This is a genomic window from Solirubrobacter ginsenosidimutans, from assembly GCF_027587205.1.
Genome location: NZ_JAPDOD010000037.1, coordinates 1 through 57,671, shown reverse-complemented (window position 1 = coordinate 57,671; position 57,671 = coordinate 1). Strand labels below are relative to the sequence as shown.

General features: G+C 72.3%; 52 protein-coding genes (1 of these 52 running past the window's edge). 23 read left to right on the top strand and 29 right to left on the bottom strand.

Features of this window, described 5'->3' with window-relative positions:
- The 4 genes in view from OM076_RS30980 to OM076_RS46400 are tightly spaced (at most 56 nt apart) and all read right to left on the bottom strand, a layout consistent with a single transcriptional unit that may run on beyond the window.
- Positions 1-589 carry the 5' portion of a class I SAM-dependent methyltransferase gene (locus OM076_RS30980; protein ID WP_270044004.1) on the bottom strand. The gene continues 497 nt to the left of window position 1, outside the view, so 589 of the gene's 1,086 nt are visible here — the first part of the coding sequence; its start codon is at positions 587-589; the stop codon falls past the left edge of the window.
- Positions 586-1,260: a hypothetical protein gene (locus tag OM076_RS30975; RefSeq protein WP_270044003.1), complete on the bottom strand. Its 675-nt coding sequence runs from the start codon at positions 1,258-1,260 to the stop codon at positions 586-588. Before OM076_RS30975 ends, OM076_RS30980 begins: the two co-directional genes overlap by 4 nt.
- Positions 1,261-1,316: 56 nt before the next feature.
- On the bottom strand, positions 1,317-2,273 hold the full coding sequence (locus OM076_RS46405; RefSeq protein WP_270044002.1) for a (2Fe-2S)-binding protein: 957 nt from the start codon (positions 2,271-2,273) through the stop codon (positions 1,317-1,319).
- Positions 2,274-2,284: 11 nt separating this feature from the next.
- Complete coding sequence (locus OM076_RS46400; protein WP_270044001.1) at positions 2,285-4,144, bottom strand: hypothetical protein; 1,860 nt, start codon at positions 4,142-4,144, stop codon at positions 2,285-2,287.
- Between the two features lie 21 nt (positions 4,145-4,165).
- Between OM076_RS46400 and OM076_RS30960 the strand changes: the two genes are divergently transcribed.
- Positions 4,166-5,629 carry a glycosyltransferase family protein gene (locus OM076_RS30960; RefSeq protein WP_270044000.1) on the top strand — a complete coding sequence of 488 codons (1,464 nt, stop codon included), beginning with the start codon at positions 4,166-4,168 and terminating at the stop codon, positions 5,627-5,629.
- A 642-nt stretch (positions 5,630-6,271) separates the two neighbouring features.
- Here the strand turns inward: OM076_RS30960 and OM076_RS30955 are convergent.
- Both OM076_RS30955 and neuC read right to left on the bottom strand, forming a co-directional pair.
- Positions 6,272-7,069, bottom strand: a complete 798-nt coding sequence (locus OM076_RS30955) for a class I SAM-dependent methyltransferase (protein WP_270043999.1) — start codon at positions 7,067-7,069, stop codon at positions 6,272-6,274.
- Entirely contained in the window at positions 7,066-8,283 is a 1,218-nt protein-coding gene (neuC, locus tag OM076_RS30950) for a UDP-N-acetylglucosamine 2-epimerase (protein ID WP_270043998.1), read from the bottom strand. The genes OM076_RS30955 and neuC overlap by 4 nt, the downstream gene beginning before the upstream one ends.
- Positions 8,284-8,372: 89 nt before the next feature.
- Here neuC and OM076_RS30945 point away from each other — a divergent pair, with 89 nt between their 5' ends.
- From OM076_RS30945 to OM076_RS30935, 3 genes are read left to right on the top strand one after another with little or no spacing between them, the layout of a single operon-like run.
- The gene (locus OM076_RS30945) at positions 8,373-9,476 is read left to right on the top strand and encodes a methyltransferase domain-containing protein (protein ID WP_270043997.1); all 1,104 of its coding nucleotides are present in this window, start codon (positions 8,373-8,375) and stop codon (positions 9,474-9,476) included.
- Entirely contained in the window at positions 9,473-10,375 is a 903-nt protein-coding gene (locus tag OM076_RS30940; protein ID WP_270043996.1) for a class I SAM-dependent methyltransferase, read from the top strand. Before OM076_RS30945 ends, OM076_RS30940 begins: the two co-directional genes overlap by 4 nt.
- Before the next feature lie 3 nt (positions 10,376-10,378).
- Positions 10,379-11,077: an acylneuraminate cytidylyltransferase family protein gene (locus tag OM076_RS30935; RefSeq protein WP_270043995.1), complete on the top strand. Its 699-nt coding sequence runs from the start codon at positions 10,379-10,381 to the stop codon at positions 11,075-11,077.
- Here OM076_RS30935 and OM076_RS30930 read toward each other — a convergent pair.
- Positions 11,074-12,228, bottom strand: a complete 1,155-nt coding sequence (locus OM076_RS30930) for a glycosyltransferase family 4 protein (protein WP_270043994.1) — start codon at positions 12,226-12,228, stop codon at positions 11,074-11,076. The two genes, OM076_RS30935 and OM076_RS30930, sit on opposite strands and share 4 nt — an antisense overlap.
- Positions 12,229-12,287: 59 nt before the next feature.
- On the opposite strand from OM076_RS30930, the gene OM076_RS30925 reads away from it, so the two are divergent.
- On the top strand, positions 12,288-13,280 hold the full coding sequence (locus OM076_RS30925; RefSeq protein WP_270043993.1) for a glycosyltransferase family 2 protein: 993 nt from the start codon (positions 12,288-12,290) through the stop codon (positions 13,278-13,280).
- Here OM076_RS30925 and OM076_RS30920 read toward each other — a convergent pair whose 3' ends face one another.
- The gene (locus OM076_RS30920; protein ID WP_270043992.1) at positions 13,281-14,093 is read right to left on the bottom strand and encodes a class I SAM-dependent methyltransferase; all 813 of its coding nucleotides are present in this window, start codon (positions 14,091-14,093) and stop codon (positions 13,281-13,283) included. It abuts the gene before it with no gap.
- A 113-nt stretch (positions 14,094-14,206) separates the two neighbouring features.
- Here OM076_RS30920 and OM076_RS30915 point away from each other — a divergent pair, with 113 nt between their 5' ends.
- A complete protein-coding gene (locus OM076_RS30915; RefSeq protein ID WP_270043991.1) occupies positions 14,207-16,609 on the top strand; it encodes a YfhO family protein in 2,403 nt (800 codons plus the stop codon).
- The gene (locus OM076_RS30910; protein ID WP_270043990.1) at positions 16,609-17,652 is read left to right on the top strand and encodes an N-acetylneuraminate synthase family protein; all 1,044 of its coding nucleotides are present in this window, start codon (positions 16,609-16,611) and stop codon (positions 17,650-17,652) included. Before OM076_RS30915 ends, OM076_RS30910 begins: the two co-directional genes overlap by 1 nt.
- Here the strand turns inward: OM076_RS30910 and OM076_RS30905 are convergent, their stop codons facing one another.
- From OM076_RS30905 to OM076_RS30895, 3 genes are read right to left on the bottom strand one after another with little or no spacing between them, the layout of a single operon-like run.
- Positions 17,653-18,804, bottom strand: coding sequence for a rhamnosyltransferase WsaF family glycosyltransferase (locus tag OM076_RS30905; protein WP_270043989.1), 1,152 nt, complete (start codon positions 18,802-18,804; stop codon positions 17,653-17,655).
- 37 nt (positions 18,805-18,841) lie between these two features.
- On the bottom strand, positions 18,842-20,068 hold the full coding sequence (locus OM076_RS30900; protein WP_270043988.1) for a glycosyltransferase family 4 protein: 1,227 nt from the start codon (positions 20,066-20,068) through the stop codon (positions 18,842-18,844).
- Positions 20,065-20,874: a methyltransferase domain-containing protein gene (locus tag OM076_RS30895; protein WP_270043987.1), complete on the bottom strand. Its 810-nt coding sequence runs from the start codon at positions 20,872-20,874 to the stop codon at positions 20,065-20,067. Before OM076_RS30895 ends, OM076_RS30900 begins: the two co-directional genes overlap by 4 nt.
- A gap of 26 nt (positions 20,875-20,900) precedes the next feature.
- On the opposite strand from OM076_RS30895, the gene OM076_RS30890 reads away from it, so the two are divergent.
- A complete protein-coding gene (locus OM076_RS30890) occupies positions 20,901-21,926 on the top strand; it encodes a glycosyltransferase family protein (protein ID WP_270043986.1) in 1,026 nt (341 codons plus the stop codon).
- 8 nt (positions 21,927-21,934) lie between these two features.
- Here OM076_RS30890 and OM076_RS30885 read toward each other — a convergent pair whose 3' ends face one another.
- Positions 21,935-23,161: a glycosyltransferase family 4 protein gene (locus tag OM076_RS30885; protein WP_270043985.1), complete on the bottom strand. Its 1,227-nt coding sequence runs from the start codon at positions 23,159-23,161 to the stop codon at positions 21,935-21,937.
- A gap of 22 nt (positions 23,162-23,183) precedes the next feature.
- Between OM076_RS30885 and OM076_RS46395 the strand changes: the two genes are divergently transcribed.
- The 3 genes from OM076_RS46395 to OM076_RS30870 are packed head-to-tail and all read left to right on the top strand — an operon-like array spanning position 23,184 to position 26,150.
- Positions 23,184-24,047, top strand: a complete 864-nt coding sequence (locus OM076_RS46395) for a hypothetical protein (RefSeq protein ID WP_270043984.1) — start codon at positions 23,184-23,186, stop codon at positions 24,045-24,047.
- 13 nt (positions 24,048-24,060) lie between these two features.
- On the top strand, positions 24,061-25,305 hold the full coding sequence (locus OM076_RS30875) for an ABC transporter ATP-binding protein (protein WP_270043983.1): 1,245 nt from the start codon (positions 24,061-24,063) through the stop codon (positions 25,303-25,305).
- On the top strand, positions 25,302-26,150 hold the full coding sequence (locus OM076_RS30870; RefSeq protein WP_270043982.1) for an ABC transporter permease: 849 nt from the start codon (positions 25,302-25,304) through the stop codon (positions 26,148-26,150). The genes OM076_RS30875 and OM076_RS30870 overlap by 4 nt, the downstream gene beginning before the upstream one ends.
- Here the strand turns inward: OM076_RS30870 and OM076_RS30865 are convergent.
- The 5 genes from OM076_RS30865 to OM076_RS30845 form a co-directional block, all read right to left on the bottom strand.
- The gene (locus OM076_RS30865) at positions 26,131-27,984 is read right to left on the bottom strand and encodes a polysaccharide deacetylase family protein (protein WP_270043981.1); all 1,854 of its coding nucleotides are present in this window, start codon (positions 27,982-27,984) and stop codon (positions 26,131-26,133) included. The genes OM076_RS30870 and OM076_RS30865 overlap by 20 nt on opposite strands.
- Positions 27,981-28,592, bottom strand: coding sequence for a methyltransferase domain-containing protein (locus OM076_RS30860; RefSeq protein ID WP_270043980.1), 612 nt, complete (start codon positions 28,590-28,592; stop codon positions 27,981-27,983). The genes OM076_RS30865 and OM076_RS30860 overlap by 4 nt, the downstream gene beginning before the upstream one ends.
- A 145-nt stretch (positions 28,593-28,737) precedes the next feature.
- Positions 28,738-29,613 carry a glycosyltransferase family 2 protein gene (locus OM076_RS30855; protein ID WP_270044045.1) on the bottom strand — a complete coding sequence of 292 codons (876 nt, stop codon included), beginning with the start codon at positions 29,611-29,613 and terminating at the stop codon, positions 28,738-28,740.
- A 20-nt stretch (positions 29,614-29,633) separates the two neighbouring features.
- On the bottom strand, positions 29,634-30,830 hold the full coding sequence (locus OM076_RS30850) for a glycosyltransferase family 2 protein (RefSeq protein ID WP_270043979.1): 1,197 nt from the start codon (positions 30,828-30,830) through the stop codon (positions 29,634-29,636).
- A 109-nt stretch (positions 30,831-30,939) separates the two neighbouring features.
- Complete coding sequence (locus tag OM076_RS30845; protein WP_270043978.1) at positions 30,940-32,916, bottom strand: DUF2142 domain-containing protein; 1,977 nt, start codon at positions 32,914-32,916, stop codon at positions 30,940-30,942.
- Positions 32,917-32,996: 80 nt separating this feature from the next.
- Here OM076_RS30845 and OM076_RS30840 point away from each other — a divergent pair, with 80 nt between their 5' ends.
- Positions 32,997-34,139 carry a glycosyltransferase family 4 protein gene (locus OM076_RS30840; protein ID WP_270043977.1) on the top strand — a complete coding sequence of 381 codons (1,143 nt, stop codon included), beginning with the start codon at positions 32,997-32,999 and terminating at the stop codon, positions 34,137-34,139.
- On the opposite strand, the gene OM076_RS30835 is transcribed toward OM076_RS30840, so the two are convergent.
- Positions 34,115-35,218 (bottom strand): glycosyltransferase family 4 protein, encoded by a 1,104-nt coding sequence (locus tag OM076_RS30835; protein WP_270043976.1) that lies wholly within the window; start codon positions 35,216-35,218, stop codon positions 34,115-34,117. The two genes, OM076_RS30840 and OM076_RS30835, sit on opposite strands and share 25 nt — an antisense overlap.
- Positions 35,219-35,243: 25 nt before the next feature.
- On the opposite strand from OM076_RS30835, the gene OM076_RS30830 reads away from it, so the two are divergent.
- On the top strand, positions 35,244-36,188 hold the full coding sequence (locus OM076_RS30830) for a glycosyltransferase family 2 protein (protein ID WP_270043975.1): 945 nt from the start codon (positions 35,244-35,246) through the stop codon (positions 36,186-36,188).
- Positions 36,185-37,456: a glycosyltransferase gene (locus OM076_RS46390; protein ID WP_270043974.1), complete on the top strand. Its 1,272-nt coding sequence runs from the start codon at positions 36,185-36,187 to the stop codon at positions 37,454-37,456. Before OM076_RS30830 ends, OM076_RS46390 begins: the two co-directional genes overlap by 4 nt.
- On the opposite strand, the gene OM076_RS30820 is transcribed toward OM076_RS46390, so the two are convergent.
- Genes OM076_RS30820 through rfbF form a run of 9 tightly spaced genes read right to left on the bottom strand, consistent with a single transcriptional unit; the run spans position 37,453 to position 46,360 of the window.
- Complete coding sequence (locus OM076_RS30820) at positions 37,453-38,406, bottom strand: glycosyltransferase family 2 protein (RefSeq protein WP_270043973.1); 954 nt, start codon at positions 38,404-38,406, stop codon at positions 37,453-37,455. The genes OM076_RS46390 and OM076_RS30820 overlap by 4 nt on opposite strands.
- Positions 38,403-39,575, bottom strand: a complete 1,173-nt coding sequence (locus tag OM076_RS30815; RefSeq protein WP_270043972.1) for a glycosyltransferase family 2 protein — start codon at positions 39,573-39,575, stop codon at positions 38,403-38,405. Before OM076_RS30815 ends, OM076_RS30820 begins: the two co-directional genes overlap by 4 nt.
- Entirely contained in the window at positions 39,572-40,468 is an 897-nt protein-coding gene (locus OM076_RS30810; protein WP_270043971.1) for a class I SAM-dependent methyltransferase, read from the bottom strand. The genes OM076_RS30815 and OM076_RS30810 overlap by 4 nt, the downstream gene beginning before the upstream one ends.
- A 14-nt stretch (positions 40,469-40,482) precedes the next feature.
- Positions 40,483-41,949: an oligosaccharide flippase family protein gene (locus OM076_RS30805; protein ID WP_270043970.1), complete on the bottom strand. Its 1,467-nt coding sequence runs from the start codon at positions 41,947-41,949 to the stop codon at positions 40,483-40,485.
- Positions 41,946-42,797, bottom strand: coding sequence for an NAD-dependent epimerase/dehydratase family protein (locus OM076_RS30800; protein WP_270043969.1), 852 nt, complete (start codon positions 42,795-42,797; stop codon positions 41,946-41,948). The genes OM076_RS30805 and OM076_RS30800 overlap by 4 nt, the downstream gene beginning before the upstream one ends.
- Complete coding sequence (gene rfbC / locus OM076_RS30795; RefSeq protein ID WP_270043968.1) at positions 42,794-43,324, bottom strand: dTDP-4-dehydrorhamnose 3,5-epimerase; 531 nt, start codon at positions 43,322-43,324, stop codon at positions 42,794-42,796. The genes OM076_RS30800 and rfbC overlap by 4 nt, the downstream gene beginning before the upstream one ends.
- On the bottom strand, positions 43,321-44,553 hold the full coding sequence (locus OM076_RS30790) for a class I SAM-dependent methyltransferase (RefSeq protein WP_270043967.1): 1,233 nt from the start codon (positions 44,551-44,553) through the stop codon (positions 43,321-43,323). Before OM076_RS30790 ends, rfbC begins: the two co-directional genes overlap by 4 nt.
- Positions 44,550-45,605: a CDP-glucose 4,6-dehydratase gene (gene rfbG, locus OM076_RS30785; RefSeq protein ID WP_372518097.1), complete on the bottom strand. Its 1,056-nt coding sequence runs from the start codon at positions 45,603-45,605 to the stop codon at positions 44,550-44,552. The genes OM076_RS30790 and rfbG overlap by 4 nt, the downstream gene beginning before the upstream one ends.
- Positions 45,587-46,360 carry a glucose-1-phosphate cytidylyltransferase gene (rfbF, locus tag OM076_RS30780; RefSeq protein ID WP_270043965.1) on the bottom strand — a complete coding sequence of 258 codons (774 nt, stop codon included), beginning with the start codon at positions 46,358-46,360 and terminating at the stop codon, positions 45,587-45,589. Before rfbF ends, rfbG begins: the two co-directional genes overlap by 19 nt.
- 65 nt (positions 46,361-46,425) lie before the next feature.
- On the opposite strand from rfbF, the gene OM076_RS30775 reads away from it, so the two are divergent.
- From OM076_RS30775 to OM076_RS30745, 7 genes are read left to right on the top strand one after another with little or no spacing between them, the layout of a single operon-like run.
- Positions 46,426-47,235 (top strand): WecB/TagA/CpsF family glycosyltransferase, encoded by an 810-nt coding sequence (locus OM076_RS30775; protein ID WP_270043964.1) that lies wholly within the window; start codon positions 46,426-46,428, stop codon positions 47,233-47,235.
- Between the two features lie 29 nt (positions 47,236-47,264).
- Positions 47,265-48,527 (top strand): DUF8189 domain-containing protein, encoded by a 1,263-nt coding sequence (locus OM076_RS30770; protein ID WP_270043963.1) that lies wholly within the window; start codon positions 47,265-47,267, stop codon positions 48,525-48,527.
- A 14-nt stretch (positions 48,528-48,541) separates the two neighbouring features.
- Positions 48,542-49,786 carry a nucleotide sugar dehydrogenase gene (locus tag OM076_RS30765; RefSeq protein WP_270043962.1) on the top strand — a complete coding sequence of 415 codons (1,245 nt, stop codon included), beginning with the start codon at positions 48,542-48,544 and terminating at the stop codon, positions 49,784-49,786.
- Entirely contained in the window at positions 49,783-50,688 is a 906-nt protein-coding gene (locus OM076_RS30760) for a DMT family transporter (protein WP_270043961.1), read from the top strand. The genes OM076_RS30765 and OM076_RS30760 overlap by 4 nt, the downstream gene beginning before the upstream one ends.
- Entirely contained in the window at positions 50,685-51,656 is a 972-nt protein-coding gene (locus OM076_RS30755) for an NAD-dependent epimerase/dehydratase family protein (RefSeq protein ID WP_270043960.1), read from the top strand. The genes OM076_RS30760 and OM076_RS30755 overlap by 4 nt, the downstream gene beginning before the upstream one ends.
- Positions 51,649-52,608 (top strand): GDP-mannose 4,6-dehydratase, encoded by a 960-nt coding sequence (gmd, locus tag OM076_RS30750; protein ID WP_270043959.1) that lies wholly within the window; start codon positions 51,649-51,651, stop codon positions 52,606-52,608. Before OM076_RS30755 ends, gmd begins: the two co-directional genes overlap by 8 nt.
- A gap of 2 nt (positions 52,609-52,610) precedes the next feature.
- Positions 52,611-53,852 (top strand): nucleotide sugar dehydrogenase, encoded by a 1,242-nt coding sequence (locus OM076_RS30745; protein WP_270043958.1) that lies wholly within the window; start codon positions 52,611-52,613, stop codon positions 53,850-53,852.
- Here OM076_RS30745 and OM076_RS30740 read toward each other — a convergent pair.
- Complete coding sequence (locus tag OM076_RS30740) at positions 53,849-54,775, bottom strand: hypothetical protein (protein ID WP_270043957.1); 927 nt, start codon at positions 54,773-54,775, stop codon at positions 53,849-53,851. The genes OM076_RS30745 and OM076_RS30740 overlap by 4 nt on opposite strands.
- Positions 54,776-54,787: 12 nt before the next feature.
- Positions 54,788-55,909, bottom strand: a complete 1,122-nt coding sequence (locus OM076_RS30735) for a glycosyltransferase family 4 protein (RefSeq protein ID WP_270043956.1) — start codon at positions 55,907-55,909, stop codon at positions 54,788-54,790.
- Between the two features lie 21 nt (positions 55,910-55,930).
- Between OM076_RS30735 and OM076_RS30730 the strand changes: the two genes are divergently transcribed.
- Both OM076_RS30730 and OM076_RS30725 read left to right on the top strand, forming a co-directional pair.
- Entirely contained in the window at positions 55,931-56,860 is a 930-nt protein-coding gene (locus OM076_RS30730; protein ID WP_270043955.1) for a beta-1,6-N-acetylglucosaminyltransferase, read from the top strand.
- 48 nt (positions 56,861-56,908) lie between these two features.
- A partial coding sequence (locus tag OM076_RS30725; RefSeq protein ID WP_270043954.1) for a glycosyltransferase family 2 protein occupies positions 56,909-57,671 on the top strand: 763 nt, incomplete at its 3' end.

Below are 57,671 nucleotides of genomic sequence, written 5' to 3'. Positions count from 1 at the left end.
GCAGGCGGACCTGCGCGGCGATGAACGAGTGCGGGTCGGCGACGTGCTCGAGCACGTGATGCGAGACCACCAGGCGCAGGTCGTCAGGCGCCTCCGCCTCCTCGACGGGCACCGTCGAGCATGGGATGCCGAGCGTCTCGCGCACGTAAGCGGCGCGATGCTCGGAGGCCTCGAGACCGTGCGGCGCAAGCCCCGCCTGCTGGAATCCGAGCAGCTGCTGGCCGAAGCCGGCGCCGACGTCCAGCACCGCCGCGCCGGCGGGAAGGCGGTCCCCGGCGAGCTTGGCCATCTTCGGATCGGGTTTGACGGTGACGGGCCGCCGGTCGGTCAGGGCGCGGCCGGCCGCGTCCCACTCGCTGGCGTAGTACCCGGCGACCCAGCTCTCCGTCGGCCGGCGCCGGAGGAAGCCGTGCTCGCAGGCCGCGCACGCCGCGGTGATCGGGCCGCCGGGGTCGATCCGCGCGACGTCGAAGACGTGCTCGGCCTCACCGCAGATCGGGCACGCGGTGAGCTCCTGCCAGCCATCGGCGGGGATCGCCGTCGCCCGCAGCTGCCCGAGCCGGCCCGCGCCGACGACGGAGACGTTCATGCGAAGACCGGCGCGGTGTGATCGAGGCAGACGATCGGCCCGTCGCCCTGCCGGAAGCCGAAGTACGGCAGGATGCGGCCGCTGGAGCGCACGATCAGGCTGCCGACGCCGTCGCCGTCCGCGAGCAGGCGCCGCGCGCGGGGAACGACGCGCGACAGATCGTCGTGCCACGCCGACCACGGCTCCACGACGAACGGCGCCGACTCGGCGGTCACCCCGTCCTGGCTGGACACGATCAGCGTCACCTCCACCGGCTCCTCGACCACGTTGAGCAGCAGCAGCTCGCTCTCGACGTCGCGCGACGCGATGACGCCCGGCACGACCTGCATGTCGTCGCGGCGGACCTTCTTGCGCTGACCGCGGATCGGGACCGTGGGAATGATGTAGCCGCCGCCTTGCGGACCGCGCGCGTCGATCCACATGCCGTTGAAGCCGATGCCCGCCGGGTCCTCGTCGAGCCGGATCGCGTGCACCTCGAGGATCCCGCCGCGCTCAGGCGGGTCGGGGAGGTCGAGATCCCGCAGCCGGACGGCGCGCTGCTCACCGAGCGGCGCCTCACCGACGTCGTGCTCCCAGATCGGCTCGCTGCTGCCGGCATAGCCGCGCAGCAGGAACTGGAAGCGCGCGCTCTCGCGGGTCGCGCTGTGGTGCGGGCTGAGGATCACGCTCACGTCGTACTTCGACGGGGACGGCCACCACCCGTAGCTCGGCAGCCACCGAGACTGGTCTAGAGATGCTGCACGCGCCACAGATCACCGTCGGGTTGGTAGCGAACGATGAACCCGGCGAACTTGTGGCTCGCGGGCGTGATGCGGACGACGCCCGCGCGCCCGCCGAGCAGGTCGGGGAAGTGCTCGTGCAGCGGGATCCACCCCGTCTGGTCGAGCTCGAGCACAGGCAGCGGCGCGCGCTGCTCGCGGCCGTCGGTGTCCTGCCACACGAGCTCCTGGCCCGAGGTCGGGCGCTGCTGGGTGTTGGTGATGAACAGCCACGCCTCCTCCTCGAAGTCCGAGGCGCCGGCCGGGAAGATCCAGTGGTACGGCCGCTGGCCTTCGAAGCTTCGCGGCGACACCGGACCGGCCTTCTCGTGCGTCGAGGTGATGCCGGTCGGCGTGATCAGGTGGAAGTACGGCCGCAGCGACCCGAGCGACTCCGCGTCGACGACCAGCTTGAGCGCGCCGATCCCGTCCGGAGGCCCGGCGACGTCGAACACGCGCGTGCCGCCGGGCGCCACGGTCTCGTTGATGACGTGGTGGCGCTCGCCGTCGAGCCCCAGCACGTCGGCACGCAGGGTGACCGGCCGGCCGGGATGCTCCTCGTCGCCCGCCCAGTTGAACATGGCGACGCGCGTGCGCACGTCGCGCCCGGCGAACCCGTCGAGCACCGGCATGTACATCCGGCGCGGAAGCGTGGCGCGAGCACCGCGGATCCGCCGCAGCGCGGTCGCGATCAGGCCGGGCGACTGATCGAGCGGCGCGACGAACGCGGTCGGCTGGAACTCGTCGCCGAGCTGCTCCTTGAGCATCCGCTGCAGCTCGAAGCGGCAGCCGAAGCAGCGCGTGCAGGCCGTCGTCTCACGCTGGAGATCAGCGATCGAACGGGCTTTGCCAGACGCGATCGAGGCCTCCACGGCGGAGTGGGAGACCTGACGGCAGTGACAGACCAGGGTCTCCTCCGCAAGCACGGGAGAGGATGCTAGCGAGGCGCCGGGAGCAGCTTCAGACGTGGAACCACGCCCTCCGGGACCTTCCAGAGGGTCGCGGCGTCGTCGCGGTAGATGAGCTTGGCATTGGGAATCGAGATCCGGTGGACGCGGTCCCAGAAGACCAGATACCGGGGCAATGCGGCTCCGGCGCACGGCTTGGCGGGGTCCGCCGCCACGCGCTGTTGCGCCGCGCTCGGCGTGAGGGTGCCGTCCGGCCCGACGTCGAGCTCGCAGCGCTGCCCGATGCTCGAGACGGCGGGCACCGACGACAGCCGCCACGCGCGGTCCAGGCGCTGGTTCCAGAGCTCGAAGTGCCACTGATCGCGCAGCGAGTCCTCGGTCGTCGCGATGAACGCGGCGGGTCCGTCGACATGCCGGTCGATCCAGTCCGGCGGGCGCGGCCGCAGCGCGAGCTGCACGGAGGCCTGGGCACCGAGATCGTGCTGTCGCGCGGTGACCACGCCGACGCCGAAGGCGACGACAGGAATGCAGAACGCGAGCGCCTTCAGCGGGGTGCTGATCCGCTTGCCGCCGAGCAGCGCCCACCACGTCAGCACGCCCATCACCGCGGCGGCCACCGCCCAGAGCTTGAAGTCGGCGCCGGGCAGCCAGGCCGGCCAGATGAGGTTCACCGGCAGCGACTGGACGAGCGAATTGAGCGTGTAGCCGACCCACTCGGCGGAGGCGTCCCCGTAGAGCCCCGGGAAGACCGGCAGCAGCCAGGCGGTGAGGATGGCGGCGACCACCAGCACGCGGCGCGCGCTCGCACGGCCGGGCAGGGCGACCCACAGCGCCACGAGCACCGGGACGGGATAGAAGACGTAGCGCTCCCGCAGCTCCGGGGAGATCGTCGCCGACGCCCACGCTCCGACGAGCAGGAACGTCACCGCGGCGGTGGTCGCGACGACCAGCACCGGCCCCAGCGCGGGGTCGCGCCAGGCATCCCGCTTCGTCGCCAGCGCCCCGAGCGCGATCAGCGGCATCAACAGCGACGAGACCGCGAGCACCGTGACGTAGCGCGGCAGATACGTGAGGACGTCGCCGAGCGGCGAACCGCGCCCGACGTCGGCGGAGTAGTTGCCGATCAGCGATTCCCGGTAGCCGCCGAGGATCAGCACCAGCGCCACGGCCACGCCGGCGCCCAGGAGCGCCACCAGCACCCGGTGCTCGCGCAGGCGGGCACGGGCGTCGCCGCCGTGGCGGGCGATGTCGAGCATCACCGCGAGCGCGAGGACGACCAGCAGCGCGAGCAGCTGCGAGCGCGCCGTCGCCGCCGCCACACACGCCAGCAGGGCCTGGATGCCCGTGGCCGGGCCCGGGCGGGCGATCGTCCGCACCGTGGCGAAGAGCGCAAGTCCGGCCAGCGGATACGCCAGCGCCTCGGTCATGAGCAGGCTCGACCACGCCATCGCGGGGGCGACCGCCGCCGCGATCGCGGCCACCAGCGCCCATCCGGGGGTCGCCACCCGCCGCGCGATCGCGTAGGCCGGGAACATGACGGCGGGCATCAGCAGCGCGTTGATGACCAGCGCGGCGTGGTACGCGCGGTCCGGGTCGGAGAACAGCGCCCAGGCGGGGGCGATCACGAACGGATAGATCGTCTTGTACGCCGTGACCGAGAGACCTTCGTAGCTGAGCCCCTGGCCGTGCGCGAGGTTCTGCGCGAGCTTGCCGTAGACCAGCTCGTCGACGAACCCGAAGGGCGTCGCACGCGTCCACGAATACGCGACGTAGAGCGCGACGAGCGCGAGATACGCCGCGGTCAGACGCAGGGCCGTCCGCGACCGCGCAGGGGCCGTAACCGGCACGTCCCGCGTCCCCTGGCCCGCGGAAAGGATGGTCCCAGCCACCCGTCTAGTCTAATTCGGACGATGCGCCGCTTCCGCAGGGTGCCGGCCGCGCTGCTCGTGTTGCTCGCCGTGGCGGCGCTCGAATCCCTCAGCTGGGGCGTGCTGGTACCGGCCCTGCAGGGCCCGGACGAGTCCTCGCATCTGACCGTCGTCTCGCGCATCGCCGACCACGGCCGCCTCTTGCCGGGCGACGCCGATCAAGGGCTCTCGCGCGAGCTGCTCGTGACCGCGTCCGAGGCGGGCTTCGGCCCGCTCGTGGGCAACCTCGGGGCACGTCCGTACTGGTCGCGAATCGATCAGGCGCGCTGGCGCCTTGCCGAGCAACGCCTCGGCGGACAGGCCACAGCCCTCGTCGCCGATCCGCAGGAAGGCCCGCCGGTGCGCGGCGCCAATCGCAATCCGCCGCTGTACTACGCGCTCCTCGCCATCCCGTGGAAGCTGAGCTCGGGATCGTTCATCGACCGGGTGCATCTGATCCGGCTCGTTAACGTGCCGATCTTCCTGCTGGCCGTGGCCGCGACCTGGAGCCTGGCGCGGACGCTGCTGCCGGGGACGCCCTGGGCGCCCCCGCTGGCTGCCGGGATCGTGGCGCTCTGGCCGCAGCTCGCGTTCCTGTCGGGAACCGTCGATCCCGACATCCTGCTCGTGGCCCTCTTCAGCGCGTTTATGGCCGTCGCGGCGCGGATCCTCGACCGGGGGACGAGCCGCGGGCGCGTGGCGGCGCTCTGCGGCCTGGCCCTTGCGGCCTCCGCGACCCACGCCCGCGGCGTCGTGCTGCTCGCCGCGGCGGCGATCGTGCTGATCCTCGCCGTCAGCAGCGGCCGGGATCGTTCGCCGCGCAGGCTCGCGGCGCTCGCGGCCGGCTTGACGATCGGAAGCGTCGCCGCGCTGGTCGCGCTCACGCGCCTGACGCAGACGACGCTGACGGGCGCGTCGACCGCGCGCGGGATCTCGGACCCGTTCGAGCTGCGCCAGTTCGTCTCCTACGTGTGGCAGTTCTACCTGCCGCGGCTCGGGTTCATGGACCCCTCGATCGGCGGCGACTACGGCGTGCAGCAGGCGTGGATCAGGACGTTCGTGGGCACGTTCGGCTCGCTCGAGATCGAGTATCCCGGGTGGGTCTATCGCGGCCTCGACGTGCTGGCGGTGGCGGTGCTCGCGGGCTTCGTCGTCGCGCTGGTCCGCTACCGCGACGTGCTGCGCGGCCGGATCCGTGTCGTCGCGGCGCTGACGGCGCTGGCGCTGGCGACCATCGGCTCACTGCATCTCGTGGCCTACCGGACGCTCCTGATCGACCGGACCGACCCGATCGTCGTCGGCCGCCACCTACTCCCGCTGATCGCGCTCGTCGCCATCGCCGTCGCCGCCGCCGGCCGCGCCCTCCCCCGGCACTGGGGCCGCGCCTACGCCGGGGTCGTCCTCGGCACGCTGGTGGCGCTCCAGCTCGGCGGGCTCGGCCTCACCCTCGCGCGGTTCTACGCGTAGCGCCAGCACCACCGCGGCGGGAAGCCCGACGCAGAGCCCGATCGCCAGCAGCCAGAGGACCCACGGCGTCGCCCACGCGGGCTTGAACGTGCTCGCGCGGTCGAACATCGTCGGCAGCAGCGCCAGGAAGGACCGGCGCCGGCGCTCGAGCAGCTGGATCGTCGGATCGCCCTCGATCGGCTTCCCGTTGACGTCGGTGGTGGTCCGCGATCGCGTGCGCTCCTCGATGGTGCCGCCGAGCGCGAAGTCGCGGTCGCCGCGGTTGCCGAGGCAGAGCGTCGCCACCGCCGAGCGCGGCGGCCGCGGGATCGGGACCTCGATCGCGCCGGCGCCGCGGGGATACTCGCGCAGCGTTCGCGTCACGCGGTAGCCCGGTGCGCTGAGGCGGAGCGAGACCGGTACGGGAGGGCCGTCGTAGGACCCGAGGATGACGCGCACGACGTCCGCGTCGGACTGCAGCACGAACCCGCGCGTGCACGCCGTCTCGCCGCGATGGAGCCGGATCAGCGTGAGGTCGAAGAGCGGCGGCGGATTCGGCGTCGACGAGTACACGACGCGATCGCGCAGCACCGCGGGCACCAGCGCCAGCGCGCAGGCCGCGAGCGCCACGACGAGCAGCGCGAGCCGCGCGGACACGTCGTGTCAGCCGATCGCGGGCCGGCGCCCCACGTACGTGTACTCGGCGAAGAGGGTGCCGTTCAGCCAGGAGAGCGGCGGGTGCAGGATGGCGCGGGCCCGCGGCGTGGTCCAGCCGCCCGAGGCCGTGTACCGCTCGGGGAGGAAGCCACCGTCGCTGAGGAGCTCGAGGTACTCCCGCGACGTGTACTCCCGCTCGAAGTCGCCGTGCTCGCCTTCCTCGCCGTGATCACGCGTGCGCCGCAGCCGCGCGATCGTCGGCTCGCGGAACAGGACCAGGCAGCCGCCGGGGCGCAGCAGGTCCCACGCGACCCGGACCAGGCGCGCCGGGTCGGCCGCGTGGTGGAAGGCCGCGTCCGTGAACACGAAATCGGCGATGCCCGGCTCGAGCCCGTGGGCGTAGAAGTCCGCGACGTGGCGTTCGATCTTGTCGGCCTGCGCGCCGAGGTGGGCGATCGCGACGGGCGCGAGCGAGCGGATCCGGCGCTCGGAGAACTCCACCGCGCGGACCCGTCGCACCTCCGGCCGCCTGGCCAGCTCCGCCGACAGCCAGCACGTGCCCGCCCCCAGCTCGACGATCTCCCCCGCCGGCGAGATCCCCGCCTCATGCAGCGAGAACGCGAGCTTGCGCACCAGCTCCTTGCCGTCGATGAACCGCGGGATGTCCACCAGCGGATCCGGGTAGCGCTCGATCTCCTCGCGGAACTGGAGCTCGTCCGCGTCGGCGAGCTCCGACATCGCGTCCTGCACGATCAGCGGGCTGGCGCTCGCCGCGCGTTCGACGAGTGCCGCCGCGACGCTCACTCGCTGACCTCGGCGAGCAGGTCCTCGACCGCGTAGGACAGCTGCTTCTGCGCGGGCGGGAGCGGGAGGGCGAGCTGCTCGGCGATCTGGAGGCCGGCGGTGCCGTCGCCGAAGAGCTCGTCGCGCTCGTAGCGGCCGTTGCGGACCTGCTCGCGGATGGCGTCGGCGATCTCGTCCGCGCCGTGGCCCGTGCGCAGGACGTTGCGCGCGTGCTCCCGGTTCTGCTGGCGCGTGCCGACCGTGACCACCGGCGTGCCGAGGAACGCGCCCTCGCGCAGCCCCGAGGACGAGTTGCCGACCATGCACGCCGTGTGCGCCAGCAGCTTGGCGAACAGCTCCGGCGGCAGGTTGCGGAAGAAGTGGAAGCCCTTCGCCTCGCCGCGGTCGCGGAACACGCGCATGCCCTTGGCGACGTGGTCGGAGCCGGCGTCGACGTTCGGCCAGAAGACGAGCGCCTGCATCCCCAGGCGGGCGACGCCCTCGAGCGTCTCATTGATCTGGTCGAGGCTCTCGCCGTACTCCGTGGTGACCGGGTGCTGCATCATCAGCAGATACGGCTTGTCGGGGTCGATCTCCGCCCCGACGCCGCGCGCGTTGAGCTCCGCGAGCGCCGACCGCGGGTCGCCGAGGTCGGCCTGGGCGACCAGGTCGATCGACGGGCAGCCGACGTTGTGGACGTGTGCCGCATCCTCGCCCATGGCGATCACGCGCCGGCGGCTGAGCTCGGTCGCCGGGAAGTGCACGTGGGCGAGTTTCGTCACCGCGTGGCGGACGCTCTCGTCGATCGACCCGGAGACCTCGCCGCCCTGCGTATGGATCAGCGGCAGGTTCATGTACGCGGCGGCGACCGCGGTCGCGAGCGTCTCGAAGCGGTCGGCGATCGTGACCACCGCGTCCGGCTGCAGGTTCTCGAACACCGTCGGCAACTCGAGCAGCCCGAGACCGGTGGACTTCGCCATCGTCGTCGGCGTCTCGCCCTCGATGATCATCCGCACGATCGCGTCGGGTCTGAACCCGTCTGCCTCGAGCACGTCGATCGCGTTGCCGAAGCGCTCGAGCACGAGCGACGCGCCGGCGACGACCTGCAGCTCGAGATCGGGGTGATCGTCGATCGCCCGCATGGCGGTTTTGATCCGCGCGTAGTTGGCGCGGGAGGCGACGACCACGCAAATGCGCTTGGGCGTGTCCGGTGTTCTTGAAGGCGTCACTCGCATGGCCCGGAGCAATGATATGAGCGCGGGCGGGCACGGCCTCCGAGGTAACCTGTCCCGCTCACCCCCTTCCCGGAGGCGTTTCCCTGCGAATGACTGTCGCCGCCGCACAGCAGACCGAGTCGATCGAGCACGTCCGTGAATGCCCCGTGTGCGGCAGCGCGGCGCTCGAGCCCCTTCCCGTCGAGAATCTCAACAGCCATGACCCCGCGCGCGCGGACCGGCTCCGCGAGAAGCTCGGAGACGACTTCTTCCTGTTCCAGCGCGCCGCACGCTGCGGCGACTGCGGGGCGGTCTTCCAGCATGAGCGGCCCACCGACGAGGCGCTCCAGCGTCTCTACGACCGGTTCACGGAGGCAGTGGCCAAGACGGCGCCGACACCGGCGACGAAGTTCCAGTACCTGCTGCTGCACAACCCGCAGGACTACCTCCAGGGTCCCGCGAACGCGCTGACGTTCCTCGACCGGATCGGGGCGCTCGACGGCGTCGGCTCGCTGCTCGAGCTGCGCACCTACGGAGGCGCGCTCCCCGCGTTGCTGCACGAGCGTGGCGTCGAGCACGTCGAAGCGGCGACGATCTCGGAGTTCGACGAGCACGTCGCGCGCACGGTCTACGGGATCGAGCACCTTCGCCCGTTCACGTTCGCGGCGCCGATCGAGCGCTTCGCCCCCGTGCGGGAGCAATACGACCTGATCGTCACCTACGAGGGCCTGACGCACAGCAAGGATCCCGGCGCCTTGATCCGCTGGGTGTCCGCGCATCTGAGCCCCGGCGGGCGCGCCGTCTTCCTGCATGAGCCCAACACGCCGCGCTATCGCCCGATCCTGCCGCTGGAGCGGGTGTTCAACAACTTCCACATGCAGTTGCTGACCGCGCGCGCCGTCGCCGACCTCGCGCGCCGCAACAGCGAGCTGCCGTTCACCCTGTACCGCGACTACCACCCCTCGTTCACCGCGCCGCTGTACGTCGACCTCGTGCTCGGCAGCGATGCGGGTCGCCCCGACGCCGACCGGCTGGACGCCGGCGACCTGCCCAGCTACGACCTGGCGTGGTGGCAGGCGTGGATCCGGCAGGAGAGCACCCGGCCGCGCGCGGCCGGCATCCGCGTCAAGCGCGGGGTGCGGCGGGTCTACGACGCGACCGCGGGTCAGCTGCGCGAAGAAGCGCGCGGGCTCGGCCTGCCGGGGCTGAAGTGAGCCGCGCCGAGCGCATCGCGGCCGTCGGGTTCGACCCGGCGGAGCGCGACCGCGAGGCCGTCACGGCCTGCAACCTGTGCGGTGCAACACGCCTCGTCGAAGCCGCGCGGCGCGATCGCTACGGCTACGGTCAGCCCACGCTCGTGTGCGCCTGCTGCGGCCTCGGCATGCTGTCGCCGCGCCTGACCGCGGCGGAGTACGCGCGCTTCTACGAGGACACGTACCGGCCGCTGGTCTCCGCGTACCACGGTCGCCGCATCGACGCCGAGACGGTCCAGGTCGACCAGCGCGACTATGCCGACCAGCTCGCCGCGTTCCTCGGCGCCCGCCTGCCGAACCCGGTCGAGAGCCTGCTCGACGTCGGCGGGTCGACGGGCGTGGTGGCCGGAGCGGTCGCGGAGCGCCTGGGCTGCTCCGCGGCGGTGCTCGATCCCGCTCCGGATGAGCTCGAGGTCGCGGCCGCGGCCGGGATGGAGACCTTCGCGGGCTTCGCCGAGGACTTCGATCCCGGCGATCGCCGGTGGCAGCTCGTGCTGCTCTGCCAGACGATCGACCACCTGCTCGACGTGCGCACGACCCTGGAGAGCCTGCGCCGGCTGACGAGCGAGGGCGGGCACCTGTTCGTCGATGTGCTCGACGTCGAGTACGCGATCCGCGCGAAGGGCGGCCTCGACGGCGCGGCCAAGGTCGACCACCCCTTCTATCTGACCCGGACGACCGGCGAGGCGTTCCTCGCCGCCGCCGGGTTCGAGGTCGTCAGCGAGCGCTTGTCCGACGACGGCCATTGGGGCTTTCTGGCGCGCGCCGCCGAGCCGGTCGCGCACGATGCCGGCGCGCTGCGCCGGCATGCCGATGGTCTCCTCGACCTCGTGTGGACTTCGCGCGCGCGTCCGGCGTAGCCCGTGGCGACGCTCGGCCTGATCCCCGCCCGCGGCGGTTCCAAGCGCGCGCCGGGGAAGAACCTCGCGGTGCTGGGCGGGCGGACGCTCGTCCGGCGGGCGGTTGACTGCGGGCTCGCAAGCGGGGCGCTCGACTGTCTCGTGCTGTCCAGCGACGATCCCGCGATCCTCGATGAGGGCGAGGGCATCGACGGCCTGGAGCTGCTCGCCCGGCCGGCCGAGCTCGCGACCGACAGCGCGCTCGCCGTCGACGTCGCGCGGCACGCGCTCGACGCGATGGAGGCCCAGGGCCGCGGTCCGTTCTCCGCGCTCGCGCTGATCCAGTGCACGTCCCCGTTCACCGCCCCGGAGGACATCGCGGCGACGGTGAAGCTGGTCACGCACGATGGCGGCCGCTCGGCCGTCTCAGTTACACAAGCCGATCAGTCGGTGCACCCGCTGCGCCTGAAGCGCATCGAGGCGGGCCGCATCCTGCCGTTCCTCGAGGATGACGCGATGGCGCCGGCCCATGCCCTGCCCGAGCTCTGGATCCGCAACGGCTCCATCTACGTCTGCAGCCGCGAGGTCCTGTTCGGCGGGTCGCTGGTCGACCCGGACGACACGCGGGCGCACCCGATGCCCGCGGAACGGTCGCTGGACGTCAACACGCCGCTGGATCTCGCGTTCGCCGAGTTCCTGATCGACCGCGGCGCGGCCGTCTAGCCCCGGCGCGCGGTGAGCGCCCGCTCGTAGCTGGCGAGCGTCGCCGCCGCCGTGGCCTCCCAGCGGAAGGTCGCCGCGCGAGCGATCCCGCGCTCGATCAGCGTCGCGCGCAAGCCGGGATCAGCCAGGAGCTGTTCGATCGCCGCCGCGATCGAGCGCGGATCGAGCGGGTCGAACGTGAGCGCCGCGTCACCCGCGACCTCCTCCAGCGACCCGCGCGTGGAGCATCCGACGGGAACGGAGCGGCGCATCGCCTCGAGCACGGGTAGGCCGAACCCCTCGAGCAGCGACGGGTAGACGAAGGCCGACGCCAGCGCGTAGAGGCCCTCGAGGTCGGCGTCCGAGATCCAGCCGGTGAAGCGCACGCGCTCGGCGATGCCGAGCCCGGCGGCGCGCGCCTGCAGCTCCGCGAGCGTGCGCCCGGCGTGACCCGCGACGACCAGCATGCTCGTCTCCCGTCGCGCCGGCGACAGGCCGGCGAAGCCTTCCAGGAGCCGCCCGAGGTTCTTGTGCGGGAGCGCCGCCGACACGCATAGGACCACGTCGGCGTCGCCGAGCTCGAAGCGGCTTCGCACCTCGCCGGCGGGCGTCGCGTCCAGTGCCGGCGGCGCACCGAGCCCGAGCGGGACCACGTCGATGCGCTCCGGCGCGACCCGGAGGCGCTCACGCACGTCGGTGGCCGTCGCCTCGGAGTCCGCGATCACGCGCTGGGCACGACGGGCACCGAGCGGGACCGTGAGGCGCAGACCGGCGGTGGCGGCGCGTGAGAACGATCCGGGGAACCGGTCGTAGATGAGGTCGTGGACGGTCACGACGCGGGCGGCACGCGACGCCGGCGGGCTCGTCGTCCCGAGCGAATGCAGGATGTCGACGCGATGCCGGTCGGCCAGGACCGGCAGCACGCTCAGCTCCGTCGCGATCCGCAGCGGCTTGATCGCCGACGGAAGCCGCACCGACACGAGCCGGGTGTTCGCGGGCCACCCCTGTCCCCGCAGCGGCTCCTCCGCCTCCGTGCCGCAGAAGACGAAGAACTCGGTCTCGGGCGCGGCCTTGGCGAGCTCGCCGATCAGAAGGCGGGCGTAGGTCTCGGTGCCGCCGACGGCACCAGGGACGAGATAGAGGACGTTCAGGCCGACGCGGCGTGGATTCACCCCGAGAGGTTGCCACACGCGCCGGGAGTCGCTCCAAGCACCGAAGTACGCTGCGGGCGATGCGCCTCTCGATCGTCATCGTCGCGTTCGGCGGCGACCTCTCGCCGCTCCTGGACGAGCTGGCCGCCCAACGGCAGCCGGGCGATGAGGTGATCGTGGTCGACAACGCCCCGCGGGGAGACGCGATGCATCCGGTCGTCGACCGGCGGATCGACCTGCACCACAACCCCGGCTTCGGCGCCGCGGCGAACGAGGGAGCGCGGGTGGCAGCCGGCGATGCGGTCGTCCTGCTGAACCCCGACGCCGTCCCCGCGCCTGGCTGCCTGGACGCGCTCCGGCACCCGCCCGCCGGCTGGGACGCGTGGATGGCGGCCGTCATGCTGGCCGACGGCGAGCACATCAACAGCGGTGGCGGCATCGCCCACTTCCTCGGCTTCGCCTGGGCCGGCGCGCTCGGCGAGCCGGCTTCGGCGCTCCCCGCCGGCGCCGCTCCGGTCGGGTTTCTCTCCGGCGCGTGCCTCGCCGTGCGGCTGGACGTCTGGCGCGAACTGGGCGGCATGCCCGATCACTACTTCCTCTATCACGAGGACGTCGACCTGTCGCACCGTCTGCGCCTGGCGGGCCATCGCTTCGGTGTCCTCCCCGCCGCGCGGGTGCTGCACGACTACGAGTTCGGCAAGGGCAGCTACAAGTGGCGCTACCTCGAGCGCAACCGCTGGGCGACGGTGCTGCGCTCCTATCCCCCGGCGCTAGTCGCGGTCGTGCTGCCCGCGATGCTGGCGTGTGAGCCCGTGCTTCTCGTCGTGGCGCTCGCCGCCGGCTGGGGACGGGCGAAGCTGCAGTCGTGGTGGGATGTCCTCCGCTGGCTGCCTGCGCTCCCGGGCGAGCGACGCGCGGTGCAGTCCACGCGCCGCGTCGGCGCCCGCGAGTTCGCGGGCGCGTTGGTCGCGGAGCTCGACTCGCCGCAGTTCGGCGCCTACGGGCGCAACCCCGCGGTGCGCGCGCTCTTGCGGCTGTACTGGGCCGGCGCGCTCGCTCTCGTGCGCCGGTAGCTAGTTCCGCTGGAGCACGTGCAGGTCCTGGCGGCCGTTGCTCGGCGCGCCCTCGTCGACGGACTCGACGAGCGTGAAGGCACTGGCGAACTGCCGCTCGAGGAACGGCGTGGGATGGAACGTCGAGCACAGATTGGACCCGGCGACCTCCTCGAAATGCACGACGAGCCGGCCGGCGTCGAACTGCGCATGTTCTTCAGGTGACAGCCTGTCGAGATAGGCCGTGCCATGAGTAGAGATGATCAGGTGCCCGCCCGGCCGAAGAACCCGACCCATTTCCCGCGCCCAGGCGTGCTGCAGATCCTCCGGAAGGTGCGTGAAGACCGAGAAGGCGTAGACGACGTCGAACGCCGCGTCGGCATGCGGCAAGGGCGGCGCGAGCGGAGAGACGCGGGCGGAGACGAACGGGAGATTGGCCCCCGTCCAGCGCACGAGCTCCGGATTGATGTCACAGCCGTGCACCGCCGGGCCGTCCAGGTCCTTCCAGTGACGAGCGACACGACCGCAGCCGACGCCGAAGTCCAGGATGTCGGACACGCCCTCGATGTCGACGCCACGACGCGACAGCGCGGCGCGAACCGTGTCCGCGCCGACGCGGCCCTTGGCCAAGAACGCTTCGGGCGTGACCGGCCCGGCGACGAGCACCACCAGGCGCTGCGGCGGCAGCGGGAGTCCATCGGGACCCTGCGTCGCGGCGCCGCGACCGCGATTGGAGCGCCAGGCCTGCCACCGCTCGAAGGCGCGGAAGCCGGGGCCGATCAGGTGGGTGGCCCGCAGCCCGGCCAGGACAGCCCGAGCCAGCGGCCCGCGCACGGCACGGGTTGGAGGAGAAGCACCGGGTGAGCTCACGGCCACGGCAGTCTACGAAGCGGCGCGACATAGACTGGCCGCCGTTGAGCCGAGAGAAGCTTCGGTCACTCTTCCCCTTGGCCGTTTTCGCATGCCTCGCGCTCGGGCTCTTCGGATCGGCACTGGTGGGCGGGCGTGTCCTCACCGGAAGCGACAGCGTGCTGTTCGACCCGCCGTTCAGCGACGCGCGTCCCCAGTCGTTGCTGCGGCCGTCCAACGGGCTCACATACGACGCCGTGCAGGTCTTCGAGCCTGATCTCCTGCAGGCGCGGCGGTCGATCCGAAGCGGGCGTCTGCCGACGTGGAGCGAGTCGATCGGGGCGGGCCAGCCGATGCTGGCGACGCAGCAGACGGCTCCGCTGTTCCCGCTGCAGTGGCTGGCGTTCGTCCTCGACTTCTGGACGTCCCTGGGCTGGATCGCGGCGTTGAAGCTCGTGCTCGCCGCAGCCGGGATGGCGATGCTGTGCCGCGCGTTAGGCCGGTCGGCCGTCGCCGCCGCGCTCGGCGGCACGGTCTTCGGGTTCTCGACCTATCTGATCGCGTGGGTCGCGCACCCCCACAGCAACATCTTCGCGCTGCTGCCGTGGGCGTTCCTCTTCACCCTGCACACCGTCCGCGGTCGCCCCGCGGGACCGATCGGACTCGCCGCGACCGCTGGGCTGATGCTCCTCGGGGGGCACCCGGGCACCGCGTTGCTCGCCGGGCTCGGCACGGCGGCGTGGGCGGTGTTCCTCCTCGCCGCGGGTCTTCGCGCTCATGAGCTGACGTCGCGGGAAGCGTTGGTTCGAGCGGCCTTGCTGCTGGCGGCGGGCGTCGGCGGACTCGCGATCGGCGCCGTCATGGTGCTCCCGCTCCTCGAGCTCGGCCAGCAGGGCTACGAGCTCGGACGTGGAGGACCGCCGCTGCCGGTGAAGTCGCTGACCAGCCTGGTGGCACCCGAGTGGTGGGGGCGACCCGACGCCGCCGGCCTTCCGTCCGAGCCCGCGAACTTCTATGAGCGAACGGCGTACTTCGGCGTCGTCCCGGCGATGCTCGCGCTCGCCGGGCTCGCCGTACGGCGACCCGCGCGCGACCAGGTCTTCGCCCTGGCGCTGTTCGTCGTGACGATTCTGATCGCGATCGAAAGCCCGCTGGCCTCGGCGGTCCGCCACGTCCCCGGCATCGACGACCTGGAATTGCGCCGGACGCTCGTGTTCCTCCCACTGGCGGTGGCGATCCTCGCAGCACACGGTCTCGACGCTCTGGCGGAGCGCGCGACGCTGCGCCGGACACTCACGGTGTGCGCCGTCGTGGCGGCGGCGCCGCTCGTCCTGTTCGTCGCCTTCCACCCCGCGGGCCACATCTGGCGGACCACGCTCAGCCGCTTCCCGGCCTTTGCCGTTCCGGAGACGACCGTAGTCGCCAAGGCGCAGGCGATCGAGGTCGGAGCGCTCTTGCGGTGGCCGGTGATCGGCCTCGCCTTCGTCGCGGGGGCGGTGACGCTGCACCGCTTCGCGTCCGCTCGCGTCGCGTTCGCCGCGGTGGCCTGTCTTGGCCTCCTGCTCACCGGGTTGGACCTCGTCGGCATGGGCCGCGGGCTGCAACCGGCCGTGCCGCGCAGCGTGGTCGAGGTCGACCCGGCAGCGGTGCAGTGGCTGCACCGGCTCCCGGCCGGCCAGCGGGCGACCGCGGACGAGACGATCGCTCCCAATCTCGCCAACCGGTTCGAATTCCGCGACATGCGCGTCCACGCGCTTCCACTCATCGAGCGTCGTTCACGCCTGTTGAACGCGCTCAGCGGCACCCCCTTCTTCCAGGTGACGGAGTGGATCTCCGACGGCCCGTGGCTCGACCGCGCCCCGGACGTGTTCTCCGTCTCGACCGTGCATTCCACCCGGCTCGAGAACCTTGACCATCCCCTCCGGCGCAGCGGCGCGTTCGAGCCGGTGCCGAACGCCCCCGAGGGGATCTTCGCCAACCAGCGCTACCTGCCCAGGGCCTGGGTGGCACATTCGTGGCGGCCGGCGCAGGGCATGGATTCCGCGCTGACCGCGACGGTCGCGTCGAGCATCGACCAGCTGCAGGACGCGCCGATCATCGAGGGGTCGCCCGCCCCCCGCGCCGAGACCGGCACCCCCGAGCCGCCCGACCCCGCGCGCTTCGTCAGCAGCAGCGACACCGAGGTGGTGCTGAGCACGAACGCGACCGACGGCGGCTACCTCATCCTCAACGACACCTACTACCCGGGGTGGCGCGCCGAGGTGGACGGCCATCGCGTGCCGATCCTCGCGGCGAACACGGCGTTTCGGGCCATCGCTCTGCCTCCGGGCCCGCACAAGGTGCGCTTCTCGTATCACCCCGCATCGGTCCGCTACGGCGGGTGGATCACGCTCGCGGGGCTGTTGGCGCTGTTGGTCGCGGCGATCCTCGTACGCCGGCGCTCACAGGGCGATGATCTAGGCTTTCGCGCGATGCGAGGGCACACGGGAGTGCGGAATTGATGCCCGGCGAGCTGCGCTGGGATGACCGGCCGCTCGTCATCGGCGAGGTCGGACAAGCGCATGACGGCAGCCTCGGCACGGCGCACGCGTTCATCGACGCGATCGCCGCCGCGGGCGCCGACGCGGTCAAGTTCCAGACCCACATCGCCGAGGCGGAGAGCCACCCGTCCGAGCCCTGGCGGATCCCGTTCTCGCCGCAGGACGCGTCGCGGTTCGAGTACTGGAAGCGCATGGAGTTCACCGAGGAGCAGTGGCGCGGACTGCGCGATCACGCGGTCGAGGCGGGCCTCGCGTTCCTGAGCTCGCCGTTCTCGCTGGAAGCCGTCGAGTTGCTGCGCCGCGTCGGTGTCGCCGGTTGGAAGGTCGCGTCCGGTGAGGTCCCCAACGCCGAGCTGTTGGCGGCCATGGCGGCAGCCGGCGGTCCGGTGCTGCTGTCGAGCGGGATGAGCCCGTGGGCCGAGCTCGACCGGGCGGTTGAGCAGCTCCGGGACGCGGGTGCGGGTCCGCTCGCCGTCCTGCAGTGCACCTCCTCCTACCCGGTGGCACCGGAGGAGGTCGGCCTGAACGTCGTCGAGGAGATTGGCCGGCGCTATGACTGCGCCGCGGGCCTTTCAGACCACTCCGGGACGATCTTCCCTTCGCTGGCCGCCGTCGCACTCGGAGCACGCGTCATCGAGGTGCACGTGACCCTCAGCCGCGCGATGTTCGGCCCGGACGTCCCCGCCTCGATCGTTCCCGACGAGCTGGGTCAGCTCTGTGCCGGGGTGCGGCTCATCTCGTCGGCGCTGGAGCACCCAGTGGACAAAGATCGCGCCGCGGCCGAGCTCGCGCCGATGCGGCGGCTGTTCACGCGCAGCCTCGTCACCACCCGCGCGCTCGCCGCCGGCGAGACGCTCACCGACCGGGACCTCGCGTCGCGCAAGCCAGGCTCCGGCATCCCCGCGACGGAGCGTGGACGCGTCGTCGGCGCGCGCGTCCGGCGCGCGGTGGAGGCCGGAACGCTGCTGCACGAGGACGACATCGAGCCGGCGCCGGCCGGCTGATCAGCGCAGCGCCGACTCGACCGCGGCGGCCGCGGCGGCCCAGGTCCGGGTCGCCGCCCAGTCGCCCGTGGCGGCCGGGGCGTCGAGCTGGCGTTCGAGGGCGTCGGCGATGGCCTGTGGCGTCGGGTCGGCGAGCGCGATCGGCGCGCCGGCGAACGCGGCCTCGGTGCTCGGGGTCCGCAGCTCGACGGCGGGAAGGCCGCAGGCGACCATCTCCTGGGCGACCAGCGAGTGGTTGGTGAGGCTGAGGACGAGGCCCGCCCCGGCCTCGTTGTAGGCCCGCGCGACGGCCGGCGGATCGAGGATGCCGAGGTTGGTGAACGCGAACGGCGCGGCGAGCGGCGCGGCGTCGCCGAACAGCACGATCTCGACGCTCCGGCGCGCCTGCAGCGCCTCGAGTGCGAGCAGCCCGAGCGGGACAGCGCGGCGCGGCGTGGCGGCGCGGGCGTAGAAGAGCACACGGTTCGGAACGCGCGTGACGCCCGGCTGCGGGTGGTAGGTGGCGTGGTCGATCCCGAGGTCGAACGGCGTCGCCGCCAGGCCCTTGGCGCGCATGCGCTCCGCGAGCCAGGTCCCGGCGGTGATCGTGGGGAGCTGGAAGGCCCGCTCGGCCCAGAGGCGCTCCGCGGAGGCCGGATAGAACTCGGGCTCGTCGTCCTGGACGAGATGGGCGCGGGCGCCGCAGCGCTCGAGCCGCAGCACGGTCGCGACGGTCTGCCAGCCGGTCGCGACCGCCACGCCGGCCCCGCGCCAGCCGCGGAGGTCGTCGTGGACGGTGGCGGCGAACGGGCCGAAGAACGCGCGGAAGTTGGCCGCGCCGCCGGAGTGCCCGAGCGGGTCGTCGATCCAGATCGAGCACATGTGCCCGCGGGCCTCGAGCCCGCGCACCAGGTTCGAGATCGTCGTATGCCCGCCGCTGCCGCGGCGGAACCCGGGCACGACGAAGGCGATGTCGAGGGCGTCACCGTGCTCGCGCGCGACGAGCGGGACGGGCCCGTGGGCATCGAGCTCCGCCCAGGAGCGATACGGCGTGACGAGATCCTCGGGCGCGCGTTGCGCCGCGACGAGCTGGGTGGTGAGCCGCCGCACGAAGGGGCTGCGGAACGCCCGCTGGGTCACGGGGTGCTCGGCGAGCTGCTTGAGCCGGCTCACTGCGGCACCGCCCGAAGGCCGCAACCGCCCCGCGCGGTCATCTCCCCGCCCGCCTGCGGGCGCCGCTCCACGCGCGCTTCATCGGCCGGCCGGCCCAGGCCAGCGCCGGGGTCTCCAGCGCGCGCTGCACGGCGTCGACGGGGCGCAGACGCCAGAGCAGGCGATCGCGCTCGGCGACGACGAGCGCGTGGGCCTCGATCCCGCCGCGGACCTCGGCGATCATCCGCGCGTCGAACCCGTTCGCCGCCAGCGGCGGCCGGCGAGCGACCTCGCGCAGCGCGGCGGCCATCACCGTCGCCTGCTGGTCCCACGACGGCCAGCCGCGCGCCGTCGCCAGCGCGCCCCAGCGCAGCCGGTGCAGCAGCATGCGGTCGCGCGCCAGCAGGTCGAGCGCGCGGCTCGTGCCGCGGTCGTCGTCCCACTCGACCACGAGACCGTTCTCGCCGTGCTCGACGTACTCCTCGTGACCGGTCACCGCCGAGACGACGCAGGTCGCGCCCAAGTGGAAGGCCTCCAGCGGCGGCCCGAACATCCCCTCGACACGAGAGAGCTTGAGCACGACGTCGGTCTGGGCGTAGAGCGTGGCCAGATCGCGCTGCGGGAGAGGACCGACGCGGACATCCACGCCCTCAGGGGTCTCGCCCTTGGGTGCGACGAGCGTCACGTGCCGGGGCTGCTGCATCGCGCGCGTCGCGGCGAGCGCCTCGGGGACGCCCTTGAACCACGCCGAGCTGCCCTCGACGAGGATCCGCAGCGGGCCGTCGCGGCGCGGCGGCGGCGTCCGCGGCCCCGCGAAGACGTCCTTGGCGATCCCGTTGCGCACCAGCAGGCAGCGGCGCTGCGGGTGCAGCGCCTCGAGCGTCTCGGCGATCCAGCGCGCCTCGGTGATCACGGGCAGCGGCAGGTCGTGGGTCAGCGCGGCGGCGAGCCGGGCCGGCTCGCCGGGCTTGTAGAAGCGGTCCTCGAGCGACTGGATGAAGTAGGCGTGGCGTTTGGCCGACAGCTCCAGCGCCGGCCCGACCGTCTCCCACCAGGTGGCGACGACGAGGTCGTAGTCCGCCCGCCGCGCGACCTCCATGCCGTGGACCGGCAGTTCCCCGAGGCCGGGGAAGGCCCAGTCGGGCTCCGCCTGCGCGCGGGCGAGCACGAGCTCCGCGGCGATCCCGTGGCGAGCGAGCCGCCGTGCGTGTTCGACGACGACGCTGACACCGCCCGAGAGCTGCAGGTCGTTGACGACGAACGCGACCCGCAGGGGCGGATTCATCCCTGCCGCTGGGCCAGCTGCCGGTCCGCCCACGTGATGTGGTCCTCGTAGATCGCGAGGTTCGCCTCCCGCTGGCGCTCCCACCGGCGCTGCTCGGCGAGGTCGGCCTGAGCGACGCCGGAGCGGGCACCGAGCTCGCGGCAGCGGGGCCCGAAGGCGGCGAGGAAGTGCGACGGGACGCCGTCGGCGCGTCCCACGAACGGGCCGGCGAGCGCCGCTTCCGCCCCCTCGGGGATGAGCGCCGAGCCCTGCAGCGGCACCTGCTGGATCACGACGTGCTCGGCGGGGAGCAGGCGCCGGAGCTCCTCGAAGCTGCCCTCGCCCCACATCGTCTTGTGCCAGGGTGACTCGATCGGCCAGAACGCGTCGTTGGGAACGCTGAGCACGACCGTGAAGTCCCGCTCGGTCGCGAGCTCGACGAGCAACTCGATCACGCCGATGAAGCTCTCGAGGTGCTCGATGACCTCGAAGCACGTCGCCACGCCGTCGCGTGCATCGCCGAGCGCCGTGCGCACCGCGGCGAGCCCGTCGGCGGTCGCGAGGTCGGCCTGCACGCCGATCGTCTCGCCCGCGGGGATCTCCCGCGCGGCCTGCGCGAGCGCCTCTTCGCTGGCGTCGACGAGTACCGCCCGGGGCGGGCCTTCGCCGGCGAGCGCGCCGGCCGCGGCGATCCCGGCGCCGCAGCCGAGATCGACCCACGTCGGGGCGCTGCGAGCCAGCGGCGCGACGGCGCCGTAGCGCACTTCGTGCTCGATCCGGATTGCCGGCGGCGTTTCGCGGGTGATGCGTTCCTGCCATTCGGGCATGGCCGCGCAGGGTACTGTCTACGCACGTGAGAGCCGTCGCATCGCGTCTTCGCGCCCGTCCTGCCGGGCACTACGACGGCTCGATCCTGGGCCGTGGCGAGAACCCCTACCCGCTGCCCTCGGCCGGGGTTCCCATCCGGATCGCGTTCGTCGGGCAGTCGACGTACTTCGAGGCGTGCGTGCTCGAATCGCCGGCGACGGTGTTCGTCGAGTTCCGCGAAGGCGCCGACGCCGACGCGATGCGGGCGCGGGTGGCCGCGTTCGCCCCGGACGTCGTCGTCGTGTTCCGCCCGGAGCTGCTGGCGCCCGGCGTGTTCGCCGATCTCCGCGTCCCGGTCATCGGCTTCCTCACCGAGCCGATCCCGCGCCGCCCGGCCCGGCGCACGCATCCCGATCTCCTGCAACGCGGCTTCGCCCTGTCGAAGCTCGATCCGAACAACGTGGACCGGCTGATCGCGTTCGACCCGCTGATCGTCGGGACCGTCGATCCGACCATGCGCGTGTGGCGCTCGCTCCCACTGCCCGTCGCCGACCGCCTCTACGCCCCCGTCCGCCCGTATTCCGCGCAGCCGTCGGTGCTCCTCGTCGGCCGGTCCACGCCGTACCGCGAGCGCTTCCTCGTACGCCCCAAGGCCGAGTTGACGCTCGTGCACGCGGCGTTCGGCATCGGCACCGACGAGCTCGCGCGGATGATGGCCGAGCACGACATCGCCGTGAACCTGCACAACGAGCCGTATCCGTCGTTCGAGAACCGCGTCAGCCTGCACCTCGCCGCAGGCCAACTGGTGGTGTCGGAGACGCTGAGCCCGACGCACGGGCTGGAGCCCGACATCGACTACCTCGAGTTCGCCACGCCGGAGCAGTTCCTCGCGGTCCTGCGGACCGCGGTCGCGCACCCGCGGGCCTACGAACGGGTCCGCCATCGCGGGCGCCGCAAGGCTGAGGCGTTCCGCGCGTCGCGCGTCTACCCGCGACTGATCGCGGATCTCTACGCGGACCTGCGGGCGTTCGGCACCGAGCGCACCGCGGCGTCGCACGCCGTCACCCGGTAGACCCCAGCTCAGATCTCCCCGCGCAGCCGCTTCCGGCGTCGCTCCCGGTAGCGCAGCACGTTCTCGACCGTCGTCCGCCCGCGCACCGCGAGCCGGTACGCCCGTGACGCCTGCGCGGAGGCCGCCCGGCCTCGCACGGCGGCCAGCTCCGAGGCGAGCCGTTCACCGTCGCAGCGGGCCCCGGCGAGGTCACGCGACAGTCGCCGCGCGACGACGGCGGCCGAAGGCGGCGGTTCGCGGCGGAGCGCGAGCAGCGCCGCCGCCATCACCTGTCCCTGCTGCTCCCACGACGGCCACGAGCGGGCAGTGGCCAGCGCGCCGCAGCGCAAGCGGTGCAGCAGCACGGGATCCGCGGCGAGGAGGTCGAGCGCGCGCGCCGTACCCGCGGGGTCGTCCCAGTCGACGACCAGCCCGTTCTCGCCGTGGACGACGTACTCGTCGTAGCCGGTGACGGGCGTGACGACGCACGTCGCGCCCTGATGAAAGCCTTCCAGCGGCGGCCCGAACATCCCCTCCACGCGCGAGAGCTTGAGCAGCACGTCGGTCTCGGCGTAGAGGCTCGCCAGCTCGCGCTGCGTGAGCGGGCCGGCGACGCGATCGGCGCCCGCGATGTCGCCGCCCGAGCCGTCGCCCGCGACGACCGTCACCTGCCGGGGGCCCGTCATCGCGGCGGTCGCCGCCAGTGCCTCCCCAACGCCCTTGTACGAGACGCGGGCGCTGCCTTCGATCAGGATCCGCAGCGGCCCGCGGACGATCGGCACGGCGTCCAGCGGCGGGAACAGGTCCTTCGCGATCCCGTTGCGGACGTAGAACACCTTCTCGCCCGGGTTGAGCGCTTCGAGCGTGTCGGCGATCCAGCGGGCTTCGGTGACGAAGCGGACCGGGAGGTCGAGAGCGAGGCCGGCCGCGACGCGCCAGGGGGACTCGCGGTCATAGAAGCGGTCCTCGAGCGATTGCACGAAGCAGGCGTGCCGCGCCGCATCGAGCTCGAGCAGCTGCTCGGTCGTCTCCCACCAGGTCGCGAGGGCGACGTCATAGCGGCGCTTGCGGGCCTCGTCGACCGACAGCACGTTGACGTCGGCCAGCCCGTGGTGCGACCAGTCGGGCCGTTGCGAGCTGCGGGTGAGGACGAGATCGACCTCGAACCCGTGGCGGGCGAGCTGGACGGCGTGGGCCACGATCACGCCGACGCCCCCCGAGAGCTGCAGGTCCTGGGTCAGGAAGGCGACGCGCACGAGGCGGGCTATCGTAGCCTCGGTGCCGCCGGCGCTGGTCCGCGACCTCTCCCCGTACCCGTCGCCGCCGCTGGGCGCGCCGGTGCGCGTCGCGTTCCTGGGCAGCGCCTCCGGAGCCGGAGCGCACGCGCTGCACGCACCCGCCAACGGACTGCAGCCGCGCTTCGTCGAGGTGCGTCCGGGAGGCGATCCGCGCGCGGCGCTCGCCGATTTCGCCCCGCACGTCGTGATCGCGCTGGAGCCCGGCCTGCTCGCTCCGTCGGCGCTGGAGGGCGTGCGCGCCGCGACACTCGCCGTGGGCGCTCCGGCGAGCCCGGACGCGTTCGCCGGGTTCGACCGGGTGCTCGGCCTGCCGGGCGCGACCGGTGTCTGGCGCTCTCGCCCGCTGCCGGTCGACGATCGGCTCTTCAGCGACGTCACACCCTCGCGCCGGCCGCCCAAGACCCTCTTCGTCGGCCGGTCGACCGAGCACCGTGAATGGTTGCTCATCCCCGCCAAGCACGATCACGAGGTCGTGCACTTCACGCACGGGCTCACCGGCGATGCGCTCGCCCGGGAGTTGCGCAACGCCGACATCGGGATCGCGCTGACCGCCGAACCCGGTCACGGCTTCCCTGCCCAGGTCCTCGTGCATCTCGCGGCCGGACAGCTGCTGCTGACCGAGCACCTGCACCCCAGCTGCGGGCTCGAGTCGGGGATCGACTTCCTCGAGCTCGACTCGCGCGATTCGTTGCTCACGATCCTCATGCAGGCCAAGTTGCACCCCGACGCGTACGAGCGAGTGCGCATCCGCGGGCGCATGAAGGCCGAGCAACACCGGGCATCGCTGGTATGGCCGCGGATCGTCGGCGATCTGCTGCACGACCTGCGCGTGTTCGGGCGCTAATACCCTCAGTGCAGTGAACGCCGCCATCCCAGCCGTCGCCGTTCGCGGGGTGTCGAAGACGTTCGAGCTGCCGCAGGAGCGCGTACAGACGCTCAAAGAGCGCGCGCTGCACCCGCTTCGACGCACCCGCACGGACACCCTGCACGCCCTGCGCGACGTCTCCGTGGACGTGCAGCGCGGCGAGTTCTTCGGCATCGTCGGGCGCAACGGCTCGGGCAAGTCGACGCTGCTGAAGTGCCTCGCGGGGATCTACAAGGCCGACCGCGGCAACATCTATCTCGACGGGCGGCTGTCGGCGTTCATCGAGCTCGGCGTCGGGTTCAGCATGGACCTGCCGGCACGCGACAACGTGATCATCAACGCGACGATGCTCGGCCTCAGCCCGCGCGAGGCGCGCCGGCGCGTGGACACCGTCGTCGACTTCGCCGAGCTCGGCCAGTTCGTCGACCTCAAGCTCAAGAACTACTCGTCCGGGATGCTCGTCCGCCTGGCGTTCGCGGTGATGATCCAGGTCGACGCCGACATCCTGCTGATCGACGAGGTGCTCGCCGTGGGCGACGCCGCGTTCCAGCAGAAGTGCTTCGACGAGTTCGTCCGCATCCGCGAAGCCGGCAAGACGATCCTGCTCGTCACGCACGACATGGGCGCCGTGCACCGGTTCTGCGATCGCGCGATGCTGCTCGAGCGCGGCGGCCTCGTCGCCGAGGGCGACCCCGACGACGTCGGCACGCGCTACCTGGAGCTCAACTTCTCCGAGGCGGCCCGCAACGACGCGGCGAAAGAGCAGTTGGGGTCCACCGAGCGCATCGGCGACGGCACGGCGGAGATCACCGACGCGTGGTTCGAGGACGAGGCGGGGGAGCGGACCGGCACGGTGCCCTCGGGCGGCCGCACGACGTTCGTCGCCCGCGTGCGCTTCCACCGCGACACCGACGACCCGCTCTTCGGCATCGTCCTGCAGAACGACCGCAAGGAGACGGTGCTCGCCGCCTCGAACCTGTGGTCGAATCCCGCGTCGGGCCGGTTCGCCGCCGGCCGTGAGGCGGAGTACCGCGTCACCTTCACGAACCTCCTCACCCCCGGCCGCTATCAGGCGACGCCGGCGGTGGCCCGGCAGGGCGGCGGGATCGCGTGGATCGACCGGCGCGAGCGCATGCTCTCGCTGCTGGTCTCCGGGCTCGCCCGCACCGATGCCGTGGTCGACCTCCCGTACGACGTCGTGATCGCGCCTGGAACGCGTGAGGGGGTTCCGTCATGAGCGTCGACGCCAGCCTGCTCGGGCCGCCCATCAAGGGCCCGTCGGCCCTCGGCACTGACCCGCGCCGCCTGTGGCATCTGGCGCGGACGATGGCGGTCAGCGACTTCAAGCTGCGCTTCTTCGGCTCCGCGCTCGGCTACCTCTGGCAGTTGGTCCGCCCGCTGATGCTGTTCGGCGTCCTCTACGTCGTCTTCACGGAGGTCGTGCGGCTCGGCGGCGACGTCGAGTTCTACCCCGTCGCGCTGCTGATGGGCGTCGTCCTGTTCACGTTCTTCGGCGAGGCGACCGGTGGGTCGCTGAGCTCCCTGGTCGATCGCGAAGCGCTGATTCGCAAGGTCGACTTCCCGCGGCTCGCGGTGCCGCTCTCGGCGATCCTGACCGCGCTGATGAACGTCGCGCTCAACCTCGTCGCGGTGATCGTCTTCCTGCTGGCCTCGGGCGGCAGGGTGCGGCTGTCGTGGCTCGAGGTGCCGTTCCTCATCGTCGCGCTCGCCGCCTTCACGTTCGGCCTGGGGATGCTCTTCAGCGCGCTCTTCGTGCGCTACCGCGACATCCGGCCGATCTGGGAGGTCTGCCTGCAGATCCTCTTCTACGCCTCGCCGATCTTCTACCCGATCGACGTCGTGGCCGACCGCAGCGAACTGGCCGCGAAGCTGATGATGCTCAACCCGTTCGCGGCGGTGGTGCAACAGATGCGTCACGCGCTGATCGCGCCGAGCCATCCGAGCGCCGTGGCGGTCGCCGGCGTGTGGATCATCGGCACGATCGCGATCTGGGTGGGCGCGATCGCCCTCGGCTATCGCGTCTTCAGCAAGCGCGCGCCGCTCATCGCGGAACAGCTCTAGCGGTCGCCGGGCTGCTGAGCCAGGCGTCGAAGGCGTCCGCGCCGGTGTCGGCCACGGCCACGCGCGGGACGCCCATCGGATCCGTCCGCCGGGACACCGATCCCGGGGCGTTGACCACGCCGTAGGCGTAGCCCGCGTCGCTTGCGGCCTTCAAGGTCGCCGCGTCGACGTCGACACCCGGCACGCCGTAGGGATACGCGAAGCCCGCGGGCGCGTCTCCGAGCCAGGCGTGCAGGTCCTCCTTGGACCGGACGAACTCACCGGCCCGTTGTTCCGGCGACAGCTCGGCGAGACAGGCGTGGCCCACGCCGTGGGAGCCGATCGTGACGACGGGTGACGCGGCGAGCCGCCGCAGCTCGTCGACGGTCATGGGCCGGTCCGCGGGGTCAGGCGCGAACGGGTCGTCCACGCCCGCCCACCGCGCGATCCCGCCCAGCGCGTCGTCGATGGCCTCGGGCGGTTGGGCGCGAAGCGCAGCGACCAGGCGCAGGAACGCGAAATCCCGCTCTGCTCGAGTGCGAGCGGGCCAGGTGCGGAACTGGCCGCCGATCGGCACGCGCAACGGCCCCGCGTCAGCGGGGGCGCTGCGCAGCAGCCGCTCGACCGAGTCCCACCAGAAGGCCTTGCCTGCCGCCACGTGGCCCGAGCTGATGAAGATCGTGGCCGGAACCCCGGCGGCCTCGAGCGCGGGCATGATCGCCGTATACGCGTCGATGTACCCGTCGTCGACGGATACCGCGACGGCGGACCGCGGCGCCTCGCCGGCGACGATCTCCTCGAGCGAGACCGGGGTACGGCGAGCGCACAACACCTCGAGCTGCTCGGCGAAGTGCTGGGACGACACCTTGAGACCGATCGGATCGGAGCCGCCCGTCACGACGCGGTGATAGAGGAGCACCAGCGGCGCGCCACCTCGCAGCTGCCGCACGGCACCGATGGATCGCGGCAGCGCCGTGCGAAGCGGGCCCGGAGGGCTCGGCGGGACCGAGTGCAGGAACGGGGTCCGCGCCGTCGCGGGCCCCAGGCTGCGGTCGGCGAGCACCGGGGCGACGAGCTCCCCGGCGTACTCGGCGGCCCGCGCGGCGCGCTCGACGGACAGGGCTGCGTCCCGGTGCGCGACCGCCACCGTCGTGCCCGCGACGGCTTTGACCGCCGACCGCAGCGTCGTGCCGGGGCGCGTGGCCGTTCGCGTGGCGCCGGCTCGCGCCCCGGTGTGTGCGCGCAGCCGCAGGATGTCGCGGACGCGCACATCATCCGGATCGATCCGCCGCACGGCCTCGGCCCGTGGTGCCCACGCCGACTGCCAGCCCGCCTCAGCCAGCTCGTGCTGGGCGCGGTGCTCCTCGTTGAAGCGGTCGCGCAGCCCGGGCACGCCACGGGCGGGCCAGAAGCCGCCGACGCCGCGCAGCGCCTCCGCCCGGAAGGAGAGGTTGCCCGCGGCGAACGTCCGCTCTGCGGGGATATCGCCGGCGGTTTCGGCGCCGAACACCGGCAGCAGCGCGTCGCCGAGCCAGGCGGGGCGGGGTCCCGCGAACGCGGTTCGGAGCGGGCCGGCGACGCAGCCGAGCGCCTCGCCGGCGTCGCCGGACCATACGTCCCGCAGGGCCTCGAGCCAGCCCGGCGCGACCTCGACGTCGCCGTCGATGAGGGCGAGCACCGGCGCCGCACAGCTCGCGAGGGCCGCGTTGCGTGCGGCCGCCAGGCCCTCGCCGGGCGGGACGAGCGAGACCCGCGGCTCAGCACCCGCGGCCACGAGCGCCGCCAGGGTCGCGTCCAGGCGGGCGCCGGGCGCCGCGGACACCCACACCTCGATCTCGGGCGAGCTCCGCGTCACGACGCGCGCACCGCCCGCGCGGTGATGACGACCTCGTACTCGTCGTCGTCGCGTTCGCGCATTGCCGGATCGAGCTCCTCAGCCGCCAGCCCGTACAGGAAGGACGCCGCGACGTAGGCGTTGCCGTGCGCGGCGACCGTGACGTTCTCGGCGCCGTAGACGTCCGCGAGCAGCCGCTGGACGCTCCCCGACGTGAATCGCCACCAATCGCCCCAACGCTCGCGGTCGAGCCGGCTCGTCTGGCTCAGCGCGGGCACCGTGCAGAGCAGGACGCCGCCTGGAGCGAGCAGGTTCCGCGTGCCGGCGATCGCCGCTTTGACGTCGTAGATGAACTGCAGCGTCTGCGTGCAGATGAAGCAGTCGTAGGCGCCGGGAGGGATGCCTTCACCCGTCGTGAGATCGCCGACGACCGTCGCGCCGGGCTCACCCGCGGCGGCGTAGAGGACATCGGAAGCCGTCACGGCGTCGTCGCCGTACCAGCCGGTGTAGGTCGCCTCGGCGACTTCGAGGACGCGGCCCCGGACGTCGTCGCGATGGCGGTCGAGGAACCGCTCGATGTAGAACCGGTCGATCGGCCGGCCGCGGTCGGACCCGAACTCGCGGCTCACGGGCTCGGCCCCCGGAAGCGTGATGGGCGAACGGCTGGCGCGTGCGACGACGGATCGACGGGCGTGGCGGAGCGCCGCTTGCGCTTTCCTGGTGACCGGGCGGCTCACGCCGCGACCCTATCGAAGCGGCAGCGGCGGGAAGGCTTCAGACGCGACGCTCCAGCGAGCACCACTCGCGCACGCGGGGCGGGAGCTTTTCGGCGCGCGAGCCGGCGATCGAGCCTGCGGCGCGGACGGTCCAGTGGCGGATCGAGCGGGGCGCCTCGCGGACACGATCGCGCGGCGCGAGGCCTCGCAGGTCCTTGCGGACCTCGCTCTGGAGCTTGAGCAGCGTGTTGACGGGCTGCAGCGGCTGCACCCACCCGTGGACCTCGTGCAGCGCGCGCCACTCGTCGAACGTCCGCCGGAACTGCGCGAGCGCCGCGTAGTCATGCGAGTGGATCACGGCCGCGTCCGGCGTGTAGACCTTCGCGTAGCCGGCGGAGAGCATCGCGCGGGCCAGCGCCTGGTCCTCCGCGTAGGGCACGTCGGGGAACGGCACCTCCGCCCACGCGGCGCGTGCGACCGCCGCGTTGGCGGACGTGAAGAAGGTCTCGAGGCCGGGGCCGGTGGGCTCGCGGTTGCGGTCGATGCGCGGCTCGCTGCCGAACCACTCGTCCAGCTCGCGCGCGATCGGGCGCGGCGCGCCCGGCACGGCGCGCGAGGGCCCGTAGACGAGCGCGACGTCCTCGGCCAGCGCGAAGCCGCTTAGGAGCGTCTCCAGCCACGTCTCCGACGCCGGCAGCGCGTCCTGGGTCAGGAACGCCACGTGCGCCCCCGACGTGCGCTCCATCAGCAGGTTGCGGGTGCCGCTGTGCGAGAAGCGCTCGACGCCGATCACCGTGGCGCCGAACGACCGCGCCAGCTCGGCCGACCCGTCGGTCGACCCTGTGTCGGTGACGACGAGCTCCGCCTGCACCGTCTGGCCGCGAACCGCGGCCAGCACCTCTCCCAGCAGCGCGCCCCCGTTGCGGACGGGGATCGCGACGCTGACCGAAGGACTCAGTGCTCGCCCGGGAGGCGGCGTCGGAGGCCGAGGATCGACAGCAGGAACGAGGTGAAGAAGATCTGCAGGCCGGTGATGACCAGGGCCGCCGCGAGCACCGCCAGGCGCTCCTCCGACAGCTGGCCGAAGCCGCGCTGGATCCACACGATCACGATCGCCGCCGCGACGACGAAGCCGACGAACGTCGTCAAGCCGCCGAGGATGAGCCCGTGCTCGAGCCGGAACCGGGCCCGCATGCGATCGAACCACGGGTCCTTCTCGTTCATGAAGTACGTGCCGTAGGCGTGGGCACACAGGCCGAGCGCGACGATCTGGACGCCGACGATCATCAGCAGCGAGCCCGCGACCATCGTGTGCAGGTCCCACTCGCGGCCGAAGACGTTGATCTGCAGCAGCGCGACGGCGGAGATCAGCGCGCCCAGGAGCAGCATGATCGCGCCGGGCAGCATGAACAGGTACGTCGGGCTGTGCACGAGCAGGAAGCGCAGGTGGCGCCAGCCGTCGCGGAAGCTCGAGAGCTTGCTCTCGCCGCCGCGCGGGTGGTACTCGATCGGGAACTCGGAGATCTTGAGCTTCTCCTTGGAAGCCCGGATCACCATCTCCGACGCGAACTCCATGCCGGTCGTGCGCAGGTCCAGGCGCGGCAGCACGTCGCGCCGCAGCGCGCGCATGCCGCAGTGCGCGTCGCTGACGCCCGTGCGGAAGAAGACGTTGAGAATCCCCGTCAGGACCGGGTTGCCGACGTAGCGGTGCAGCCACGGCATCGCGCCCGGGTGGATCTGGTCCATCCGGTCGCCCATCACGAGCTCGGCGCCCTCGTCGAGGTGCGCCACGAAGCGCGGGATCTCGCGGAAGTCGTACGTGAGGTCGGCGTCGCCCATCACGATGTAGCGGCCGCGCGCGGCGGCGAAGCCGGCCAGGTACGCGCTGCCGTAGCCGCGGCGCGGCTCGTGGATGACGCGGGCGCCGGCGGCGGCGGCGAGCGCGGCGCTGCGGTCCTCGGAAGCATTGTCCGCGACCACGACCTCGCCGGGGATGCCGTGCTCGGACAGGACGGCGAGGGCGGTGGTGACGCAGCGCTCGATGTTCGCCTCTTCATTGAGGCAAGGGATCACGACCGAGACGATGAGCTCCGGCTCATCGGAGTCGTCAAGGCGGTCGAGCGAAGGAGGGGAGGGCTGGAGTGTGCTCATGGCAAGACCAGGACTGGGATGTCCTGTACATCGGCCAACGCGACCGGAACCATTAAGTCGCGCAGAAAGTCGGAAGCCAGAGTAGCCAACCGGTCGGCGGCGCCCGCTTTCAGCCGTAGTACCGAGCGATCGTCAACAGCTGGGCGAAGACCGAGAACCCCACCACGGCGATCACCAGCGACGCCGCCACGACCGGCCCGCGACGCGGCCCCGCGCCTCGCACCGCCAGTGCCGGGACCAGCGCGAACAGCGGCAGGAGCGGGAGCAGATAGCGGCCCTGATCGAAGGGCGGCGCGGCGTGGTAGGAGACCGTCGCGACCGCGAGCATCAGCCCAGCCGCGGCGAGCGCGAACACTGCAAGCTCGCGCCCACGGCCGCGCCGTGCCCGCCACCCGAAGCGGGCGGCCGCGGCGGCGGTCGCCGCGACGATCACGAGCGCGACGGCGTACGCCCAGCCCGGGAAGCCGTAGTCGAGCCACCCGAAGCGCCCCACGAGGCCCTTGAACCACAGGCTCCACGGCTGCACCCCCGGCACGAGATCGCTCATCAGCGGCAGCTTCGGGAGGTACTCCTGCCAGAGGTAGCTGAGCTGATCCGGCAGCGTGCCGGAGCGCGGCGAGGTGGCCTGGAGCACGTCGACGCGATCGAGCACCGGCCGCCGCCAGACGGTCGCCCCGAGCACGCCGTACAACGCGAGCGGCAGCGCGGCCGCCGCGCCGGCTGCCGCGAACGCGCGGGCTTTCGGCCCGGCGGCGAGCGCCAGCGCCAGCGCGACCGCCGGCGCGAACGCGAGCATCTGCGTCTTGACGAGCACCCCGGTGCCCAGCACGGCGCCGCACGCTGCCGCACGGCCCGACGTGAGCCCGCGCCGCAGCACCCGCGCCAGCAGCAGGAAGAGCGCGGCCGACGCCAGATAGAGGCCGCCGTCGTTGTTCACCCCGGCCGACAGGAAGCCGAACATCGGCATCAGCGCCACGAGCAGCGCACCGGCTGCCCAGGCCAGCGGCGAGCCGGGCAACAGCTCGCGCAGGAAGACGAACACGCAGAGCACGGTCAACCCGGCCAGCAGTGCCGACAGCAGCTGCATCAGGACCAGCCGGTCGAAGACGCCCAGGCCGCGGGACGCGCGGTAGACCGCGGCCTGCGCGACGTAGTACAGCGGCGGGTTGGTCGAGGCGGTGGCGGCGTTGCCCGCCCCGGTCCGGTCACGATCGGGCGCGGCGATGTCGACGTCCCAGTTCGGCCGGCCCAGCGGTTGGCCGGCCACGTACGCGAAGCTCGTCGCGGCGAGCGCCTGCTCGATGTCGCCCGAGTAGACGTCGGCCGCCGGTCCCGGCGCCGGCAGCTTGCCGGTCTCCCCCAGGTACTGGGCGTAGTAGAAGTGCGACGGCTCGTCGGGCACCTGGAACGGCGGGACGATCATTCCCCACGCCAACGCGTTCAGCGTCGCGACGAGCGCGACCGCGCCCGCCGGCCGCAGCCGCCACCAGCGGGTGGCGAGGGCGATCGCCCCCAACGCGAGCAGCACCCAGACGTAGGGCGTCCCGCCGCCCGGCAGCCCGGCGCGAGCGCCGGCGATGCGCTTCGCGACGTCGGGCGCCAGCTGCCACCAGGACTCGGCGCGCGCCTGCACGTAGTCCAGCCGTGCACGGCCGATCTGCGGCGTGCCGTCGATCTGCGCCGCGTCGGGCGCAGCGAAGGCCTCGCCACCCAGCGCCAGGGCGCCGGGGCCGGCGTTGGTGACGCAGACCGTGACGTTGCGACGCGTCGCCGTGGTCTCGGGGAGGTCGACGACCACGTCGCCTTGCGCCCAGCCCGCGGCGTGGCTGCCGCGCAGGGCGCCGTCGACGCTGACCGAGAACGCCGGGCTCTCGGCGAGCGCCTGCACGCGCACGCCTCCGGTCCCGGCCGGGACCGTCTCACCCGCCTGACAGGCGGTCTGGCCGGGCGCGATCGGCACCGCCTGCACGAGCGTGCGCAGGTGGTTGGTTCCCTGCAGGTGGCGCTCGGATCGCAAGCCGGCGAGGACCACGGCCACGCCGATGACCGCGAGCCCGACGACGATGACGAGCTTCGGGGCGCGCACTCGCCTCCGGGTTCGGTTCACATCCATGCAGGCGCAACAACAAGGGCGGGCGCCAATGGTTGTGGCACTCTTGCCGCGCCTTGCGCATCTGCATCGTCTACGACTGTCTGTTCCCGTACACCGTGGGTGGCGGCGAGCGCTGGTACCGCAACGTCGCGCAGCGCCTCGCGGCCGACGGCCACGACGTCACCTACCTCACGCTGCGCCAGTGGCCGAAGGGCGAGCGCGGTGAGATCCCCGGCGTCCGCGTGGTGGTCGCCGGCCCGCGCATGGCGTTGTACGGGGAGGGCGGACAGCGCCGCGTCCTGCCGCCGCTGGTGTTCGGCGCGGGCGTCTTGTGGCACCTGTTGCGGCATGGGCGCTCCTACGACGTCATCCACACCGCTTCCTTCCCGTACTTCTCGCTGCTCGCCGCCGCGCTGCTGCGCCCGCTGGGCCGCTACCGGATCGTCGTCGACTGGTTCGAGCTCTGGAGCCGGGAGTACTGGAACGAGTACCTCGGGCCGGTCGGCGGCCGCGTGGGGCGGTTCGTGCAGGGTCTGTGCCTGCGCGTGGCCCAGCGCGCGTTCTGCTTCGCGGACCTGACCGCCGGGCGCTTGCGCGAGGACGGCCTGCGCGGCGAGGTGACCGTGCTGCGGGGCATGTTCAGCGGTCCGGAGACGCCGCCGGTGCCGGTTCCCGCCGCGCCGCTGGTCGTGTTCGCCGGACGGCACATCCCGGAGAAGCGGGCGCCGGCGGTCGTGGGTGCGGTGGCGCGCGTCGAAGGGGTGCGCGGCCTGGTGCTCGGCGACGGCCCGGAGTACGAGCTGGTCAAGTCCGAGATCGAGCGGCTCGGCGTCGGCGATCGCGTCTCGGCGCCGGGGTTCGTCCCGACCGAGCAGGTCGAGCAGAACCTGGCGCGTGCACTCTGCCTGGTGCTCCCCTCGCGGCGCGAGGGCTACGGTCTCGTGGTCGTCGAGGCGTCCTCGCTCGGCACCCCGTCCGTGCTCGTGCGCGACCCCGACAACGCGGCGACCGAGCTGATCGACGAGGGCGTCAACGGCTTCGTGGTCGACAGCGCCTCGCCGGAGGACCTCGCCGCGGGGATCGAACGCGTCCGGGCCGCCGGCCCAGCGCTGCGGGCGTCGACCGCGGACTGGTACGCCCGCAACGCCCAGCGGCTGAGCCTCGCCGGCTCGATCGACGCGGTCGCGTCGAGCTACGCCGCCAGCGTCCGCACGTAGGCGGCGTGCGTCAGCTCGGCGCAGCGCTCCCACGTGAAGCGCGCGGCCTGCGCACGCCCCGCCTCGCGCAGCCGCTCCGCCTCGCCCGGGATCCGCCGCAGCGCGTCGGCGATCGCGCGCGGGTCGAACGGGTCGAACAGGATCGCCGCGTCTCCTGCCACCTCGGGGAGCGAGGACCGGTCGCTGCACGCGACCGGCACGCCCCGCGCCATCGCTTCCAGCACCGGCAGCCCGAAGCCCTCGGCGAGCGAGGGGAACACGAACGCCGTCGCCAGCGCGTACAGGCCCTCGAGGTCTTCCGCCGACACCCATGCCGGGAAGACCGCCCGCACGCCGAGCGCCGCCGCCCGCTCGCGCAGCTCGGCCTCGTGCGGCGTCGGGTAGCCGGGCAGCACGACCGTCGGCTTGGACTCCAGCAGCGCGACCGCCTCGAGCAGCCGCAACAGGTTCTTGTGCGGGCGCTTCGCCGACACCGTCAGCAGCACCTCGCCCTCGCCCAGCTCGAGCCGGGCGCGCAGCTCGGCCTCGGGGGTGGGTGTGACGGGCGGTGAGGGCGTGACGCCCAGCGGCGCCACGTCGATCTTCCCGAGCGGCGTTCCCAGGAGCGAGCCGAGGTCGCGCTTGGTCGACTCGGCGTCGACGAGGATCCGGTCCGAGCGCCGGGCCGACGCCGGCACGAGCACCCGCATGCCCAGCGCGCGCAGGCCGAAATGGGCGTCGGGGACGAGCTTGTAGTTGAGGTCGTGGATCGTCGTGATCCGCTTCATCGCGCTGCGCAGCGGCGCGGTCGAGGCGAGGCTGTGGATCAGGTCGGCGCTCGCCGCCGCCGCGATCCGGGGGACGTGCTGCTGCTCGCCGCGCACCCACTCGACGCGGTTGCGGGCGTGCACCGGCACGACCTCCAGCGGCACGGCGTTCCCCCACGGCGCGTCGCCGTCCGCCGCCGCCTCGCGGTTGACGAGGCAGACCAGCTCGAGGCCTGGCAGCGCCGCGAGCCGCGGGATCAGCTCGCGGGCGTAGACCTCCATGCCACCGGTCTCCCCCGGGACGAGGTAGACGAGGTTGAGTGCGACCCGCATCGGGCCTCAGGCTATCTTCGTGCCCGTGCCGACCATCGACGTCGCCGTCGTCGCCTACAACCATTTCGAGCTCACCCAGAGCTGTCTCGAGCACCTCGAGCGGCAGACGCGCGAGTTCAATCTGCTCGTGTGCGACAACGGCTCGACGGACGGGACGGCCGAGCGCGTCGCCGAGCGCTGGCCGCTGGCGAAGGTCAGCCGGCTGGAGACCAACCATGGGTTCGCCACCGCGTGCAATACGGCCGTCGGCCTCGGCTCCGCCGACTACCTCGTCCTGATGAACAACGACGTCGACTGTCGCCCGGACTTCCTGGAGCGGGTCGTCGCGCCGCTGGAGAACGACGCGGACGTCGCCTCGGTCGCCTCGTTGATGGTGCGTCCCGACGGCGAGCGCATCGACTCGATCGGCCTGACCGCGGACGCCACGCTGAGCCCGTTCCCGCGCCACACCGGCCGCCCGATCGGTGAGGCCGCCGACGAGCGTCCCGTCCTGCTCGGCCCGGCCGGCACCGCCGCCGCGTATCGCCGCAGCGCCTGGGACGCCCTGGGCGGCCTCGACGAGCGCATCCATGCCTACGGCGAGGACTTCGACCTGGTCGTCCGGCTCCGCGCCGCGGGCTGGAAGACGGCCGCGGCGCCAGACGCCGTCGGCATCCATCTCGGCTCGGCCACGTACGGGCATCGCAGCCGGCGCCAGCGCCAGTACGGCGGCTTCGGCCGCGCCTATCTCATGCGCCGCTACGGCCTGCTCAAGCGCCGCGAGGCCGCCCGCACCGCGCTGACGGAGGCCATCGTCGTCGCCGGCGACGCGGTGATCTCCCGCGACCTCGCCGCGCTGCAGGGCCGGATCGCCGGCTGGCGCGCCGCGCGTGACCTGCCGAAGCTCGCGTTCCCGCCGCCCGAGGCGATCGACCATGACATCGCGTTTCGCGAGGCGATCGACCGCCGCCGCGGCGTGTACTCGCAGTGACCCGCGTCCTGTTCTACAGCCACGACCCCGTCGGCGAGCGGATGGCCGGCCTTGGGATCCGCACGTTCGAGCTCGCGCGCGTCCTCGCCGACCACGCCGAGGTGACGATCGCCCACGGCGGCGACGAGTCGGGCGTCTTGGACGGGCTCCGGACGGTCGCGGTGAAACCGCACGCGGCAAAGGCGCTGCGGCCGCTCATCGCGCGTGCCGACGTCGTCGTCACCCACCCGGTGTGGTCGCCCGCCGGCCGCTGGCTGCGCCGCTCCGGCAAGCGCATCGTCCACGACCTGTATGACCCCGAGACGCTCGAGACGCTCGAGCTGTCCGCCGGCAGCGGCCGGCTCGCCCGCCGCGCGCTGACGGACACGACGCTCGATCGGCTTCACGACGCGCTGCGCACCGGTCATCACTTCATGTGCGCCGGCGAGCGCCAGCGCGACCTCTGGCTCGGCGCGATGCTGGGGCTGCGCCTGATCGGAGCAGACCTCTACGACCGTGACCCCAGCCTGCGCTCGGTGATCGACCTGGTGCCGTTCGGCGTTCCGGTCCAGCCGCCGGTCCCGACCGGTCCCGGCCCGCGGGCGATCGTCGGCGACGAGGCCGAGATCGTGCTGTGGAACGGCGGCATCTGGAACTGGCTCGACGCCGAGACCGCGATCCGGGCCGTCGCCGCGCTCGCCGAGCGACGTCCCCGTGTCCAGCTCGTGTTCATGGGCAGCTCTGATCAGGTGGCAGCCCGCAGGGCCACCGAACGGGCGCACGCGGTCGCGAAGGAGCTGCGCGCGCCGGTGCATTTCCACGCGGGGTGGATCCCCTACGCCGAACGTGCCGCCTGGCTGACCCAGGCCGACTGCGCGATCTCCACGCAGCGCGAGCACCTCGAGACCCGCTTCGCGTTCCGGACGCGGATCCTCGACTGCTTCTGGGCCGGCCTGCCGGTCGTCTGCACGGCGGGTGACGACCTGGCGGACCGCGTCGAGCGCCAGGGCCTCGGCGAGGCGATCGCGCCCGGCGACGCCGACGCGGCGGCTGCGGCGATCGAGCGTGTCCTGGACCGCGGGCGCGCCGCCTACGCCGAGCCGCTGCGGCAGGCCGCTGCGGCGTTCGCGTGGCCGGTCGCCGCGCAGCCGCTCGTGCAGTGGGTGACGAGCACCGAGCCGCTCACGCGGCCCGGAGACACGCCCGGCAGACTCAAGCCGAGCGCCGCCCACCGAGCGCGGACGGCGGCCTACGAGCTGGCCGGCCGCCCGTTCCTCGCGCGGCGCTAGAAGCGGGAGATGACGGTGTCGAGCTCGGCGAGCGAGCGGCGACGCTTGCGCTGAACGGTGCCGCGGCGCCTGAGCGCGCCTGGCAACCCGCGGGCCGCGTCGCGCATCGCCCGCGCCCAGACGCCGAGCTTGCGGCCCTTCAGTGCCGCGGCGAGGTTCATGGCGAACCCGGCGGCGATGAACGGCGACCGGCGGATCAGCGCCGACGGCGGGAAGTCCTTGGCGATCATCCAGATCGCGTTGCGCCACAGGTGGTACGCGGTGAAGTCGCTCAGCCCGCGGCCCAGCGTGGCGCTGCCCATGTGGTAGACGACCGCGGTCGGGACGTACCGGCAGTCCCAGCCCGCGAGCTGCGCGCGGAGCGCCCAGTCGACGTCCTCGGAGAAGGCGAAGAAGGCCGCGTCGAGCAACCCGACGTCCTCCAACGCGGCGCCGCGGTAGACCGCCGCCCCGCCGCACGCGCCGAAGACCGCCTCCGGCGTGTCGTAGCGGCCGGCGTCGCGCTGGCCGTGCCCGCGCCGCGTGGCGATGCCCGTCCAGCGCAGGAAGTCCCCGGTGCCGTCGATCACGTCGCGCTCGTGGAAGTCGAGCAGCTTCGCGCCCGCCGACCCGGCCCGTGGATAGGCGCGCATCGCGCCGACGAGCTCCGCGAGGCAATTGGGGTCGAGCTCGAGGTCGTTGTTCAAGAGCGCGACGAACTCGTGCCCCGCCGCCGCCTTCAACCCCGCGTTGAGCGCCGCGGTCACCCCGACATTGACCGGCAGCGCGACGACCTCGACGTCGGGCCACTCGGCGGCGAGCCACTCCGCGGTTCCGTCCGAGGAGCCGTTATCGACGACCAGCACGTGCACGTCGTCGAGCGTCTGCGCGGCCAGCGACGGCAACGCGATCTCCAGCAGGTGCCGCCCGTCGTAGGACAGGACGACGGCGGCGACCGACCGCGAGCTCAACGGGCGGTCTTCGCCGGCGCGCGGGTCTCGGCGGTGAACCAGGCCCGGAACTCGTCGAGGTCGCCGGTCTCGGGCACGGGGCGCATCCCGGGCCACAGCTCCTGGACGGGGTCACCGGTCCCGGCTCGCAACTGGCGGGCGACCGCCGCGGGCCGCAGCCGCGGCAGCAACGCCTCGCCGAGCAGCAGCCAGTCGCGGCGGGAGAGCTCGCGGAGCCGCGCCGCCGCCTCCCCGCCGGGAAGCGTGCCGACGCGGTACTGCGTCCACCAGGTGTTGGCCTGCGAGATCACGTATTCGCGGCGGTCGATCCTGGTGTCGGCGAGGAGGTCCGGATAGTCGGCCAGCAGGGCGAGCAGGGTCTCGACGTGGCCGTTGAAGATCTCGCTGCCGGGGAGCCGGCCGGTGAACGACGGGGCGATGCCCAGGTAGGCGTTCCCGCCCGCCTGCTTGTCCGGTGTGTGGATCGTCCGCCCGAAGGACTTCGGCGAGACCCCGATCACGACGAGCCGCTCGCTCGAGAGCGCCCACCGGTCGGCGACGAGCATCAGCGCCGTCAGCCCGTAGAAGTCGGGGAACGGCCGCTTGAACACGCCGTCGCGCAGCCGCCCGATCGCCTCCCGGGTGACCAGCGCGGTCTGCATGTTCAGCAGGAACGGGAAGCGGAACCGGAACTGATCCGCGATCACGCCCCGGCGCAGCGCCGGCGTGAACAGCCCGTCGTCGGGCAGCTCGTTCTCGACCTCCCAGCACGGGTCCGCGTAGTGCGCGACCGACCCCTCGACGAACCCGGGAGCAGCGAACGCGACGGCGCCGTAGGTCAGCACGTCCGGCGCGTCCCAGCGCTCGAGCTGCTCGTCCGCCCGCTCGAAGTAGCCCGGCAGGAGCCGGTCGTCGTCGCCGATCAGCATGATCCGCTCGCCGCGGCTGAGGGCGAGGCACGCGTTCCAGTTCTCGGTGACGTCCAGCCCCTCCGTCTGGCGCACGGCTCTTAGGCGCGGATCGTCGGCGAACTGGGCGAGGATGTCGGGCGTCGCGTCGGTGCTCGCGTTGTCAGAGACGACGAGCTCGATGTCCTCGCGCGAGGACTCGAGCACCGAACGGATCGCGCCCTCCACCTGCTCCCCGCCGTTGCGCGTGGGCAGGAGGACGCTGAAGCGCGGTGCGGTCATGACAGGGGCTTTCGGAAGACGGCGGTGTAGGCGGCGCCGCGGCCGGCCTGGGACTCCAGCGGGCGTACGAGGCGGGCGACGACCGCACCCGCCAGCTCGGGCACGCGCCCCGCGTCGCCGACGTGCCCGGGACGCAGCGCGTGCGTCCAGCCGAAGGTGTTCCAGCCGCGCGAGCCGGGATCGTCGCTGTCGAGCGCCACGCGCTCGAGCCCGTGTGCCGCGGCGGCCTCGGTCAGCGCGCGGGCGGGGATCAGGTACTGGTGGCGCGGCGCGTCGACGTGCGGCCAGCGCGAGCCCAGCAGCCGGAAGCCGAGCGCGCCCGGGTTGGGCGTGGCGACGACCAGCACGCCGCCCGGCTCGAGCCGCTCCGCCGCGACCGCGACCAGCTCGAACGGCCGCCGCACGTGCTCGATCACGTGCCACATCGCGACTACGGACGCCGGCGGGCCTTCGGCCAGCGCCCGCTCGGGCTCGTCGGTGTGGATCGCCTCGACGCCGAGCACGTCGCGCAGGTGATCGCAGCAGCGGTCGTCCATCTCGATCCCGGTGACGGCGAACCCGGCGTCGCGGGCGAGCAGCGCGAACACGCCCCAGCCCGGGCCGATCTCGACCAGGCGCCCGCCCTGCACCCACGGAAGGACGAAGTCCATCCGCCAGCGCTCGTGCCCGGCGATCCGCCGCATCTCGCTCTCCGAGGGCAGCACGTGGTACTCGGCCGGGTAGTAGGCCGACAGATCCTCGATGTCCTCGGCCACGAAGATCAGCGCGCACGCGCTGCAGCGGTGGTAGTCGAACGCCTCGGCAGAGGTCCGGCGGTTGCGGTCCGGAGAGCGGAAGCTCAGTTCGGCGGGGTGCCCGCAATGCGGGCAGGTCGACGTCGAGACCAGCGCCATGACGGCGGAAGAGGCTAGCGGCTCACACGACGCCGGACGACGTCCAACACCTCTGCGGGAACGGCGCGCAGGGCGAGGACGACGATCGTGTAGATGATCGTGGCGATCACACCCAGCACCAGCGGCGGGAGGTCCGTGAGCACCGCCGGCAGGCACGCGAGCGCGGCCGCGAGAGCGACCTTGGCCACGACGCCCATCGGCGGCAACAGGCCAGGCCGGGCGTGGTGGACGAAGTACGCGCCGAGCAGCGCGAGCAGGACCTCCACGACGGCCGTGGCGATCGCCCCGCCGCGCGCGCCGTCGATCGCCACCAGTGCCGGGGTCAGGACCAGCCCGCAGCCGAGCGCGGACAGCGTGATCTTCAGGATGTCGCGCTGGCGATCGAGGCTCAGCAGCACGTTGCCCCACACCGTGCCCACGAACGCCGCCGCGACCGCGACGCCCTGGATCGCGAGCAGGGTGGCGGCGGGGGCGAAGCTCGGGCCGCCGATGACGTCGATCGCCACCTTCCCGGCGACGGCCAGCACGACCGCGACCCAGACGCCGCCGACGAGGCTCACGTCGAAGACGCGCGCGACGCCATACCGCAGCCGCACGTCGTCCTCGTGGGCGGCGCGGACGAAGATCGGCAGCGCCGCGCCGACGAACAGGCCGGGCAGCGCCACCAGGACCTCGACGACGCGGAACGACGCGTTGAAGTACCCGAGGTCGTCGGGGGACGCGAGCAGCGACACCGCCACGATCGCCAAGCGGAAATAGAGCACGGTCGCCAGCACGGCGAGCGAGTACGGCAGCACGCTGCGCACCAGCGCTCGCCAGGCGGCCGGGGCGAAGCGGGGCACGAGCGACGTCAGGTGACGCACGAGCCAGGCGGTCAGGACGAGCGCGACGAGCCCCGCCGGCACGCCCACCGCGACGGCGGCCAGCAGCCCGCCGCCGGCCGACACGAGCGCGATGATCAGCCCGACCGAGATCAGCTGCCGGATCAGCTCGGCGGCCGTCAGCGCGCCCAGCCGCAGGCTGGTCTGCAGCGGTATGCCGAGCGCCGACTGCAGGCCCGCGAAGAGCAGCGTGACGCCGGCGATCGCCACGCCGGCGACCACGACCGGCGCGTAGCCGGCCACGACCGAGAACGCCAGCACCAGCGCGACCCCGACCACGGTCAGCACGATCCGCAGCCCGAGCAGCTCCTGCAGGAACCGCCGCGCCTCGCTCGCGGGGCGAGCGGTGACCTCGCGCACGCCGATCGCGGTCAGGCCCAGATCCGACAGGCCGCCGACGATCGCCACGAGCGACAGGATCAGCCCGTAGCGCCCGGTGTCGACGACCCCCAGATGACGGAACAGGACCGCCGCCGACAGCGCGCTGAGCGCCGCACCGGCGAGATATCCGCCGGCCCGCAGCGCCCCGCCGCGCACGGCGGCCGGACCTGCCGCGGTGCTCGAGAGCAGGTCGAGTGGCGGCTCGTCGCCGACGCTCATACCGTCGCCTGGCGCCACCAGGCGACGGTGTCCGCAAGGCGCTGCTCGAGCGTGCGCGGCGGCGCCCAGCCCACCTCGTCGCGCAGCCGGTCGACGGCCGCGGTGAGCACCGCCGGCTCGGCCGGGTTGGCGGGGCGGGCACCGATCCGCAGCAGCTCGGGCCGGCCGGACGCCTCGCCGAGCAACTCGACCAGCTCGCGGATCGGGCGCGGGTCCCCGGAGGCGAGGTTGACCGCGCCGACGGCGTCGCAGTCCAGCAGCGCGACGAACGCGGCCGCGAGGTCCTCGGAGTACAGGAAGTCGCGGATCTGTGTGCCCGGCCCGGTCTCGGCCGGCTCGCCGCGCACCAGCGCGGACGCCACCGAGGACGCCAGGCGCGCGGGATGCTCGTGCGGGCCGAAGACGAAGAACACGCGCCCCCAGGCGGCGCTGACGCCGGCGCGCTCCACCAGCGTGTGCAGCGCGTGCTTGGCCGTGCCGTAGAGCGTCGCGGGCACCAGCGGCGTCACGCCCTCCACGCAGTGCGTCTCGTTCTCCCAGGCGTACTCCGCGCACGTCCCCGCGAACACCGCCCGCTCGCCGCCGGCCGTCGTGAACGCGCGCAGCAGCCGCAGCGACGCCGCGACCCAGTCGAGGTTCTCCGGCGTCGTCCAGAACTCGCCCGGCTTGGCGTTCCACGCGAGGTGCAGGAGATGCGTCGGGCGCACCTCCTCGATCACCCGCTCGGCCTCGCCGGGCGCCAGCAGGTTCGCCGTGTTGCGCACCACCTCGTAGCCTCGCTCGGCCAGCGGCGCGAGCGTCCCGCGGCCGATGAAGCCGCCGGAGCCCGTGACCAGGACGCGCTTCACCGCACGAAGTCGGGATAGGTGGCGTCGCGGTCGGCGATCGTCACCGGCGCGCCCGGCCATCGGATCCCGAACGCCGGGTCGTCCCAGCGCACCCCACGCGCCGCGTCGGGCACGTAGTGGTAGGTCATCTGGTAGTGGACCTCGGAGTCGGCCTCGAGCGTGAGGAACCCGTGCGCCAGCCCCGCGGGGATGTAGTACGAGTCCGCGCCGCCGGCCCGCAGCTCCACGCCGAACCACGCGCAGTAGGTCGGCGAGTCCGGCCGCAGGTCGACCGCGACGTCCCAGACCGCGCCGCGCGTGCACCGCACGAGCTTGCCCTCGCCGTGCGGCTCGGCCTGGTAATGCAGGCCGCGCAGCGTGCCCGCGACGGCGTTGAACGACGTGTTGCACTGCGCGATCCGCGCGTCCAGGCCCGCGGCCTCGAACTGCGCCGCGTCGTACGTGCGGGCGAAGAACCCGCGCTCGTCGCGCAGCGGCTCCAGCTCCACCACGTACGCACCCGCCAGCGGGGTCGGGACGAGCTTCACGACGCCAGCGTCAGCTCCGGCGTGCGCACGGCGAACTCCCCGCCCCACTCACGGATGAACGCGAGCTGCTCCATGATCTCGTCCTTGAGGTTCCACGGCAGGATCAGCACCACGTCGGGCTGATCGGTGCGGATGAACTCGGGCGACCGGATCGGGATGTGCGTGCCCGGCAGCAGATGGTCCTGCTTGTGCGGGTTCAGGTCGACGGTGTACTCGACGAACTCCGGCCCGACGCCGCAGTAGTTGAGCAGCGTGTTGCCCTTGGCGGGCGCGCCGTAGCCGACGATCCGCTTGCCCGCGCGCTTGAGCTCGATCAGCGTCGAGAGGATCTGCTGCTTGTCCTCGATGACCCGCTCGCCGTACGCGAGATAGGTCTCGAGCGCGTTGTAGCCCGCGGCGTCCTCGCGCTCCAGCAACTCCGCCGCGCGCTCGGTCTGCGGCTTGGCCACGTCGTCCTCGTGGCAGCCGAAGATCCGCAGCGAGCCGCCGTGCGTCGCCAGTTCCTCGACGTCGAAGAGCCGCAGCCCGTGCGCCGCGAACACCCGCGCGACCGTCGAGAACGAGAAGTACGAGAAGTGCTCGTGGTAGATCGTGTCCCACTGGTTCTCATCGACCAGCCGCATCAGGTGCGGGAACTCGACCGTGATCACGCCGCCCGGCTTGAGCAGCACCTTCATGCCGCCCACGAAGTCGTTGAGGTCGGGGACGTGGGCGAGGACGTTGTTGCCCAGGAGCAGGTCGGCCTGCCCGTTGGCCGCGACCTCGGTCGCGGTCTCCACGCCGAAGAAGCGCACGAGCGTCGGCACGCCGCGCTCGGTCTCCGCCACCTCGGCCACGTTGGCCGCCGGCTCGATGCCGAGCACCGGAATGCCGCGCTGGACGAAGTACTGCAGCAGGTAGCCGTCGTTGGAGGCGATCTCGACCACCTGCGAGGACTCGTCCAGGCCGAAGCGCTCGGTCATCGCGTCGACGTAGCGCTTGGAGTGCTCGAGCCACGACGACGAGTACGACGAGAAGTACAGGTAGTCGCTGAAGATGTGCTCCGGCGACTCGAACTCGCCGAGCTGGACGAGGAAGCACTGCGAGCAGACGTACGCGTGCAGCGGGTAGAACGGCTCCATCGCGTTGGCCTTCTCAGGCGCGATGTAGGAGTTCGCGAACGGCGACATGCCGAGGTCGGCGAAGGTCGCCTCGAGCGGAGCGGCGCAGAATCGGCAGGACAGCGTCATTGGGCGGTCAGGGTATTGAAGGCGTCGAGCTGCCCGAGCGTGACGGCGCGCATGTCCGCGCCGTCGCGCAGCGCGGCGTACCACTCCACGATCGAATCGAGCGTGCGGGCGAGGTCCCAGCGCGGCGCCCACCCGAGGCGTGCGCGTGCGCGGCTGGAATCGACCTTCAGATACGTCGCCTCGTGCGGGTGCTCGCCCGCGTCGTGCTCCCAGCGCAGGCCGCCGGACCAACGCGCGTCCAGGCGCTCGACGATCCAGGCCACGGGCTTGGCCTCGCCCTCAGGCGGCCCGAAGTTCCAGGCGGTGGCGGCATCCACATCCGACCACAACGTCTGCGCGAGCACCAAGTAGCCACTCAGGGGGTTGAGCACGTGCTGCCAGGGCCGTGTCGCGCCCGGGTTGCGGATCTCGACCGGCTCGCCCGCGACCGCGGCGCGCATGACGTCCGGGATCAGCCGGTCCTCTCCCCAGTCGCCGCCGCCGATCACGTTGCCCGCCCGCGCCGACGCCAGCGGCAGCCCGAACGAGCGCCGCCACGCGCTGGTCACGAGCTCCGACGCGCCCTTGGAGCTCGAGTACGGATCGTGGCCGCCCATCGGCTCGTCCTCGCGGTAGGCCCACTCCCACTCGCGGTTCTCGTAGCACTTGTCGGAGGTGACGTTGATCACCGCGCGCACGCCCTCGACCGCGCGCGCCGCCTCGAACACGTTGACCGTGCCCATGACGTTGACCTCGTAGGTCTCGCGCGGGGCGACGAACGAGCGCCGGACGATCGGCTGCGCGGCGAGATGGAACACGATCTCGGCGCGTTGCGCCGCCCGCGCGACGGCCTCGTAGTCGCGCACGTCACCGCGAAGATCACGCACGTCCTCCCCGACGCGCGCCAGCTCGAACAACGACGGATCGGTCGGCACGATGTCGGAGAACCCGGTGACCTCGGCGCCCATCGACGCCAGCCACAGCGCCAGCCAGCTGCCCTTGAAGCCCGTGTGGCCCGTGAGCAGGACGCGCTTGCCGCGCCAGAAGGCGGGATCTACGTCCACGACTTCCACGGCGCGTCGCCCGAGTCCCACAGTCCCTGCAGTTGCAGCAACTCGCGACGCGTGTCCATCGGCTGCCAGAACCCGTCGTGGCGGTACAGCGACAGCTCGCCGTCGCGCGCCAGGCCCTCGAGCGGCTCCCGCTCCCACACCAGCGAATCGCTCTCCGTGAGGTAGTCGCGGACCCGCGGCGAGAGCACGAAGAAGCCGCCGTTGATCCAGCCGCCGTCGCCGTGCGGCTTCTCGGCGAACCCGGTCACCCGCTCGCCGTCGGACTCCAGCGCGCCGAAGCGCCCGGGAGGCTGGACGGCCGTGACCGTCGCCGCCGTGCCGCTCGCGCGGTGGAACTCGACCAGCTTGCCGATGTCCACGTTCGCGACACCGTCGCCGTACGTGAAGCAGAAATCCTCGTCGCCGACGTAGTCCAGAACACGCCGCAGCCGCCCACCAGTCATCGTTGCCTCACCGGTATCGACGAGAGTGACCTTCCACGGCTCGGCCTTGCTCTGGTGGACCTCCACCGCGTTGCTGCGCAGATCGAACGTGACGTCGCAGGAATGCAGGTAGTAGTTCGCGAAGAACTCTTTGATCACGTAGCCCTTGTAGCCGAGGCAGACCACGAACTCGTCGATCCCATGCGCCGCGTAGATCTTCATGATGTGCCACAGAATCGGCCGGCCGCCGATCTCGATCATCGGCTTCGGACGGGTCTCGGTCTCCTCGCTGATGCGGGATCCAAGTCCTCCGGCGAGGATGACTGCTTTCATGACGGCCGCACGCTAGCGAAGTCACATACCGCGACTTTTGCCCTGCACGCCCGTTGACACAGTCGATGAACGCCGGCATCAGCCCATTGCTCACCAACGTCGAGGCGCCTCCCACGGTGGCGACCGAACCCGTGCTCGGCGTCCCGCTGGCGATCACGGACTACGAAGCGACGCTCGACTGGATCGACGCCGCGGTCGCGGCCGAGCACCGCGGCTACGTCTGCGTCGCGGCCGTGCACACCGTAATGGCCAGCCAGGAGGACCCGGCGCTGCACGCCGCCGTGCAGGGTGCCGACTTCACGGTCCCCGACGGGCAGCCGCTGGTGTGGGCGCTGCGCGCGCTCGGGCACCCGCTCGAGGACCGCGTGTACGGGCCGGAGCTGATGGATCGGGCCTGCGCCCGCGCCGCGAGGACCGGGCAGCGCTTCTTCCTCTACGGCGGCCGCAACCAGGGCGCGCTGGTCGAGCTCACCCGCATGCTGCGGCTGCGCCATCCGGGCCTGAAGATCGTCGGCGGCTACGCGCCGCCGTTCCGTGAGCTGACCGACGCCGAGGACGAGGCCGTCGCGCTGGAGATCAAGCGCTCGGGCGCCGACGTCGTCTGGGTCGGCATCGGCGTGCCCAAGCAGGAGAAGTGGATGGCGCGGATGCGCGACCGCCTGGACACGCCCGTGCTGATCGGCGTGGGCGCGGCGTTCGACTTCCATGCCGGGATCATTCCCCAGGCCCCGCCGATGATGCAGCGCTGCGGGCTCGAGTGGCTGTACCGCCTGCGCCAGGAGCCGCGGCGCCTGTGGAAGCGCTACCTGACGTATAACCCGCGGTTCGTGATCGGCTTCGCACGCCAATTCGCGCGCGGTCGCTCGCGCTCCTGAAGGTCGTGCGCGCTACCTTCGCACGCGATATGCGAAGCATTGGTCGGGTGCTGCTCACGGCCGCAACGCTGTGGCTGCTGGCGGGCGGCTCCGCCGCCGCCGACGTCTATGACGACAACCCGGCGACCGCGTCACGCAGCGCCGGCGAGACCTACGTCTTCGCCCGCGCGCTCGACGGCAACGTCCTCGAGCGCCATCGGCAGACGACCGGCTGGAGCGACTGGCGCTCGATCGGCGGCGACGCCACGTCAGGCCCGGCGGCGGCGGCCTACGGCGGGACGATCCACGTCTTCGTCCGCGGGCCCGACGGCGCCGTCTATCAGTCCTGGTTGCAGGACGACGGCAGCTTCCACAGCTGGAACTCGCTCGGCGGCTACACGCTGTCGGCCCCGGCCGTCACCCCCCGCCGCGGCACCCCGTACCTCGACCTCGTGGTGCGCGGCGGCGACAGCCAGATGTACCAGCAGTCCTACGTCCCGGGCACCGGCTGGTCGGGCTTCGCGGCGATCGGCGGCGTGCTCACCAGCGGGGCCGCGATCAACTCGCAGAGCGCGGGCCTCTTGAACATCTGGTCGCGCGCCACCGATGGGACGATGGTGCAGAAGAGCTGGAACGGCTCGGCCTGGGTGGACTGGTCGACGCTCGGCGGCGGGCTGATCGGCGCGCCGAGCACGGTGTCGCGAGCCGAGAACGTGATCAACATCTACGTCCGCGGCGCCGCGGACGCGACCTACCAGCGCAGCTGGTCCGCGGCCGGCTGGACCGACTGGTTTCTCCTCGACTCCACGCCCGTGGCGTCGACGCCCGTCGTGGGGTCCGACCGGCCCGACCGCGAGTACCTGTTCGCGCGCACCGCGAAGAACACGATGCTCTACAAGGAATGGAACGCGAGCACCGGCTGGACCGGGTGGTCGGATCTCGGGCCTGTCGCCGTTCCTTCCCCGCAGCCGCCACCGCCCGTCACGCCGCCGGCCCCGCCGGCGTCTGACGGCGAGCTCAATGTCGTGACCGGTCTCGGCTGCACGCCCGCCAACGGCAAGCTGCGCGTGAGCATCGCGGTCAAGAAGCCCAAGGGCAAGCTCAAGCCCCGCGTGTCGAAGATCGTCTTCTACACCAAGGGCAAGGGGCGCAAGATCAGGATCGACCGCAAGGCGCCGTTCGTCGTGCGGATCGGCATCAATCGCCCGGCGGGCAGCACGGGCCGTGTCTATGCCCGCGTCTACTACCGGCGCTCCGCGCACGGAAAGCTCCACCGCAAGGTGGTTTCCAGGCGCTACACCGTCTGCCGCTAGCCTCCTTGACCGCTATGTCCTACGACGTCTGCGTGATCGGGCTCGGGCGCATCGGCCTCCCACTGGCGCTCAGCTTCGCTGACGCCGGGCTGTCGGTGCTCGGGGTCGACAACGACACCAAGCGCCTCGATTCGCTGCGCGCCAAGCGCATGCCGTTCAAGGAGCCCGGGACCGACGAGTTGCTCGAGCGGGTGCAGCTGGATCTCTCCGCGCGCGCCGCCGACGCCGCCCAGGCAGACGCGATCGTGCTCACGCTCGGCACGCCGGCGATGTCGCACATCGAGATCGACATGGGCGCGATCCGCGCCGTGCTCGACGATCTGCTGCCGCTGGTACGCACCGATCAGCTGATCGTGCTGCGCTCGACGGTCGCGCCGGGAACGACCGAGTTCGTCGCCGGCTACCTCGAGAAGCACCGCGGGTTCCGCGTCGGCGAGGACCTGTTCGTCGCCCACGTGCCCGAGCGCATCGCCGCCGATCAGTTCATGGCGGAGATCGGGACGCTGCCGTGCATCGTGGGCGGGATCGGCGAGGCGTCCGGTGAGCGCGCCGCCAAGCTCTTCGAGCCGCTCGGCGCGCCGATCGTGCAGACGACGCCGGTCCAGGCCGAGCTGGCCAAGATCTGGACGAACATCCTGCGCTACGCGACGTTCGCGCTGCCGAACCTGCTGATGATGGACTGCGAGCGCTACGGCGCGAACGTCTTCGACGTCATCGAGCTGATCAACCGCGACTATCCGCGCGGCGGGATGAAGGCGCCGGGTCTCACGGCGGGGACCTGCCTGCGCAAGGACTTCGCCTTCTCCGAGGAGCGCTCGTCCGCTCCCGGCATGCTGCTGGCGGTCTCGCGCGTGCACGAGACGGTGCCGCTGTTCCTCGTCGACGGCATCAAGCGCCGGCTCGGCGGTTCGCTGCGCGAGCGCAGCATCGCCGTGCTCGGCCTGGCCTTCAAGTCAGACACCGACGACGAGCGCGACTCGCTGTCGCACAAGCTCATCCGGCTGCTCGAGCGCGAACTGGCCGACGTGTCGGTGCACGATCCGGTCGTGGCGACGCCGACCTCGAGCTTCGAAGAGGCCGTCAGCGGCGCGGAGGTCGTGATCGTCGCGACCAACCACACCGAGTACTCGACCCCCGAGGCCCTGCGCTCGATCGCCGAGCTGGCCGGCCGCGACTGCCTCGTGGTCGACCCCTGGAACGCCATGGGCACGTCCCAGGTGTTCGCGTACGTCGCCGAGGTGGCGGCGCTGCAAGCATGACGCGGCGCGCGTGGGCGGCGTTCGCCGCGATGTCGGTCATCTGGGGCCTTCCGTACCTCTTCATCAAGGTCGCGGTCGACGACGGTGTCTCGCCCGCCTTCCTGTCGTTCGCGCGCGTCGCGCTGGCCGCCGTCGTACTGCTGGTCCTGGCCTGGCGGGCCGGCTCGCTCGCTTCCCTGCGCGGAAGCTGGGTGTGGGTCGCCGCGTACGCGGTGGCGGAGATCGCGCTCCCGTTCCCGCTGATCGCGGCCGGCGAGCAGCGCGTGTCCTCGTCGCTGGCGGCGATCCTGATCGCCTGCGTGCCGCTGCTGGTGGCGCTGCTGGCGATTCGCTTCGACAACGCCGAGCGGGCGACCGGCATCCGCCTCGTGGGCCTGCTGGTCGGCCTGTGCGGGGTCGTCGCGCTCGTCGGCATCGACGTCGCGGGCAAGTCCGACGAGCTGATCGGCACGGGCCTGATCGTGCTCGCGGCGTGCGGCTACGCGATCGGCCCGATGGTCCTCAAGCGCAAGCTGGCCGACCTCGACGCGCGGGCGACGATGGGCGGCTCGCTGGCCATCGCGGCGCTCGTCCTGGCGATCCCCGCGGCGCTGTCGGTGCCGTCGGAGGTCCCCACGCCGGAGGCGCTCGGCTCGCTCGTCGTGCTCGGGCTCATCTGCACCGCGCTCGCCTTCGTCGTCTTCAGCGTCCTGATTCGCGAGGCCGGCCCGAGCCGCGCGCTGGTCATCACGTACGTCAACCCGGTCGTCGCCGTCGCGCTGGGCGTCGCGATCCTCGGCGAGCGCCCGGGCACCGGCGCCGTCGCCGGTCTGCTCTTGATCCTCGCCGGTTCCTGGCTCTCCACGGATGGGCGTCTGCCCCCGGGGTTCCGCCGGCGTCCTAACACGGTGGTTCCTGCATGAGTCGAGTTCTCGTCACTGGCGGCGCCGGGACGATCGGCGCCGCCGTCGTCCGGCGCCTGCTGCGCGACCCCGAGTTCGAGGTGCGCGTCTCCGATCAGCGCGAGGCGCCGGACTGGATGCGCGAAGGCTGCGAGGTGCACCGCGGCGACCTGCGCGTCCTCGACGAGGCGCGCAAGGCCATGCGCGGCTGCTCGCACGTGATCCATCTGGCGGCGATCGTCGGCGGGATCGCGAACTTCCACAAGCTCCCGCACACGCTCACCGAGGTCAACAACGCGCTCTACAACGCGGTCTTCCGGGCCGCGCTGGACGAGGACGTCGACCGCTTCACCTACGTGTCGTCGTCGATGGTCTTCGAGAACGCGACGCAGTACCCGACGCGCGAGGAGTACCTGCCGGATTGCCCGGTGCCGACGTCGGCCTACGGCTTCTCGAAGCTCACCGGCGAGATCTACTGCCGCGCCGCGCACGACGAGCACGGGCTGCCCTACACGATCTGCCGCCCGTTCAACGCCTACGGGCCGGGCGAGATGCCCGACGACGAGCCGGGGATCGCGCACGCGGTGCCGGACCTGATCCGCAAGTCGCTGCAGCGCCTGAAGCCGCTGCCGATCTTCGGCACCGGCGAGCACACGCGCACGCTGACGCACGTCGACGACATCGCCGACGGGATCGTCGTGGCGACCGGCAGCGCAGCGGCTTTGAACGAGGACTTCAACATCTCGGCGAGCGACGAGCTGACCGTCGCCGAGATCGCCCGCATCTGCTGGCGATTGAGCGGCAACGACCCGGACGAGCTGGAGTTCGAGCACCTGCCGAGCTTCGAGGTCGACGTGGTGCGCCGCTGGCCGTCCGTCGAGAAGGCCGAGCAGCTGCTCGGCTGGAAGGCGAAGATCGGCGTGGAGGAGGGAATCGCGGCGACGGTGTCGTGGCTGCGCGAACGAGAGGGTGTGGTTTCGGATGCCTAGCGCGCTGATCACGGGGATCACCGGGCAGGACGGGTCCTATCTTGCCGAGCTGTTGCTCGAGAAGGGCTATGAGGTGCACGGCATGGTGCGCCGTGCCTCGACGGAGAAGTTCGACCGCATCGAGCATCTGCGCGATCGGCTGATCCTCCACCAGGCGGACCTGCTCGACCAGCGCTCGCTGGTCGACGCGTTGCGAGCGGCCAAGCCCGACGAGGTCTACAACCTGGCCGCGATGTCGTTCGTCGCGGTGTCGTGGGTGCAGCCCACGCTCACCGCCGAATTCACCGGCGTCGGCGTGACGCGCATGCTCGAAGCCGTCCGCGACACCTGCCCGGACACGCGCTTCTACCAGGCGTCCTCGAGCGAGATGTTCGGCAAGGTGCTCGAGACGCCGCAGACCGAGACGACGCCCTTCTACCCGCGCTCGCCCTACGGCGTCGCCAAGGTCTACGGCCACCACATCACGGTCAACTACCGCGAGTCCTACGACCTCTTCGCCACCTCGGGCATCCTCTTCAACCACGAGAGCGAGCGCCGCGGCCTGGAGTTCGTCACGCGCAAGATCACGTGGCACGCGGCGGCGATCAAGCTCGGGCAGCGCTCCAAGCTCGCGCTCGGCAACCTCGACGCGCGCCGCGACTGGGGCTACGCGAAGGACTACGTCGAGGCGATGTGGCTGATGCTCCAGCATGACAAGCCCGACGACTTCGTGATCGCCACGGGCGAGACGAACACGGTCCGCCGCTGCGTGGAGATCGCGTTCGACGAGGCCGGCCTGGACTGGGAGCCGCACGTCGAGCTGGACCCGCAGTTCCTGCGCCCGGCCGAGGTCGACCTGCTCGTCGGCGACCCGTCGAAGGCCAAGCGTGAGCTGGGGTGGGTGCCCAAGACCTCGTTCGAGGAGCTGATCCGCCTGATGGTCCGGTCCGACCTGCAACTGCTATCCAAGTAGCGATGAAGATCGGCATCGTCGGGCTGGGGTACGTCGGCCTTCCTCTCTCTGTCAGCTTCGCCGAAGCCGGCTGCGATGTGATCGGCCTCGACGTCGATCCCGGCAAGGTCTCCGCGCTGCGCGAGGGTCGCTCGCACATCGAGGACATCCCGGACGCGCGGCTCGCCGGCGTGCTCGAGCGCTGCGTGTTCACGACGCGCTACGTCGAGCTGCATGACGCCGACGCGATCCTGGTCTGCGTCCCCACTCCGCTGACGCCCAACCGCGAGCCCGATCTCGGCCCGCTGCTGGCCTCGGCGCAGTCGCTCGCGGGCGTCATCCGCCGCGGGCAGACGGTGATCCTCGAGTCCACGACCTTCCCCGGCACCACGCGCGAGCACATGGTGCCGCTGCTCGAGGAGTCCGGGCTGCGGGCGGGCGAGGACTTCGCGCTCGCGTTCTCGCCCGAGCGGGTGGACCCGGGCCGGACCGACTACACGCTGCGCACGACGCCGAAGGTCGTGGGTGGACTCACCGCCGGTTGCACCGCGGCCGCCGCGGGCGTGTACGCGCACGTCTGCGACCACGTGGTGCCGGTCTCCACGCCCGAGGTCGCGGAGCTCTCGAAGCTGCTCGAGAACATCTTCCGCTCGGTCAACATCGCGCTGGTCAACGAGATGGCGATGCTCGCCGACCGCATGGGGATCGACATCTGGGAGGTCGTCGAGGCCGCCTCGACCAAGCCCTACGGCTTCATGCCCTTCCAGCCCGGTCCCGGGATGGGCGGGCACTGCCTGCCGGTCGACCCCTTCTACCTGACGTGGAAGGCGCGCGAGTACGACCTCTCGACCGAGTTCATCGAGCTCGCGGGCAAGGTCAACCAGCAGATGCCGTACTTCTGCCTGGAGCGCGCCGAGCGGGCGCTCAACGACGCGAGCAAGCCCGTGAAGGGCTCGAAGATCCTCGTCGTCGGCGTCTCCTACAAGGCGGGCGTGGGCGACATGCGCGAGTCACCGGCGCTGAAGATCCTCAAGCTGCTGCGCGAGCGCGGGGCCGAGGTCAGCTACCACGACCCGCACGTCCCGGAGCTCGTGGACTTCGGCCTGCGCAGCGTGGACATGCCGGCGGGGCTGGACGGCACGGACCTCGCGGTCATCGTCACCGCCCACCCCACGGTCGATCACCGCGCGATCACCGAGCGAACGCTCACGCTGGACCTGCGCGGCGCGACGCGTTCACTCGGCACGGGAGCGCTGCAGCTCTAGCCGTTCTTGAAGGCGGTGAAGGCCGCCTTCTTGGTGCCGTCGGTGTCGAGCAGGCCCTTCCAGGTGCTCGGCACGTTGGAGTCGTCGATCAGGCCTTGATAGCCGAACGTCGCCACGTTCTTGTCGGCCTTCGTCGCCTTCAGCGCGGCCTTGATCCACGCGGCCTGCTTGGTCGGCGACAGGGTCAGCTTGACCGGGCTCAGGTAGAGCTTCAGGCCCTTGCCGAGCTTGGCGACCTTCGTCTCGAGCGACTTCAGCGACGCGGCCGTCGGCGCCTTGCTCCCAGACGGGTCATGACCGTAGAAGTCCATCCGCGGCGCCTTGCCGTTGGGCAGCTTGAGCTTGGGGATCCACTTGGCGGCCGTGCTCGTCGTCGACTGCCCGCCGATGACCTTGTTCAGCTTCGACGCCGCCTTGAGCTTGACGTACGCGCCGTCGAGGAGCTGCGCGTACTTGCCCGCGCCGCCCTTGTACGGGCCGTCCCAGATGCTCCAGAGATGCACGCTCGGGTAGCGCTGGGCGGCGACGCTCAGGAACGTCGCGAAGTCCGCGGCCTTGGTCGGGCCGGTCGTCGGGGCCTTGCCGCCGTTGGCCCAGTCGGGTGCGCCGGTGACGGTCAGCGCGACATCGATGCCGGCGCTCTTGGCCTCGTCGATCGCGGTGTCGATCTCGTCGGGCCACTCGTAGGACGGGTCCTCGACGTCCTTGGCGTCCAGCGGTTCGAGACTGGCGACGTCGGCCCAGTTGAGGGTCGTCTGGTAGATCCCGGCGCCGAGTTCCTTGTAGACCGGGAACTGCGATTGCGAGTCGATCTCGACCGGGCCCCAAATGGCCTTCTTCGTCGTGACGGCGGCGTGGGCGGTGGTCGTCGGGATCGCGACGAGGACGAGCAGGATCGTCGGGAGGAGTGCGCGGCGGAGCATGTTCGTCACAACCTAGCCATGGGGCCGAAGTTTCGGACCGTAAACACGTCGCAGGTCGACGGCCACGACTTCGGGGGCGCTGCGCGCACGCGCCGCGGCCAGTGCGCGCTCCCCCGCCTGTCCGTCTCCGAACAACGCGGTGAGGCGTTCCTGCAGCGCCGCGATGTCGCCCGGCGGGTAGAGGCCCTCTTCCGGGACGGCCTCGCTGAGACCGCCCGAGCGGGCGGCGACGGTCGGCAGCGCGGCGGCCATCGCCTCCAGCGCCGCGAGCGGGAGGATCTCCGCGTAGCGGCTGGGCACGACCGCGACGGCGGCCTGCTCGCGCAGCGCGGCGAGCTCGTGCGCGGGGATATGGCCGACGAAGCGGGCGGTCCTGGCCTGTGCGGTCAGCCGCTCGCGTTCCGGACCGTCTCCGGCGATGACGAGCGGGAGCTCGGCCCGGTTGCACGCCTCGACGACGTCGGCGAAGCCCTTCTCCGGCGTGAGCCGCCCTGCGGCGAGGACGTACTCGCCGTCGCCGGCGCGTGACGCCGTCGCGAACGTCCGTTGGACGGAGCTGAGCACCGTGGCCTTGTCGCCGACCGGGGCGCCCAGGTCTCTCAGGCGCTGCAGCGCGAACGCCGACGGTACGACGATCGCGTCCGCCGCGGCGGTGAGCCGTTGCTGGTGCAGCGCGAGGCCGGCGGCGTAGGCGGCCGACTCGGCTCTGGAGCCTTCCCGGCAGTTGCGCAGGAGCCCGGGCAGCGTGTTGCGGCCGTGGCAGCGCGTGCAGTCCTCGCCCTGCGTGAAGCACGTGCCGACCGCGCAGACGAGCCGGTAGTTGTGCAGGTGCAGGACGACGCGGGCGCCCGCGTTTCGCGCCGCTTCGAGGGCCCTCGGTCCGAACGTCGGGTTGACGTTGTGGGCGTGCACGACCCGCGCCTGCGTCCGTCTGACGGCATCGCCGACCTGCTCCGGGCTCAGTCCGCCGGCGAGCAGCCCGCGCGCGGCCTGCCGGTTCGAAACGCGGGCGGAGTCGCGCTCGAGCACCTCGACGTCCTCGTGCAGGTGCTCGCGGATCAGCCATGAGAGATCCTCGACCGCCCGCTCCTCCCCGCCCGCGTGGCGATAGCGGTGGTGCAGCAACAGGATCACGGGCTGCAAGGCTAGTGCTCGTTGGTCGCCTACCTCATCCTCTCCTACACGCAACCCGAGCTCGTGCGGCGTCTCGTGTCGCGGTTGCAGGGCGGCGTCGTCGCCGTCCACCACGACGACCGCCGCTGCGCGCTCGGCGAGGTGGACGCGATCCGGTTGCCGGCGAGGCCGGTCGAGTGGGGCCACGGATCGCAGCTCGCGGCGATCCTCCACTGCCTGCGCGCGCTGCGCGAGCACGAGTGGGACTGGCTCGTGCTGCTCTCCGGCCAGGACTACCCGGTGCGGCCGGTCGCGGAGATCGAGGCCTCGCTGCTGGCGGCGGACGTCGACGCGTTCCTGCGCTTCCGGCCGGTCGCGCGGGTCCTGCGGCGCGGCGCCGTCGGCGAGTTCGCCCGCCGCTACGCGTACCGCTGGCGCCCGCTGGGCGGGCGAGTCGCGGCCGCGGCGCGACTCGGCGCCGCGCCCGCCGCCACGGCGCCTGACGCCGCCGCGCCTGTGCCCACGTCGCGTCTCGCCGCGCGACTCGCGCGACTCGATCCGCTCGTCCAGGTCCGCACGCTCCCCTCCGGCACGTACGTCGGGCTCCCCGCGCAGCCGCCGTTGCCGGTCTTCCACGGCTCCGACTGGTTCTCGCTGTCGCGGCGCGCGGTCGACACGGTCCTCGCCGCGCCCGGGACGGTGGTCGACCACTTCCTGCACACGCTGATCCCGACCGAGGCGTTCGTGCACACCGTGCTCGCGAACTCGTCGCTGCGGCTCGCGAACGACCATCGGCGCTACGCGGTCTTCAACCCGCCGTCGTCCCCGTCGCCGCGCGTCTTCGGTCTCGCTGACGTCGACGAGGTGCTCGCCTGCGGCGCCGACTTCGCGCGCAAGTTCGCCGACGTGCGCGTGCTCGACGCGATCGACCGGCGGGTCGATGGCAATCGAGAGCAAGGTTCGTCGGGCTAGGCCCGATCAAGGCTTCACTCGCGCCGCGGCCTAACCTCTTCGCGGCCGATGGCCCCGCCCGCGTCGATCCTCTTCCCCACCCGCGATCGCTACGACTATCTGGTCGTCGCGCTGGACTCCGTCGCGCCGCAGGCTGCGAAGCACGGAGCTGAGATCGTGATCGTCGAGGACGACGCGCCGGACCCGGCGACCGCCGCGCTCGCCGACCGGCACGGCGCCCGCTACCTCGCGCTCGGCCGCAAGCGCGGCATCAACGTCGCGCGCAACGCGGCGGTCGCGGCGTCGAGCGGCGACCTCGTGTGCTTCCTCGACGACGACGTCGAGGTCTGGCCCGGCTGGCTCGACGCGCTGCTGGCCGCCTCGAGCGAGTTCGACGCGCTCGGCGGGCCGATCCGGCCCCGGTTGGAAGGATCGCGCTTGCGGGCGTGCGGGCGCGAACCGCTCCCGGTGACCACGCTCGACCTCGGCCCCGACGACCGCGACGCCGAGTTCGTGTGGGGCGCGAACATGGCCCTGCGACGCAGCGCGATCGAGCGGATCGGCCCCTTCGACGAGGTGCTCGGCGGCGCCGGCGACGAGGAGGACTGGCAGCGCCGCCTGCGCGCCGCGGGCGGCCGCGTCGGCTACGTGGCGGCCGCGGGCGTCGACCACCGCCGCACCGGCAGCGACGCGAAACTGCGCTCGCTGGTTCGCGCGCAGTACTACCGAGGCCGCGCATCGCGGCGCTACGACGTCCACAAGGCCCGCGCGGTGACGGCGGCCGCCGCGCCGCTGCACGCCGCCGCGCCGTCGCCGCACGCCGCCCCGCCGT

Bases quoted from the DNA above. Each gene is read 5' to 3' on its own strand.
- OM076_RS30960 (WP_270044000.1), top strand. From the start codon at position 4,166: ATGCGCCGCTTCCGCAGGGTGCCGGCCGCGCTGCTCGTGTTGCTCGCC.
- neuC (WP_270043998.1), bottom strand. From the start codon at position 8,283: ATGCGAGTGACGCCTTCAAGAACACCGGACACGCCCAAGCGCATTTGC.
- OM076_RS30945 (WP_270043997.1), top strand. From the start codon at position 8,373: ATGACTGTCGCCGCCGCACAGCAGACCGAGTCGATCGAGCACGTCCGT.
- OM076_RS30925 (WP_270043993.1), top strand. From the start codon at position 12,288: ATGCGCCTCTCGATCGTCATCGTCGCGTTCGGCGGCGACCTCTCGCCG.
- OM076_RS30910 (WP_270043990.1), top strand. From the start codon at position 16,609: ATGCCCGGCGAGCTGCGCTGGGATGACCGGCCGCTCGTCATCGGCGAG.
- OM076_RS30900 (WP_270043988.1), bottom strand. From the start codon at position 20,068: ATGAATCCGCCCCTGCGGGTCGCGTTCGTCGTCAACGACCTGCAGCTC.
- OM076_RS30895 (WP_270043987.1), bottom strand. From the start codon at position 20,874: ATGCCCGAATGGCAGGAACGCATCACCCGCGAAACGCCGCCGGCAATC.
- OM076_RS30870 (WP_270043982.1), top strand. From the start codon at position 25,302: ATGAGCGTCGACGCCAGCCTGCTCGGGCCGCCCATCAAGGGCCCGTCG.
- OM076_RS30850 (WP_270043979.1), bottom strand. From the start codon at position 30,830: ATGAGCACACTCCAGCCCTCCCCTCCTTCGCTCGACCGCCTTGACGAC.
- OM076_RS30835 (WP_270043976.1), bottom strand. From the start codon at position 35,218: ATGCGGGTCGCACTCAACCTCGTCTACCTCGTCCCGGGGGAGACCGGT.
- OM076_RS30815 (WP_270043972.1), bottom strand. From the start codon at position 39,575: ATGACCGCACCGCGCTTCAGCGTCCTCCTGCCCACGCGCAACGGCGGG.
- OM076_RS30810 (WP_270043971.1), bottom strand. From the start codon at position 40,468: ATGGCGCTGGTCTCGACGTCGACCTGCCCGCATTGCGGGCACCCCGCC.
- OM076_RS30805 (WP_270043970.1), bottom strand. From the start codon at position 41,949: ATGAGCGTCGGCGACGAGCCGCCACTCGACCTGCTCTCGAGCACCGCG.
- OM076_RS30790 (WP_270043967.1), bottom strand. From the start codon at position 44,553: ATGACGCTGTCCTGCCGATTCTGCGCCGCTCCGCTCGAGGCGACCTTC.
- rfbF (WP_270043965.1), bottom strand. From the start codon at position 46,360: ATGAAAGCAGTCATCCTCGCCGGAGGACTTGGATCCCGCATCAGCGAG.
- OM076_RS30775 (WP_270043964.1), top strand. From the start codon at position 46,426: ATGAACGCCGGCATCAGCCCATTGCTCACCAACGTCGAGGCGCCTCCC.
- OM076_RS30770 (WP_270043963.1), top strand. From the start codon at position 47,265: ATGCGAAGCATTGGTCGGGTGCTGCTCACGGCCGCAACGCTGTGGCTG.
- OM076_RS30765 (WP_270043962.1), top strand. From the start codon at position 48,542: ATGTCCTACGACGTCTGCGTGATCGGGCTCGGGCGCATCGGCCTCCCA.
- OM076_RS30760 (WP_270043961.1), top strand. From the start codon at position 49,783: ATGACGCGGCGCGCGTGGGCGGCGTTCGCCGCGATGTCGGTCATCTGG.
- OM076_RS30755 (WP_270043960.1), top strand. From the start codon at position 50,685: ATGAGTCGAGTTCTCGTCACTGGCGGCGCCGGGACGATCGGCGCCGCC.
- gmd (WP_270043959.1), top strand. From the start codon at position 51,649: ATGCCTAGCGCGCTGATCACGGGGATCACCGGGCAGGACGGGTCCTAT.
- OM076_RS30745 (WP_270043958.1), top strand. From the start codon at position 52,611: ATGAAGATCGGCATCGTCGGGCTGGGGTACGTCGGCCTTCCTCTCTCT.
- OM076_RS30740 (WP_270043957.1), bottom strand. From the start codon at position 54,775: ATGCTCCGCCGCGCACTCCTCCCGACGATCCTGCTCGTCCTCGTCGCG.